The sequence below is a fragment of the Pseudomonas frederiksbergensis genome, assembly GCF_900105495.1.
Taxonomy (GTDB): Bacteria; Pseudomonadota; Gammaproteobacteria; order Pseudomonadales; family Pseudomonadaceae; genus Aquipseudomonas; species Aquipseudomonas frederiksbergensis.
In genome coordinates this window covers 3,328,573-3,381,309 of sequence record NZ_FNTF01000002.1, presented here as the reverse complement: position 1 = coordinate 3,381,309, position 52,737 = coordinate 3,328,573, and the positions used below count along the sequence as shown (strand labels likewise).

The 52,737-nt window shown below is 56.5% G+C and carries 70 protein-coding genes and 2 pseudogenes (1 of these 72 only partly in view); 18 read left to right on the top strand and 54 right to left on the bottom strand.

The genetic code is table 11. The features are described 5' to 3' along the window. Nucleotides 1–813, bottom strand: the 5' portion of a protein-coding gene (locus BLW70_RS16005) for an efflux RND transporter periplasmic adaptor subunit (protein WP_074875484.1). It extends 297 nt beyond the left edge of the window; 813 of the gene's 1,110 nt are visible here — the first part of the coding sequence; the start codon lies at nucleotides 811–813; its stop codon lies off the left edge, out of view. A 220-nt stretch (nucleotides 814–1,033) separates the two neighbouring features. Here BLW70_RS16005 and BLW70_RS16000 point away from each other — a divergent pair, with 220 nt between their 5' ends. Further along, a complete protein-coding gene (locus BLW70_RS16000) occupies nucleotides 1,034–2,494 on the top strand; it encodes an efflux transporter outer membrane subunit (RefSeq protein WP_074875482.1) in 1,461 nt (486 codons plus the stop codon). A 261-nt stretch (nucleotides 2,495–2,755) separates the two neighbouring features. Here the strand turns inward: BLW70_RS16000 and BLW70_RS15995 are convergent, their stop codons facing one another. Continuing rightward, a complete protein-coding gene (locus BLW70_RS15995; protein WP_074875480.1) occupies nucleotides 2,756–3,376 on the bottom strand; it encodes a TetR/AcrR family transcriptional regulator in 621 nt (206 codons plus the stop codon). A gap of 133 nt (nucleotides 3,377–3,509) precedes the next feature. Further along, nucleotides 3,510–3,917 (bottom strand): winged helix-turn-helix transcriptional regulator, encoded by a 408-nt coding sequence (locus tag BLW70_RS15990; protein ID WP_074875478.1) that lies wholly within the window; start codon nucleotides 3,915–3,917, stop codon nucleotides 3,510–3,512. A 101-nt stretch (nucleotides 3,918–4,018) separates the two neighbouring features. On the opposite strand from BLW70_RS15990, the gene BLW70_RS15985 reads away from it, so the two are divergent. Further along, nucleotides 4,019–4,768: an NADPH-dependent F420 reductase gene (locus tag BLW70_RS15985; protein ID WP_074875476.1), complete on the top strand. Its 750-nt coding sequence runs from the start codon at nucleotides 4,019–4,021 to the stop codon at nucleotides 4,766–4,768. 1,045 nt (nucleotides 4,769–5,813) lie between these two features. On the opposite strand, the gene BLW70_RS15980 is transcribed toward BLW70_RS15985, so the two are convergent. Further along, nucleotides 5,814–6,260 (bottom strand): hypothetical protein, encoded by a 447-nt coding sequence (locus tag BLW70_RS15980; RefSeq protein ID WP_074875474.1) that lies wholly within the window; start codon nucleotides 6,258–6,260, stop codon nucleotides 5,814–5,816. Between the two features lie 234 nt (nucleotides 6,261–6,494). Further along, nucleotides 6,495–6,858: pseudogene (locus BLW70_RS31125) on the bottom strand (glycoside hydrolase family 19 protein); the annotation flags it as partial. A gap of 188 nt (nucleotides 6,859–7,046) precedes the next feature. Here BLW70_RS31125 and BLW70_RS30270 point away from each other — a divergent pair. Further along, nucleotides 7,047–7,340: a hypothetical protein gene (locus tag BLW70_RS30270; protein ID WP_139273389.1), complete on the top strand. Its 294-nt coding sequence runs from the start codon at nucleotides 7,047–7,049 to the stop codon at nucleotides 7,338–7,340. Between the two features lie 426 nt (nucleotides 7,341–7,766). Further along, complete coding sequence (locus BLW70_RS15970) at nucleotides 7,767–8,135, top strand: hypothetical protein (protein WP_074875470.1); 369 nt, start codon at nucleotides 7,767–7,769, stop codon at nucleotides 8,133–8,135. Here the strand turns inward: BLW70_RS15970 and BLW70_RS15965 are convergent. From BLW70_RS15965 to BLW70_RS15960, 3 genes are all read right to left on the bottom strand, one after another. Next, nucleotides 8,116–8,442, bottom strand: a complete 327-nt coding sequence (locus tag BLW70_RS15965; RefSeq protein ID WP_074875468.1) for a hypothetical protein — start codon at nucleotides 8,440–8,442, stop codon at nucleotides 8,116–8,118. The two genes, BLW70_RS15970 and BLW70_RS15965, sit on opposite strands and share 20 nt — an antisense overlap. Before the next feature lie 87 nt (nucleotides 8,443–8,529). Beyond that, nucleotides 8,530–8,667 carry a hypothetical protein gene (locus tag BLW70_RS30710; RefSeq protein ID WP_159439166.1) on the bottom strand — a complete coding sequence of 46 codons (138 nt, stop codon included), beginning with the start codon at nucleotides 8,665–8,667 and terminating at the stop codon, nucleotides 8,530–8,532. Continuing rightward, entirely contained in the window at nucleotides 8,664–9,317 is a 654-nt protein-coding gene (locus BLW70_RS15960; protein WP_074875466.1) for a hypothetical protein, read from the bottom strand. Before BLW70_RS15960 ends, BLW70_RS30710 begins: the two co-directional genes overlap by 4 nt. Before the next feature lie 133 nt (nucleotides 9,318–9,450). Between BLW70_RS15960 and BLW70_RS31305 the strand changes: the two genes are divergently transcribed. Next, a complete protein-coding gene (locus tag BLW70_RS31305) occupies nucleotides 9,451–9,792 on the top strand; it encodes a DUF4406 domain-containing protein (RefSeq protein WP_268877137.1) in 342 nt (113 codons plus the stop codon). Next, nucleotides 9,782–9,943, top strand: coding sequence for a DUF4406 domain-containing protein (locus tag BLW70_RS31115; protein WP_268877136.1), 162 nt, complete (start codon nucleotides 9,782–9,784; stop codon nucleotides 9,941–9,943). The genes BLW70_RS31305 and BLW70_RS31115 overlap by 11 nt, the downstream gene beginning before the upstream one ends. A 24-nt stretch (nucleotides 9,944–9,967) precedes the next feature. Here the strand turns inward: BLW70_RS31115 and BLW70_RS15950 are convergent, their stop codons facing one another. Then, on the bottom strand, nucleotides 9,968–10,348 hold the full coding sequence (locus tag BLW70_RS15950) for a hypothetical protein (protein WP_235865006.1): 381 nt from the start codon (nucleotides 10,346–10,348) through the stop codon (nucleotides 9,968–9,970). 459 nt (nucleotides 10,349–10,807) lie between these two features. Here BLW70_RS15950 and BLW70_RS15940 point away from each other — a divergent pair, with 459 nt between their 5' ends. After that, nucleotides 10,808–11,191 carry a hypothetical protein gene (locus BLW70_RS15940; RefSeq protein WP_074875459.1) on the top strand — a complete coding sequence of 128 codons (384 nt, stop codon included), beginning with the start codon at nucleotides 10,808–10,810 and terminating at the stop codon, nucleotides 11,189–11,191. Nucleotides 11,192–11,389: 198 nt separating this feature from the next. Here the strand turns inward: BLW70_RS15940 and BLW70_RS30705 are convergent, their stop codons facing one another. Continuing rightward, nucleotides 11,390–11,974: a hypothetical protein gene (locus tag BLW70_RS30705; RefSeq protein ID WP_159439165.1), complete on the bottom strand. Its 585-nt coding sequence runs from the start codon at nucleotides 11,972–11,974 to the stop codon at nucleotides 11,390–11,392. 276 nt (nucleotides 11,975–12,250) lie between these two features. Here BLW70_RS30705 and BLW70_RS31110 point away from each other — a divergent pair. Together BLW70_RS31110 and BLW70_RS15925 are read left to right on the top strand one after the other, a co-directional pair. Then, a pseudogene (locus tag BLW70_RS31110) lies at nucleotides 12,251–12,460 on the top strand (hypothetical protein). A gap of 257 nt (nucleotides 12,461–12,717) precedes the next feature. After that, on the top strand, nucleotides 12,718–13,062 hold the full coding sequence (locus BLW70_RS15925; RefSeq protein ID WP_074875455.1) for a DUF3892 domain-containing protein: 345 nt from the start codon (nucleotides 12,718–12,720) through the stop codon (nucleotides 13,060–13,062). Nucleotides 13,063–13,116: 54 nt separating this feature from the next. On the opposite strand, the gene BLW70_RS15920 is transcribed toward BLW70_RS15925, so the two are convergent. The 11 genes from BLW70_RS15920 to BLW70_RS15870 form a co-directional block, all read right to left on the bottom strand. Beyond that, nucleotides 13,117–13,374 (bottom strand): hypothetical protein, encoded by a 258-nt coding sequence (locus BLW70_RS15920; RefSeq protein WP_074875453.1) that lies wholly within the window; start codon nucleotides 13,372–13,374, stop codon nucleotides 13,117–13,119. Next, nucleotides 13,371–13,502: a hypothetical protein gene (locus BLW70_RS31300; RefSeq protein ID WP_268877171.1), complete on the bottom strand. Its 132-nt coding sequence runs from the start codon at nucleotides 13,500–13,502 to the stop codon at nucleotides 13,371–13,373. Before BLW70_RS31300 ends, BLW70_RS15920 begins: the two co-directional genes overlap by 4 nt. A gap of 96 nt (nucleotides 13,503–13,598) precedes the next feature. Beyond that, nucleotides 13,599–14,024, bottom strand: coding sequence for a cell wall hydrolase (locus BLW70_RS15910; protein ID WP_074875451.1), 426 nt, complete (start codon nucleotides 14,022–14,024; stop codon nucleotides 13,599–13,601). Between the two features lie 63 nt (nucleotides 14,025–14,087). Continuing rightward, nucleotides 14,088–14,456, bottom strand: coding sequence for a phage tail protein (locus BLW70_RS15905; RefSeq protein WP_074875449.1), 369 nt, complete (start codon nucleotides 14,454–14,456; stop codon nucleotides 14,088–14,090). Continuing rightward, nucleotides 14,449–14,793, bottom strand: coding sequence for a hypothetical protein (locus BLW70_RS15900; protein ID WP_235865005.1), 345 nt, complete (start codon nucleotides 14,791–14,793; stop codon nucleotides 14,449–14,451). Before BLW70_RS15900 ends, BLW70_RS15905 begins: the two co-directional genes overlap by 8 nt. Then, a complete protein-coding gene (locus BLW70_RS31105) occupies nucleotides 14,781–15,995 on the bottom strand; it encodes a hypothetical protein (RefSeq protein ID WP_235865004.1) in 1,215 nt (404 codons plus the stop codon). Before BLW70_RS31105 ends, BLW70_RS15900 begins: the two co-directional genes overlap by 13 nt. 39 nt (nucleotides 15,996–16,034) lie before the next feature. Continuing rightward, nucleotides 16,035–16,694 carry a hypothetical protein gene (locus tag BLW70_RS15890; protein ID WP_074875445.1) on the bottom strand — a complete coding sequence of 220 codons (660 nt, stop codon included), beginning with the start codon at nucleotides 16,692–16,694 and terminating at the stop codon, nucleotides 16,035–16,037. After that, the gene (locus BLW70_RS15885; protein ID WP_235865003.1) at nucleotides 16,691–16,999 is read right to left on the bottom strand and encodes a hypothetical protein; all 309 of its coding nucleotides are present in this window, start codon (nucleotides 16,997–16,999) and stop codon (nucleotides 16,691–16,693) included. The genes BLW70_RS15890 and BLW70_RS15885 overlap by 4 nt, the downstream gene beginning before the upstream one ends. A 51-nt stretch (nucleotides 17,000–17,050) precedes the next feature. Next, nucleotides 17,051–20,614, bottom strand: coding sequence for a TipJ family phage tail tip protein (locus tag BLW70_RS15880; RefSeq protein WP_074875440.1), 3,564 nt, complete (start codon nucleotides 20,612–20,614; stop codon nucleotides 17,051–17,053). Between the two features lie 57 nt (nucleotides 20,615–20,671). Then, entirely contained in the window at nucleotides 20,672–21,280 is a 609-nt protein-coding gene (locus tag BLW70_RS15875) for a tail assembly protein (protein ID WP_074875438.1), read from the bottom strand. 44 nt (nucleotides 21,281–21,324) lie between these two features. After that, nucleotides 21,325–21,747, bottom strand: a complete 423-nt coding sequence (locus BLW70_RS15870; protein WP_074875436.1) for a hypothetical protein — start codon at nucleotides 21,745–21,747, stop codon at nucleotides 21,325–21,327. A 537-nt stretch (nucleotides 21,748–22,284) separates the two neighbouring features. Here BLW70_RS15870 and BLW70_RS15865 point away from each other — a divergent pair. Beyond that, a complete protein-coding gene (locus tag BLW70_RS15865; RefSeq protein WP_074875434.1) occupies nucleotides 22,285–23,016 on the top strand; it encodes a hypothetical protein in 732 nt (243 codons plus the stop codon). Nucleotides 23,017–23,161: 145 nt separating this feature from the next. Further along, entirely contained in the window at nucleotides 23,162–23,407 is a 246-nt protein-coding gene (locus BLW70_RS15860; protein ID WP_074875432.1) for a hypothetical protein, read from the top strand. A 110-nt stretch (nucleotides 23,408–23,517) separates the two neighbouring features. Here the strand turns inward: BLW70_RS15860 and BLW70_RS15855 are convergent, their stop codons facing one another. From BLW70_RS15855 to BLW70_RS15685, 33 genes are all read right to left on the bottom strand, one after another. Beyond that, a complete protein-coding gene (locus tag BLW70_RS15855) occupies nucleotides 23,518–24,282 on the bottom strand; it encodes a C40 family peptidase (protein WP_074875430.1) in 765 nt (254 codons plus the stop codon). Nucleotides 24,283–24,284: 2 nt separating this feature from the next. Then, entirely contained in the window at nucleotides 24,285–25,034 is a 750-nt protein-coding gene (locus BLW70_RS15850; RefSeq protein ID WP_074875428.1) for a phage minor tail protein L, read from the bottom strand. A gap of 9 nt (nucleotides 25,035–25,043) precedes the next feature. Next, nucleotides 25,044–25,382 (bottom strand): phage tail protein, encoded by a 339-nt coding sequence (locus BLW70_RS15845; protein WP_074875426.1) that lies wholly within the window; start codon nucleotides 25,380–25,382, stop codon nucleotides 25,044–25,046. Next, on the bottom strand, nucleotides 25,382–28,417 hold the full coding sequence (locus BLW70_RS15840; RefSeq protein ID WP_074875424.1) for a phage tail tape measure protein: 3,036 nt from the start codon (nucleotides 28,415–28,417) through the stop codon (nucleotides 25,382–25,384). Before BLW70_RS15840 ends, BLW70_RS15845 begins: the two co-directional genes overlap by 1 nt. 27 nt (nucleotides 28,418–28,444) lie before the next feature. Beyond that, on the bottom strand, nucleotides 28,445–28,717 hold the full coding sequence (locus BLW70_RS15835; protein WP_074875422.1) for a DUF1799 domain-containing protein: 273 nt from the start codon (nucleotides 28,715–28,717) through the stop codon (nucleotides 28,445–28,447). Between the two features lie 47 nt (nucleotides 28,718–28,764). Next, complete coding sequence (locus BLW70_RS15830; RefSeq protein ID WP_074875420.1) at nucleotides 28,765–29,148, bottom strand: phage tail assembly chaperone; 384 nt, start codon at nucleotides 29,146–29,148, stop codon at nucleotides 28,765–28,767. Nucleotides 29,149–29,157: 9 nt separating this feature from the next. Further along, nucleotides 29,158–29,805 carry a phage tail protein gene (locus BLW70_RS15825; protein ID WP_074875418.1) on the bottom strand — a complete coding sequence of 216 codons (648 nt, stop codon included), beginning with the start codon at nucleotides 29,803–29,805 and terminating at the stop codon, nucleotides 29,158–29,160. 70 nt (nucleotides 29,806–29,875) lie between these two features. After that, nucleotides 29,876–30,292 (bottom strand): phage tail terminator-like protein, encoded by a 417-nt coding sequence (locus BLW70_RS15820; RefSeq protein ID WP_074875416.1) that lies wholly within the window; start codon nucleotides 30,290–30,292, stop codon nucleotides 29,876–29,878. Next, entirely contained in the window at nucleotides 30,289–30,885 is a 597-nt protein-coding gene (locus tag BLW70_RS15815; protein WP_074875414.1) for a hypothetical protein, read from the bottom strand. The genes BLW70_RS15820 and BLW70_RS15815 overlap by 4 nt, the downstream gene beginning before the upstream one ends. A 2-nt stretch (nucleotides 30,886–30,887) precedes the next feature. Continuing rightward, on the bottom strand, nucleotides 30,888–31,277 hold the full coding sequence (locus BLW70_RS15810; RefSeq protein WP_074875413.1) for a hypothetical protein: 390 nt from the start codon (nucleotides 31,275–31,277) through the stop codon (nucleotides 30,888–30,890). 2 nt (nucleotides 31,278–31,279) lie between these two features. Then, nucleotides 31,280–31,657, bottom strand: coding sequence for a hypothetical protein (locus tag BLW70_RS15805; protein WP_074875411.1), 378 nt, complete (start codon nucleotides 31,655–31,657; stop codon nucleotides 31,280–31,282). A 10-nt stretch (nucleotides 31,658–31,667) separates the two neighbouring features. Beyond that, on the bottom strand, nucleotides 31,668–32,102 hold the full coding sequence (locus tag BLW70_RS15800) for a HeH/LEM domain-containing protein (protein WP_074875409.1): 435 nt from the start codon (nucleotides 32,100–32,102) through the stop codon (nucleotides 31,668–31,670). A 51-nt stretch (nucleotides 32,103–32,153) separates the two neighbouring features. Next, entirely contained in the window at nucleotides 32,154–33,131 is a 978-nt protein-coding gene (locus BLW70_RS15795; RefSeq protein WP_074875407.1) for a phage coat protein, read from the bottom strand. A gap of 3 nt (nucleotides 33,132–33,134) precedes the next feature. Further along, nucleotides 33,135–33,872: a hypothetical protein gene (locus BLW70_RS15790; protein WP_074880599.1), complete on the bottom strand. Its 738-nt coding sequence runs from the start codon at nucleotides 33,870–33,872 to the stop codon at nucleotides 33,135–33,137. A 108-nt stretch (nucleotides 33,873–33,980) separates the two neighbouring features. Continuing rightward, nucleotides 33,981–34,577, bottom strand: coding sequence for a hypothetical protein (locus BLW70_RS15785; protein WP_074875405.1), 597 nt, complete (start codon nucleotides 34,575–34,577; stop codon nucleotides 33,981–33,983). Nucleotides 34,578–34,580: 3 nt separating this feature from the next. Further along, nucleotides 34,581–35,072 (bottom strand): DnaT-like ssDNA-binding protein, encoded by a 492-nt coding sequence (locus tag BLW70_RS15780; protein WP_074875403.1) that lies wholly within the window; start codon nucleotides 35,070–35,072, stop codon nucleotides 34,581–34,583. A gap of 8 nt (nucleotides 35,073–35,080) precedes the next feature. Further along, nucleotides 35,081–36,193, bottom strand: a complete 1,113-nt coding sequence (locus tag BLW70_RS15775; RefSeq protein WP_176579703.1) for a minor capsid protein — start codon at nucleotides 36,191–36,193, stop codon at nucleotides 35,081–35,083. Next, nucleotides 36,111–37,571 (bottom strand): DUF4055 domain-containing protein, encoded by a 1,461-nt coding sequence (locus BLW70_RS15770; protein ID WP_074875400.1) that lies wholly within the window; start codon nucleotides 37,569–37,571, stop codon nucleotides 36,111–36,113. Before BLW70_RS15770 ends, BLW70_RS15775 begins: the two co-directional genes overlap by 83 nt. Then, the gene (locus BLW70_RS15765) at nucleotides 37,571–39,061 is read right to left on the bottom strand and encodes a terminase large subunit (protein ID WP_074875398.1); all 1,491 of its coding nucleotides are present in this window, start codon (nucleotides 39,059–39,061) and stop codon (nucleotides 37,571–37,573) included. The genes BLW70_RS15770 and BLW70_RS15765 overlap by 1 nt, the downstream gene beginning before the upstream one ends. Before the next feature lies 1 nt (nucleotide 39,062). Next, nucleotides 39,063–39,587, bottom strand: a complete 525-nt coding sequence (locus tag BLW70_RS15760) for a hypothetical protein (RefSeq protein ID WP_074875396.1) — start codon at nucleotides 39,585–39,587, stop codon at nucleotides 39,063–39,065. 467 nt (nucleotides 39,588–40,054) lie between these two features. Then, nucleotides 40,055–40,309 carry a hypothetical protein gene (locus tag BLW70_RS15750; RefSeq protein WP_074875391.1) on the bottom strand — a complete coding sequence of 85 codons (255 nt, stop codon included), beginning with the start codon at nucleotides 40,307–40,309 and terminating at the stop codon, nucleotides 40,055–40,057. Further along, nucleotides 40,310–40,498 (bottom strand): hypothetical protein, encoded by a 189-nt coding sequence (locus BLW70_RS15745; protein ID WP_074875389.1) that lies wholly within the window; start codon nucleotides 40,496–40,498, stop codon nucleotides 40,310–40,312. It lies immediately after the preceding gene. Further along, entirely contained in the window at nucleotides 40,495–40,716 is a 222-nt protein-coding gene (locus tag BLW70_RS15740; RefSeq protein ID WP_074875387.1) for a hypothetical protein, read from the bottom strand. The genes BLW70_RS15745 and BLW70_RS15740 overlap by 4 nt, the downstream gene beginning before the upstream one ends. 216 nt (nucleotides 40,717–40,932) lie before the next feature. Continuing rightward, entirely contained in the window at nucleotides 40,933–41,310 is a 378-nt protein-coding gene (locus tag BLW70_RS15730; protein WP_074875383.1) for a hypothetical protein, read from the bottom strand. After that, nucleotides 41,307–41,621: a phage holin, lambda family gene (locus BLW70_RS15725; protein ID WP_074875381.1), complete on the bottom strand. Its 315-nt coding sequence runs from the start codon at nucleotides 41,619–41,621 to the stop codon at nucleotides 41,307–41,309. The genes BLW70_RS15730 and BLW70_RS15725 overlap by 4 nt, the downstream gene beginning before the upstream one ends. A 158-nt stretch (nucleotides 41,622–41,779) precedes the next feature. Next, nucleotides 41,780–42,097, bottom strand: coding sequence for a hypothetical protein (locus BLW70_RS15720; RefSeq protein WP_074875379.1), 318 nt, complete (start codon nucleotides 42,095–42,097; stop codon nucleotides 41,780–41,782). Between the two features lie 151 nt (nucleotides 42,098–42,248). After that, a complete protein-coding gene (locus BLW70_RS15715; protein ID WP_074875377.1) occupies nucleotides 42,249–42,926 on the bottom strand; it encodes a hypothetical protein in 678 nt (225 codons plus the stop codon). Then, nucleotides 42,923–43,498, bottom strand: coding sequence for a recombination protein NinG (locus tag BLW70_RS15710; RefSeq protein WP_074875376.1), 576 nt, complete (start codon nucleotides 43,496–43,498; stop codon nucleotides 42,923–42,925). Before BLW70_RS15710 ends, BLW70_RS15715 begins: the two co-directional genes overlap by 4 nt. After that, nucleotides 43,495–43,965 carry a hypothetical protein gene (locus BLW70_RS15705; protein WP_074875375.1) on the bottom strand — a complete coding sequence of 157 codons (471 nt, stop codon included), beginning with the start codon at nucleotides 43,963–43,965 and terminating at the stop codon, nucleotides 43,495–43,497. The genes BLW70_RS15710 and BLW70_RS15705 overlap by 4 nt, the downstream gene beginning before the upstream one ends. Nucleotides 43,966–44,056: 91 nt before the next feature. Next, nucleotides 44,057–44,863, bottom strand: a complete 807-nt coding sequence (locus BLW70_RS15700) for an ATP-binding protein (protein ID WP_074875374.1) — start codon at nucleotides 44,861–44,863, stop codon at nucleotides 44,057–44,059. Next, nucleotides 44,853–45,722 carry a replication protein gene (locus BLW70_RS15695; RefSeq protein ID WP_074875373.1) on the bottom strand — a complete coding sequence of 290 codons (870 nt, stop codon included), beginning with the start codon at nucleotides 45,720–45,722 and terminating at the stop codon, nucleotides 44,853–44,855. Before BLW70_RS15695 ends, BLW70_RS15700 begins: the two co-directional genes overlap by 11 nt. Nucleotides 45,723–45,893: 171 nt before the next feature. After that, nucleotides 45,894–46,316, bottom strand: coding sequence for a phage regulatory CII family protein (locus BLW70_RS15690; RefSeq protein WP_074875372.1), 423 nt, complete (start codon nucleotides 46,314–46,316; stop codon nucleotides 45,894–45,896). Between the two features lie 292 nt (nucleotides 46,317–46,608). Then, a complete protein-coding gene (locus tag BLW70_RS15685) occupies nucleotides 46,609–46,809 on the bottom strand; it encodes a Cro/CI family transcriptional regulator (RefSeq protein WP_074875370.1) in 201 nt (66 codons plus the stop codon). A gap of 105 nt (nucleotides 46,810–46,914) precedes the next feature. Between BLW70_RS15685 and BLW70_RS15680 the strand changes: the two genes are divergently transcribed. The 7 genes from BLW70_RS15680 to BLW70_RS15650 all read left to right on the top strand — a co-directional run bounded on the left by BLW70_RS15680 (nucleotide 46,915) and on the right by BLW70_RS15650 (nucleotide 52,051). Further along, nucleotides 46,915–47,649, top strand: a complete 735-nt coding sequence (locus BLW70_RS15680) for a LexA family transcriptional regulator (protein ID WP_083383373.1) — start codon at nucleotides 46,915–46,917, stop codon at nucleotides 47,647–47,649. 2 nt (nucleotides 47,650–47,651) lie between these two features. Continuing rightward, nucleotides 47,652–47,852 (top strand): hypothetical protein, encoded by a 201-nt coding sequence (locus tag BLW70_RS31100; protein WP_074875368.1) that lies wholly within the window; start codon nucleotides 47,652–47,654, stop codon nucleotides 47,850–47,852. Further along, nucleotides 47,824–48,075 (top strand): hypothetical protein, encoded by a 252-nt coding sequence (locus BLW70_RS15670; protein WP_235865002.1) that lies wholly within the window; start codon nucleotides 47,824–47,826, stop codon nucleotides 48,073–48,075. The genes BLW70_RS31100 and BLW70_RS15670 overlap by 29 nt, the downstream gene beginning before the upstream one ends. Nucleotides 48,076–48,294: 219 nt before the next feature. Next, entirely contained in the window at nucleotides 48,295–49,122 is an 828-nt protein-coding gene (locus BLW70_RS15665; protein WP_074875364.1) for a HipA family kinase, read from the top strand. Between the two features lie 11 nt (nucleotides 49,123–49,133). Continuing rightward, nucleotides 49,134–49,964, top strand: a complete 831-nt coding sequence (locus BLW70_RS15660; RefSeq protein WP_074875362.1) for a DUF3037 domain-containing protein — start codon at nucleotides 49,134–49,136, stop codon at nucleotides 49,962–49,964. A gap of 635 nt (nucleotides 49,965–50,599) precedes the next feature. After that, nucleotides 50,600–50,851 carry a DUF1654 domain-containing protein gene (locus tag BLW70_RS15655; protein ID WP_074875360.1) on the top strand — a complete coding sequence of 84 codons (252 nt, stop codon included), beginning with the start codon at nucleotides 50,600–50,602 and terminating at the stop codon, nucleotides 50,849–50,851. Between the two features lie 435 nt (nucleotides 50,852–51,286). Continuing rightward, nucleotides 51,287–52,051, top strand: a complete 765-nt coding sequence (locus BLW70_RS15650; protein WP_074875358.1) for a hypothetical protein — start codon at nucleotides 51,287–51,289, stop codon at nucleotides 52,049–52,051. Nucleotides 52,052–52,737: the final 686 nt, after the last annotated feature.

Sequence of the window (52,737 nt, the reverse complement as noted above, 5' to 3'; positions counted from 1 at the left end):
CGAACCTATCGGTGCATTGGCCAACGCGCCCTCAAGCACGTACCGCGCCTCGAAGGTGCGTGTCATTCGGTCGGCCGAGTCAGACAGCAGCCTGAGCTTTGCTGTAACAGCATCCGTGGAATTGCCATAAAGCGTCGCCTGCGCAGTGGATCCTGCTGCGGGGCGCAACGTCTCGGGCAGGTGCACGATGGCTTCGCGCTGTCCTGCCCGCGCCAGTCGAACCACGGGCTGTCCCGGGCTGACAACTTGTCCTGGCTCGGCGAGCGTCTCCACCACCACGCCGTCGGAATCGGCAAGCAGCACCGCATAACCAGAAGCATTACGGGCAACGTCAGCCTGCGCTTCTGCAGCGCCAAGCTGCGCCTTTGCGGTATCCGCTGCGGCTTTGATCTGGTCGTAGGCCGATGCAGAAATAGCGCCTGCGGCAACCAGACTGCGGTATCGCGCCTCGTCATCTGCTGTCTGCTTGGCTCGGGCCCGTGCGGCTATGACCGACTCTTGCTGCGCTCGCGCCTGCAACCCCAGGTCGATTGGGTCAAGGCGCATGAGTAGCTGACCACGCTTAACGGTCTGACCGGTGTCAACCAGACGCTCAAGCACCTTGCCTGATACCCGAAAGCCCAGGTCGCCCTGGACGCGGGCAACCACGACACCACTGAAAGAACGCGAGACATCGGACGAAGCCTGAACAGCAGTGGACCTCACCAAAGGGGCATGCGTGCGTGGATCGTCAACGGTGGATGAGTCGCCACATGCCGTCAGGACGAGAGGCAACAAGCAAGCGGCAATGGGGAAAGGTCGAAGCCGGCGCATAGGTTCCCTTACTTAAACAAATAGGACAGGCGTCATATTCTCAGTCTAGTGACCATTTATGTCAACGGTCACACGCTATGAAGTTCTAAGCCCTTCCACCTCAGCGGCTAATTCGCCGTATACGCTGAGTCAAATTCGAACTTGACTGAACAAGCGTCGATTGACAGGAAGTGACCATAACGTAACATGGTCACAAACATGCTCAATTGAAGGAGCCTCAATGCCTCCCCTCCGCCCCGTTGCTCTCTTGGTGAGTGCCAGCTTGATGACAGGTTGCGCGATCGGTCCGGACTATCACCGTCCGGACGCCCCGCTTTCGGACCGTTACTTGGGTCAGCCTTCTGTCGAACAGAGGCCTGGGGTGACGCCTGCCAGTCTTGTCGCCTGGTGGGAAGGCTTTGGTGATCCACTGCTCGCCGACTTCGTCTCCAAGGCACTTGAGCAGAACCTGGATCTAGCGCAGGCGTCGGCGCGAGTAACCCAGGCACGGGCAGGACTAGGCGCCGCAAATGCCGCTTTACTACCCTCGGGAAACATCAGCGGCCAAGCCGCGCGTTCCTACCAGTCAATCGAGACCCCACTCGGCCAGGTGTTGAACTCAACGCCTGGCTATGATCGGTACGGAAGTTCCTACGAGGTCAACCTCGATGCCAGTTGGGAGGTGGACGTCTTTGGCGGATTGCGACGCGGACGCGAGGCTGCACTGGCCGAGTACCAGGCTTCCGAAGCGGGTGTCGCTGCCACACGACTGACCATCGCCGCGCAGACCGCCGATATCTACATCACTATCCGCGGATTGCAGACCCGGTTGGACATTGCGAACCGACAAGTCAAAACGCAGCAGGAGCTACTAGAGAAAGTCCAATTGCTCTACAGCAAGGGCCTCGCCGCCAACTATCAGGTTCGTCAGACTGAGGGGGCACTATCGCAGGTCCAAGCGACAGTGCCGGCCCTGCAGACCGGCCTGGATGCTGCCATGAATGCACTGGATGTCATGCTCGGCACGCCGCCAGGCACTCACCGCACGCAATTGGCAAATACGGGGAACATTCCTGTAGCGCCGCAGATAAAGGCCACGGGAACGCCGGCCGATCTGCTGCGCCGCAGGCCAGATCTCATTGTTGCTGAGCGCCATCTCGCAGCCTCAAATGCACGCATCGGGGAGGCGATTGCCGAGTACTACCCGAAATTCTCCCTGAGCGCATTGCTGGGCAGTGCCACGGCTGTATCCGCAGGCAACCTTTTTACCGGCGGAGCCAGCCAGTCGGCGGGTGTATTGGGGTTACGCTGGAGACTCTTCGACTTCGGTCGCATAAACGCCCAGATCGACCAAGCCAAGGGACAGGAAGCCGAAACCCTGGCCGCTTACCGTCAGTCTGTGCTGCGCGCCACCGAGGATGTCGAGAACGCGTTCTCCGCACTGGTAAATCGGGAAGCTCAAGCAACCACCCTCACCGGGGGAGAGGCGTCTCTGACGCAAGCTCGCCAATCGTCATTCATTGCCTATCAGAAAGGTACGGCCAGCCTGATCGATGTCCTTCATGCCGACGAGACGATGCTGCAGGCTTCCGATGCCCGAGCGCAAGCACGAACGGAATCGGCACAGGCGGCGGTCGCGGCATTCAAAGCGCTTGGTGGCGGCTGGCAACCGCCTGACGCCCAGCCTGTAGCGACCCGATGACTTAACCGGATGACGCGGCACTTAATGCACGCCCCTCTTCTTTCAGCTACTACCAAAACCCGAGAGCGGGCTTCGCTCACTGACTGACGAGATGAAGCATTAGAAGAGAGGAACCGCCCTGTTTACTCATGTGACTAAATCGACAAATGGTCACATCACAGATAAATAAAATGCCCTTCGAGGGATGGAAGAAGGGCAAAGTGAAAAGCCATTGAAGATTCTGACGGGTACCCGCGATATGCGATAAACCTTAGCCGAAGGTCAAGGCATGAGGCTACGCAAGATGAGGTTGGAGGTGAGCGTGGGCGCCTCCTCGACAAAATCGAGGTTGTACTGCAGCAGCAAGGGGTTAACGAATGGCCGCAGCGCGAGATGTATCGCTTCTACTGTCTCGTCCAGCGGAGTCTTGCGTTCAAATTCGCCAATCTCTCGCCCCTCTCGCACGATTTGCAACACGAAGCGTTTGATCTGTGCCTCATAAGCCTGCGTACTGGGCCAGCTTTCCGACGCTGCGAACGCTGCAATGTCATAGAGTTTTCGGTCGTTAAAGAACAAATTCACACCTGTAGCGATCACCGTTTTGACCAAACGTCGAAAGCGCTCCGTCGGCGACAGGTCTTCTACATTGATAGCCTTCTCCACAGCCACGACGATTTCTGCCAGACAATTTGCGCAGATGGCTTCACCGATCGCCTGCTTGGAATCAAAAAATTTGTAGATGTAGGCCTTTGAAAACCCGATGGCCTTGGCCAGGTCGGAAACCGTGGTTTTGCCATAGCCGTATTGACTGAAGTGTTCGTTGGCCGCCGCGACAATTTGATCGCGAATCTCGTGATCGATTGGGCCACGGGGGCTAGGCGAAGATATTGATGGCTGATTCATGGAAATAGCTTACTCACCCTATCGAGGACTTACAATGTGACCAAACAAATACATAGTCACAAATCTACGTTTTGAAACCACAGCTGATCAGATTTGAAACGAGCTGACGTTTTGGGTAGCCCAACATGGCGCATTAGCGTTCCAACAGCTCATTGTCGCTAACGCTAGACAGGTTTATGCCCTTTGCCTCGTGCTGATGACGAAGCTCAGCCCAGTCTATAAGGGCAGTCATAGCCGGGCCGAGTGCATGCCCCAGCGCCGTTAGCGCGTACTCCACCCGCGGCGGCACCTCTGGGTATACGGTACGCTGAACGATGTCGTCCTGCTGAAGCCCTTTCAATTGCTGAATGAGCATCTTCTGCGTGACATCGGGAATGAGCTTCTCCAGTTCGGAGAACCGAAGCGGCCGGCCTTTAGCGGCCATCAACTCATTGATAATCACAATTTTCCATTTGCCCTCCAAAACGCGAAGCGTGGCGTTTATAGCGGCAGACCAGGCCTGCCGTCGTAAAGGGTTCTCACATTCCCACTCACGCGCCATCGATACTTACCTTTTGGTGGGTTACAGACTAAATCGTCGGTTCTTGCTGAACCTGCAGTACGAATACTAACGTATCCAGACTTTGAATCTCTGGAGGCATTATGAAAATCGCGATCGTTGGTATTGGGTCTATCGGCGGAACCCTTGCCCGAAAGCTCGTCACTGCTGGCCATGAGGTCAGCGTCGCCAACTCTCGCGGAAAAGACTCGGTAAGCACTTTTGCCAAGGAAGCGGGTGCTATTGCTTGCGATCTGAACGATGTCTTCGACGGCGCCGATACTGTGATTGTTTCCATCCCCCAACCAGCCATGGCGGCTCTTCCCAATAACCTGCTGGCGGCATTGCCATCTTCGGTTCCAGTGATCGACACGAGTAATTACTACCCAGGCCTGAGAGACGAGCGCATCGCTGCTTTGGAAAATGGTCAAACGGAGAGCGTCTGGGTTAGCGAGCAGCTTGGCCGACCGGTGATCAAGGCATTCAATAATATTCTGGCTTATTCGCTAGAAAATCTTGGTAAGCCAAAAGGTGCGGAAAACCGTCTGGGAGTCGCCGTTGCTGGTGACGATGCAAATCACAAGCGTCTCGTGATGCAACTTGTCAATGAAGTTGGATTCGAGCCAGTCGACAGTGGCCGCCTGGAGGACTCATGGCGTCAACAACCTTGTACGCCAGCGTACTGCTGCGATTACACCGCTGATGAGATGCGTCCCATGTTGAATGCCGCAGTCAAGGGAGTCGCAGCGCAGAAGCGAGAGGCATTCAATGCGCAACTCTCTGCCCTGTTCGCCAAAAATCCCTCTCATCATGACGTAGTTGAATTTAATCGGAGCTTCAACACGGCAAGCTGAATTCGTCGCCACCGATCTAACCATAGGCCCCACCCAGAGCCGGTGGTTTTTGTGAGTTAGCAGCGGATTTGGCACCGACCAGGACCTTGCAAGAGATTCCGAGCTGACCGCTAGAAACCGCGGCCGACGGATCTTTCGAGGGTTCAGCGGCACTCAATCGGTGCCAACTACCTGCAAAATGGTTTGTCACCAAAACAGCAAGAAATCGGGTGAATTTGCGGTCTGTTTGGCACTGCGATTTGGGCCCAAAAACGTCGAATTTGGAGGTTTGAGTCAGGCTCTCGGACGCGATGGTTTGATTCCATATCGGCCCCTGGGCTTTGTAATCAACGAGGCTTCACAAGGCCCACAGCCCGTCAGCAATCAATTCGAATAGATGCGCCCTCCCCGCGCTCTATTCCGTTTCCCTAGCGCACAATCGGAAGTCCGGCTTTCGCTGCTTCCGTTTGTCTTCAAAGGCACGACCCGCGTGACGTACAGCCGGTTTCGCTGATTTGGGATGGTGACCGTTAAGAACGAAGAATCGGAACTGAGCTTCCAGGGTTTAGCGTCGCGGAGCGGGTGAGGGAAAACGCCCTAATTGCCCGGAAACAAGGCGTTAGGCAAGACCATCTGACATGCGAAAAAGCTGAGAAAGGAAGAGAAATATCAAACAGGATTGGTGCCAAAGGCAGCGCGAAAAAGGGCCAAAAACGGCGTGAACTCACACCAGAGCCAGTGGTTTTGTGGGGGTAAAAACGCCGAATAATAAAAAGGGGTCGCGAGATAAAATCTCGCAACCCCTTGAAAAATATGGTCGGGACGGAGTGATTCGAACACTCGACCCCTAGCACCCCATGCAAGCTTAGATCGCTGAAACCCGCCAAATATAAGGCTTCGCGCCTGGCGCTCGCTGCAACGATGCCCAACAGTGCGCAACTGTGTTTGACAAAGTCACTCGGAAAGTCACTGAGCCACTCTCCCATCGTTCCCGGCGTCCTGCCGACTGCAACTTCCACTACTTCTCATTGAAACTCCTTCCCAGGCTATCTATCAATGGCAAAAATCACCCTGCACTTGTGAAAGCCTGAAGCGCCGCCATGCATCCCTCGTAGAATTTCCAAAACGAACCGAGAATAAGAAGAACTGCGACCCAGCGAAGTATTTCTCCAATGTTTTTGCTTTGCTTGCCAAACTCCCCGCCGAATGCCGCCTGGCACACATACGCCAAGCACGCGCCCAATCCAGTAAACATAACCCCAATAACGAAATGCTCCAGTGACACAGCCAAGAGTCCCTTGACCGTTGCGCCGCTAAAACGCGACCAAGCTGTTCCAAGGAATGCCAGAAAGGCGACAGCGGCCCCCCCATTAATTATTAAGGCACTCTTAATAGCTAAATGAGACGTCGCGATAGTCGCCCGCAACATCTCCAGCAGGCTCTCATGATCTCGCTGATTATTATTTTGCCAATCCACCAAGTTAGACTTGAACTGCTCCAGACGAGCCTGCACGTGTTCAACGTTTTCCGGTGTTTGACGTGACTCACGTCTCAATCATGTCGACCAGCTTCGAAAAGCTATCGAGTGAAACGTCTGATAGGCCGCTCCCTTTTGCCCTGTCAATTTCTCCGCGAAGAATCGATATAAGTTCCGATGTCAACATTGAGCAATACTCTCTAAAGGGGTAGCGGAAGTGTGTCGGGCCACAAGATTTTATTCAAGGCTGCCGCCGTCTCCGTTCGCTGGTTATGTCAGTACCTCGCGGGCTTTCTTCCACAATGCCAACCGGTCAGCCTGCCCGTTGACCCCGCCATTGATACGGCGCGTAATCCGCTCGAAGTAGCCAGCATCAGCCAGTGTGTTCAATCTTTTGTCGCTCAGAACCAGGCGGCAGACAGGCCAGGCGTGTTGCGGTTGCTCGCGCAGCTCGGAGTGATTGACCATCTCCACACCCAAGGCTTCACCGCACGCCGCATAGTTCGCCCGCCCGGTAACCTGAATCAGCCACGGCCAAGGTACTTGAAGCCATCACCAGCCACGGCGATGCGCAAATCCGCACGCCCCTCTTATTTGACTGGGCCGATGTTGGCCCCCAGATCTCGCATACGTAACCCCACCGAGATCGGGATCATCGACGGGGATTAACGCTTCATATCGTCACCGAGTTTCTTCTCCTTAGCGGCGTACCAGGTGCGCTGCCCTGGGTTAGTGTGGATACCGTGCTTGGCGGACAGCTCATTGAAGTAGTCGATCAGGCGCTTCGGGATGACCGCCTCGACCGGATCGAGCCAGTAGGCCTTGTTCTTCCTCCTGAAGAAGAACTTCCAGTCCGCTTGCCCAGTGGCGTGCCGGATAAGCGACTCGGACCATCAACTACATCGCCGCGCTGTACGGCATCAAGTTCGCGACGCCCACCAGCGAACTCTTGAGGAGCGCCGCAAGGAAGAGGCTAAGCTAGTACCGCGCATCCGGCGGGTGGCCAAGGCCAACATTAGCCAAATGGCTATCGCCGAACAACTCGGCATCAGTCGCATGACCTTGCGCCGTATCGGCCGCTTTCACGGCATCACCCTCAACTCACGAACATCTTGATAAGGGCCCAGCAATCGAAGAGGCTGCAAAGCGGCAAAGTGCACTGGAGGCGGCGAAGGCTGCCTTTTTTCTCTGGTGGTCAGTCTCAACTGATTCCGACCGGCGCCTGCATGGACAGCCCAGGCGTGCTGCAGGCGCCGAAGCCGGCCTACAAGTACAGAACGATCGAAGAGCAAAAGAGCAAGCGCGGACGGACCACCACCGCTCACCCTGGCTACTCGTTTGATGGGATGCAAAGCGGCGGGTTTGACGCGCTACAAGGCCAGCAGGCATTTGGAAATCAGCGAAACGTTGTGCCGATGCTTGATCGCCGATTACTCGCTCGACTTCCCGGCCTCAGCATGAGGCGCATCAGCAACCAGGTGCGCCAGCGCCGACGACAGACATGGCTGGATATACCGGCCCACGGAATTGAAGAGGCAGGCCATGGCCGAGGAACAGCAGCAGCCGACGGCGGAAGCGCTCAAGCAGCGCAGGAAGCGAGAGAAGTCAGCAGCAAAGGACGCAGCCCTGGGCATTGGAAAGTTTCAGATCGAAGTGGCCGGGGTGTTCAAACCTGACCTGCATCGAGTGATGAAAGCCCACAGCATTAACAATCAGCGGGAGGCTTACCAGCTGTTGCTGATGAACCTGATCGGCGCAGACTTCGAGACCCAGGCCAAGATGCTGCGCTGTGTCACGACACCTTACGAGCCAAGTGAAAAGGTGTTGCGACAATTGAGAGCAGCCGGGCTGCAACACTTAGCGAAGCATCCCGGCGAGGTAGGCGACGTAATCATTGATCCTTGTCAGTGAGAACGCCCATCTGCAGATGAAACTCCAAAATTTCCGGAGAGTTTTTCCCTTCCGGCGTAGTCCTCGGGACGGTGTACAGAACCCTTCCCGAATGATGCGCGCCATTTTCGAGCTGGATAGTGTATTCACCATCACCAGTTGGACTGCCAGAGTGGTGGAATTGCCCTTCCCGAAGGATGACCTTGTACCGACCAGGAGCATCACCGAGCGCCTCGAGAAAAACCGGATCGATTCCAAGTTTTACTTCGTAGTGGACGAACGCCGGCGGTGCGGTGACCGTAAACGATTCAATTTTAAGCTTTTCCACGATTTTCTCCTTGTTCCAGCTCCATCCGAGTTGAAAAAATACTCACCTCAACGAATGATGCCAACTAGCGACGCAGGCGCTTACGGATCATTTTTTTGCTGGTTTTGGAGCTGGTGGTGGAGAAGATGGCCGTTGCGAGACGATGACCTTTTTTGAAGACCCATCATTAAACACCTGCACTTTCTCGCCGCCGCGTACGTTGCCTTCTCTGAATTTTTCGCTCATGGAATGTTGCTCCACTGACTTTTGGGGATTGACTCAATAACGATGCTGCCGAATGGCTTACAAAGGTACACGAATGGCACCTCGTAAAGAAACTCTGAATCGCTATACCTATATACCTTAACTTCCGCGAGTACAACCTCATGACACGAGGAATTTTCTGCATAGCTTATAACATGACCTTCATAAGTTAGATCATCTGGCTTGTCGCGAACATATATCCAAGTTATGTCCTTTCCACCCATAAAATAGGAAAAAAGGTTTTCATCACCATACTTCGTCGAGACACCAAAAAATCTTGCAAGTTTATTAAATAGCTTATGATTAATACAAAATGAAGCAAATAGGGCTATGGGCAACGCGAGAACCGCCGCCCCAAAAACCTCAATAGCATTTACGCTTGTTTCTGCCTTTAGAGCTGCTTGCCATATCCCTAGCCAAGTCCACTGCGCCGGGACGCCCCAAGCACGCAAAATATCGATAAAAAGCCAACCAGCTTGTAATCCACCGTATGACAAAACCCCCAGCACAAGAGAATACAAACCGAATCGAAATGAATCCCACTTCTCGTGAAAAGTGATTTTATCACTGACTATTGCAGCGATTATTCCTGGGAGCATTATGACGATTAAAGTAACTACGAGCTGACTCATATTTTCTTCCATAAAATTGTCGATCCAATTTTTCCCCCATCACAATAATGCACCAAAGCAAATTGGGATAGATAGACCGCAACGCGATCCCCCTCCTCCCACCGCCCGGGCATGACCCGGCATAGGACGCCCCATGCCCACAGAAAACCGAAACCATCCAGATGACCGCCACGCCGTCGAAAACTTGCACCAACTCCACTCCGAGTGCATCTCAGACCAACTTATCGCGCTCCAGGATCAGGCCTATGCCATGGGCTTGAATCGCGGTGCGCAGCTGACTAAGGGGGTCGTGACTCTGGCCGGCGCACGCAGCAACCGCGTGTACTTGACTGGCCCAATGACCGGCTTCGAAGACTTCAACTTCCCTGCCTTCAACAAAATGGCCGCCGACCTGTGCGCCTGTGGCTACGTGGTCGAGAACCCCGCAGAGCACGGCATCGTACCCGGCCGATTGGGCCGATTACATGGCCTATGACCTGACGCGCTTGGGTCTGTGCGGAATGATCGCCCTACTGCCTGGCTGGGAAAATTCAGAAGGTGCGCGTTTTGAAGTCCAGATTGCCCACCTCCTCGACATGACGGTTGTGAATGCCCATGATCTGGTATCGATGGAGATTGCATTATGAGCAACCGATGCTCATACGAGTTGGCTATTGCTCTGGAGCTCGCCTGAACTCTTCTCCAGTAGGCATCGTCCAGTCCGAAGCTGTTCTTTCATGGACCGATTCATCACGGCTGTATCCATCGTAGGTGAACATCAAAAGGTAAAACGCGAACGCCGTTGCGGCTAACGCTGCCCTGCCCATGGGGTTCGCATCCTTGGGTAGTCCACCGGGTCCGATACAGACCCAGCCTCCTCGAAAGTAAGCAAACACTGCTTGGATGAACCATCCATGCACGAACAACGCCCCAAAGAAATTGCTCCAATCCCCAGAAAAACGCTCAAAAGCGTTTACAAATGAAGCCGTAATCATCAACGACAGTAGCAAGTACCGATAGCGTCTCAAGAACGCCAAGGCGACGCTTTCCATACCCATAAAACTCTGTCCCTTCGATTGGTCTAGCTTCCCTCGCCACAACGCCTACCAAGCGCCGTAGGGGCGAGCCAATACTAAGTCAAAAACCAATTTAAACCCTCCCCCTTCAAAGTCAGCCGCTATAGCGGCAAGGACGGCATCTACGGCACGAATTGACCTAGGCTTTCGCGAGCAGTTGGGATCGCATACTCAAGCAGCTCTAAAGGGACATCTTGTTCGAAAAAGGTCACCTCAAAGCGCAGCGTTTCGTCATTCCTGAATATCTCAAAGACCATATCGTTGCCGCGCCAGCACTCGATCCCCAAGCCGTCATGCCCATTTGTCACGTGTGAGGCGGTAAAAAACTTGTATTCGACTCCGTGTACGACCACATCGCACCTCCCAATCTGAGGTGGCAACGATACAACTCCGCTGAACGAATTTGAAAGCCGCTATAGCGGCAAGGACGAAGTCATGCCTGAAGAAAACACCTCCCGCGAGGAAACCTGGTTAGCCGATAACGAGATGTTCAACTGCGACAGCCTCAACGAACTGCTCAACGAGAACGACGAACTGGCCGTCGGCGACAGCGTATGGAAGGGAGAGAAATTCACGGTGAACATCACCGGTTATGTCGACGCCGGCGATGTCATCGAAATGCTCGGCGAGCGCGCCTATGACGATGTCGGTGAAGTCGCTGAGGACTGGCCAGACGTATCAGCCGATGCTCGCTTGGAACTGGATGCGGTCTTGGCCGCATGGGCCAGCAAGCATTGCAACGCCACGTTCTACCGAGTGCGCAACGTAGTCGAATACACACTCACCGCCGAGGATCTGGCGGAGCAGGTGACGCCATGATCGCCCTCGCCTGGTTCGCCTACGTGTGCTGCTACAAGGGGCCGCGATGATGAATACCTACCGGCACACATTCGCGGCTGTCTGCCCGTCGGACGGCGAAACAATCGTTTACCGATTCGAACTGCGATCTACCGCCATGATCCACGTCGAGCACATCAAAGCGGCGACGGCGCTGATTAAGAAATCGCCAACACATGACTACTTGCGTGGTATATCCCGAAAATCTTCGCCATTGTTGTGTGTAACACCAACCTGCAGTATCAGACTAAACGCACCCAAGACGTATGTGAGGCATCCCACGAACTCCAATGCAGAGGTGCTCCCCTCTCCACGCAACCTGACAGCCTCAATGATAGCGGCCTTGTGGCTATCTAATTTGGAAGAGTCCGGGTCCAGCGCATGGGCCATGATGTTGCGAATACGATTGATCTTCTCGCACAGTGACCACAACTCCACCATGCCGCCAAGTTTAATGTCCGCGGGGTACAAAGCCCGAGATAGGTCAAGGATTTGAGCAAACGTAAAGCGAGAGTCTTTCAAAAACTGGGGCTGGGGAACCATCTCAGAACAGAAATCACGAAGCATTTCTTCCAGCATCAGGTGACATTTCAAGATGAGTGTTATGTCATCCATCTGCGATGAAAAGTGCTTTTCGAATCGTTTGTCGTGTTTCTTGCTGAACTCTACATTCACCATAAAGCCACCTTTCAAACGACATTTCTTCAATGGGTTTTGCGCCAGTTTTGCGCGGGTTTTGCGCAGACACAAAAAAGCCGATTCCATCTGATCGGCTCAAGTGTCTGATTTTACTCAGGAATAATGGTCGGGACGGAGTGATTCGAACACTCGACCCCTAGCACCCCATGCACGCAGTACCCCTGTAAGACCTTGTGAAATGGCCGTTTTTACTGGCGCTCGCTGCAATCGAATGCCCACAAGTGCTTACACGTGCGTGAGAGAGTCACGCAAAAGTCACGCACCCTCCCACGGCGTCCTGCCGACCGAACACCAATCCTTTTTTGACTGCTACGCTTTTCCCAACCACACAGAGGAATCGCCTTGCCAAATTCAGACCTGCTCCCCTCCCTACTATTCAAGATCAACAAAAACCAGCTCGCCCTTGAGGCCGCCATCATGGAGCTTTCGAATTGGGTCGAGGCCCGCGGCTAGGCTGACGTCGCCGACAACGTACGCGGCGCCCTGGACACCATCGACAAGAACGAAGAGGTCATCAAGCTGACGCTCGCAGTCCTGATGACCCCGGAGTGACCGAGAGCGACAGCTCGTCGCCTCATCCTCGCCCAAGACTTGCGTCCAGACTACTGTATATCCGAACAGTAAAAACAAGGCGCGACCGTGGACCCTCTCGAAATCGAAGACACCAGCGACTGGCTCGGCAGCCCGACTGAGCTCGAAACCTGCCGTCACTGTAAACAGAGGCAAAAGGCCCTCATCCCTCTTGCAAATTAAGGGATCGACCTCATATTCGTCAGGCTCAATTTCGGGCGCAGGAAGCGGAACAATTTATGACTGAATACTGGATTATTGCAGCTGCTTACTCAGAAGAAGAGCAGCATATCAGCTGGGTGATGCTGACCAGATCTGTCGACGACAAGGTTAAGGACGCTTGGTTGGCAGACCGAGAATATGTTGCTGACCTCATAAACACAGGTTCAGCGACATTCAAAACAGCGACCCGAAATCGTCAGACCAAAAAGTTCGAGGCCCGTGCAAATGTGCACGTATATGATGAGACCTTTTTATCCACTGACGGAAACGATACAGAACTCGACAACTTAAATAGTCTTCCGCGCTTCACCGCACCTATTGTTGAAGTGGATTTGAAAGAGCTATTTAAATTACCAAGTTGACTAATCGCATGATCCGCTCAGTAGGTGGGAAATGATCCTATGGGCATATCCCGCCTACTGGCACGCCACGACTGCTGCGATCAGACCGCGCTCGTATCCTATACGCTGGCGCCGCTCAGCCAGCAGCGCCCGCACCTTCAGCTCCAGCGGATCGGCCTTCTTAAGGCTCGCCGCAGCCCAAGGCGGCACCGCCACCTCCTGCGTCTTGCACGACACCAGCACCGGAACCTCCATCCGTACTGTGCGCACCTCAGGCACCTGGGTCGCGCACCCCACCAGCAACACCACCAACCCCATCAACACCAACCTCATAACCCTAACTCCTGATCAATGATCGATGCGGCTGCCTGGGCCGGGTCGCCGCCAGTACGCTCCTGTAGTAGTCGATTGGCTGCGGCGTAGTCGGACTTGGCTTCTTCCTTGGCCCGGGCCTGAGCCATGCGAAATGCCGTGGACCATGTTGCAGCCAGGGCATTCGAAGAACAGCCGATCCTCTTCGGACTTGGCCAGCACGCGAGACAACCGGCTGAAGGCTGTCATGGCACATCCTTGAAGAAGACGTGGTGACCGAGTTTCAACGTCTGCTTGGCACCCTTCACCCACGTCGGTGGCTTCGGCATGGTGGTCGCGTAGTAGTGTGTGGCGCCGCCAGTGGGATCTGGCACCTTTCCGGCAATCACCTGGTCAGCAGCGATCTGTGCTTGGGCGAACTCGCGAAACGGGATGGGCTTCGCGCCATTTAGGTAAACGTAGTTCGGGTCGTTTTTGTTCCAGCAGCTGAACTGGTACGGCTTCTGGCACACACCTGCATAGCCCTCCCCCCACCATGACTTGGCTTTGCCATCGTTCACGCGGTTGCGGATCGTCCAAGCCACGGCGATTTGGCCCTCCAGCGATTCTCCTCTGGCCTCGCCCCACAGCGTGCGGGCGAGAATGTCGCGGTCTTTGTCGGTAACTGGCATCACGTTTCTCCAGGCAAAAAAAATCCCGCTCGATGGCGGGTTGCGTTGTACTGCGGTGGCGCGTCAGGTCAGGCCGGCGGCCACAGTTTGCGGATCGGCCACGATTACCGGCACCACTGGCTCAACCGGCCATACCGGCGCGGCATACCAGGTCGGCTGCACGGTGACTTTGCCCAGTGCGAACTTGTAGGTTTTCCAGGCTTTGAGATTGATCAGCAGCGCGGCCTGCTCCGCCTCATCTTCCTCGGTCGATTCGCCAACTTCGATACCGAAGCCGATCGTGTCGATGCGGTCCTGAATGCGGGCTATCTGTACGGCCGCCCCCCCGTTTCTGGCGGATAGCTCGGCTTTGGCTAAGGCAAGCTGCTCGGACGCAATTACGGCAGCTTTCATCTCAGCAGTGATCAGTCGAGACCAGTCGATGTTACTCATTGCCCTCTCCTTGTGCGAAAGGATCTGGAAGTGCGGCGGGGAACAGTACATCGCCGTCTGGAACGCTGAGCAGGTCCTGAGGTGTCGCCTGCTCCGGGCTGAAGTTAAACGGAATTGGATACCTCAGCTGTATCGAGATAGCGCCATCCCTACAACTTGCATCACCAACAAACCAGTCAGAATTAATAGCCTGTACCGGCAGGGTTGAACCTTCGAGCATTGGCGAAAAATCAAATTCTTCACCGTTAAGAATCAAAACTTTTCCGCGCTTTTCCACCTCAAGCGAAACGCCGTCTTCAAATCGCTGGCCACAGACACGGATATTCATAGTTTCCATCGACCGATCCCTACCAAAGATATAGTGATGCTGCCTGTGGCTGCGGTACTGGTGTAAGCCGCCCACGTGCCCCAGGTCCCCGCGGCACCGAATGTTTGTTGTCCGGCCCAGCCGCCGCCAGACGATTGTGAGATTCCGTAGGAAGCAACGACCCAGTCCCCCACCGGCGAAATTGCCAAGTAACCCATGTCATAAGAGAGAGACTTGAATACGTTGCCGTTCGCAACCGTGCCGCCCCCGATGGTGACGGTCTTGTATTGGAAAAGAGTGCCATCAGCGAGCTTGACATAGCGCGTCGCGTTGATTGTCCCACTATCAAAAGCCGCGCCATTCGGAATGCCAGCCAAATCACCAACAGGGCCGACGAGGTTTGTTCGGTCGTAGGAGAAATCCTTGGCAAGTGCTTTGCCGCTTGCCCTGTTGTACTCCAGGCAAAACCAGTTGCCGCCGCCCAGGCTCAAAAACACAGCCGTATCATTAGCCGCTGTAGCGATACTGGCGCCAGTCGGCAGTATCAGAGACGCGGCGCTATGCGTAAGAAGTAGCGAACCAAGAAATCGGACCGTGCGGACGGCCCCGGCTGCAACAGTTCCTAAGCTTGTAACGGTGCTTGTTCCGCTGATAGTGACGGTATTAGACGCAGCGCCACCGATGTCGACCGTCGCAGCTGAAGCCAGAGCCACCGGCGTCGCCTCGTTCATCGCTCCGGTCATCTTTCCGCCGGCCAAGGGTAGGCGCCCGGTAACTTGCGCCTGGAGTTTTCCCGCTGCGGCCAATACCGAATCTGCTTCAACAACAGGCTCAGCCTCGGTCAGGACCAATCCTGAGAGCAACGCGGTACGGACTCTGGTTTCGGTGAAATACTTGTTGGTGGCTCCCTCCGATAGGCCGTCGGTGTCGGTCAACGCAGCCAGCTGCTCGCCAAACTGATTGACCAGCGCGCGCAGTGCATCGGCCGAATCTTTGACGTAGCCCTGCATCGGGGCCAGAGCGTAGGCCCCAGCCGCATTCGTCGCGCCCAGGTAATTCGGCGAGATGGACATTGCCGTATCGCCGGCAATGTTGGTGACTTCGTACCAGCCACCATCGGGCCCGCGAAACGCATCACCGACACGGCTGTTGGCAATGAATGCGGTATCAGCGCCGATCACGGCGTTCGAATTTAGGACGACAGAGACTGTTCCTGATTTGTACCAGGGCATTGAGTATCTCCAGAAAGAATTTGTGCGAAGCGGAAGAAGTCAGGCCAGTAATTTGGCGCAGAGGAATGGACGGTGACCTTGGTCAGTCCAGGCAGTTGTGGCGAGGCTGTACATCATGATCCGGCCGTTGGCGTAATCGACGCCCAGTGCGCAACCGCCACCCGATGCATTGTTGTGGCAGTTCATGGCGAAAGGATTTAGGGAGACGTACTCGCCTGCGCCGAGCATCTTGTTGATTCCCCAGAAATACCGGTGGCCTACGGTCAGCTGCTCCTCTCCGAGGTACGTCCAGTTTCCTGCCGCGAAGGTCACGACAACCGCTGGCGCGCCACTGTCATAAACAAGCGTCGCATTCTGATCCCATAACCGCAGGCCATAGGCCGCCGTGCCCATGGACGCCCAGGTTGCCGCGAAATACTGGCCGCTTAACGTTGCGTTGACGTTGGATGCCTTCATGGTGAACCCGGTCCAGTTTCCAGGGCCACCGGTGAACCACACCGATATCGGAACCTGGATCGCCCCCGGATCCGGGCGAACGAACACCAGCGGCGGATCTGCGCTTGTGATTGCCCTGGCAAACACCCCCGACGCATTGGTCGTCCCTGAATATACCCCCTTGGCGAGCATGCAAAGCCGCGGCGCCTCGGCGTCAATCTGCACAAATGCATTGTCGTTGATGCTCTGAAATCCAAAGCTCATGTTGCAAACCTCACCGCGTAGGCCTTGGCGACAATCCTTGTCTGGAGTGTCGACGCGCGGGCCGATGGGTTTTTAGGCAAAACGACCACCTGCCCTACCGAGGGAGTGACGTACGGATAGGATTTAGTGTTACCACTCCCATCGGTTTCGGATGACTGCACATCCTGTGCCCTGGACGGAATGATCATGAACACGCAGTTAGCTGGATTGAACCCCGGAATGTTCAGCGTGTAACTAGGCGTGGCTCCACTGAAGTCGATCACGCCCTGCCAGATCACCTGATAGGTGAAACTGTTGGTGTCCATGGACAGGCCACCGCTTCCATCAAAAACACGCAAGCCAAATGAAGCCATAGTTCACCCCAAATAACCGAGACGGACACGCAGTACATTGTTCGCGTCGTAGACCGAGACGTTCAGCGCATTGATCACCAGCCGCCCCTGCCCGGGAACGATGCCGTTAATTTCAAGCGTTCCATCTTTATTGAGAATCCAGCCTTGCTGGCCAGCGATGTAGTTGGTCGAGCTGATGTAGCTACCGATCTTGGCGTTGGTGATGGTGCCGTCCGCGATAAACGCCGAGTTCATGAACACCTGACCACCCTGCACCGCAAACGGAACCGAGATGGCGCCGCCGGCGATGGTGTTGACGATGGCGAAGCGATCGGCACTCACCAGGAACTGGCTTTGCAGACCCGCGCCGGTGTTCTCGATGCCCAAGCCGATGCCGGCTGCGACGTACTGCCCGCCTGCGGTGATCTGCATCTTCACCGACCACATGGTCGAGAGCTTGCCGCTGGTGTCCGCGTAGGCGGTCGAGGTTTCCTGAATGGCAGCAGTATTCTCGCCGACCTTTACATTGACTTGGGTGATCGCCGTAGCAGTGGCCTCCTTGTCCGTCGCGACAGTCTGGCGCAGGTCGATGACATTGGCTTCGTTCTCGCCGACTGCGGCGGTCAGAGTGGTGATCTTCTGCGCGCTGGCAAGATTCTCCGACGCCCGCACCTTCTCTTCAGTGGCAATGGCCGCGGTACTCCCCCACTCCTTCAGCGCGCCATCCAAGTCGCCTTGCCCGTCATCATCACGGAAAGAAGCGCGCAGAGCCTGGAACGCTGTCGATTGGGCCGTGACCACGCCGTCGAGCTCGGTGATCTCGGCCGTGTTGGTCGCGACCTGTTGCGCCAGGCCGTTGGCCGTCTCGACGGTTTGGCCAACATCCAGCCAGTAGTTCTCATTCGGTGGCGGGGTATCGAGCGGCACGTCGCCGGTCGCCTGATAGATGCGCTTGCCAACCACAACCAGATCGTATTCAACGTAGGAGGCTTCCGGGTCGTAACCCTTCAGTCCGTCCAGCGCATCGATCTGATCCTGAAGTCCCGGGATTTTGTTGATCTCGTCCAGCAGGTCCTGGCCCAATTCAGTTTCGCCAATTTGGCCGGCAATCATCTCTAGAATGGCCGCTGCGTCGGCGCTGGACTGACCTTGCACGCCCATGCCAATCGGGTACCACGGACCGATGTTGCCAATCCGATCCACTAGGCGACCCCAGAAGTAGAGCGTCACGCCTGCGCGCAAGCCCAGCATCGAGAAATCGCTTTGCGGGTACGACAGGTCTGTCAGCTTGGTGGCTGCCTCCAGACTGGTCGTCGGGCCGTGCCAGATCTCCGTCCGCTGCGTGTCCTCGGCACCGGCCGGGAATCCCCACTTTAGATAGATGCCAAACAGCAGCGGCGTGGCCGTCAGATAGCTGAGCGCCGGCGGCAGACCCTCCTTCCCCTTCAGGTTGGTCAGGATCGAGTTACGCCAGATCGACGAGATATCGAAAGCACTCACCGCGCGGACACGAGCCACATAAGCACCAGCGTAGATGCCCACCACGTCGACACTGGTCATCCCGGTGCGCTGCAGTTTGATCCAATTGCCGCTGTCCTTGCGCCACTCGACGTCGAACCCGACAGCTCCGTTTACCGCAGGCCAGGTGATGGTCATGGTAGCCACGGCGATACCCTGGGAGACAACCGAGTTCGACGTAACGGTAACGCTGGTCGGCGCCGGAACGACGGTGATCGGAATAACGCTGATCGGCCGCTCTTCCAATCGCGCGCCGGTGTCGATGTAGGCGAACTTGCTCGGATCGTACTGCAACGCACTGATCTCGAAGTCGCCTTCGGTTGTGCGCTTGGTCCGCAGTACGCGATAGAGCGGGATCGCCAGATCATCAGCGTCCAATGCCCATTGCAACTGTGGCAGCGGTGGCTCGCTGTAATTGGTGGTGACAGTCACAGCGCGACCATTCACGCTCTGCACGGTGCGACCTTCGGCCCTGCCACCCGGCAGGTTGATAATCAGGCGATCACCGGCCTTGGCCTGGGTGTCACGATCCAGCGTCACGACACGACCAGCGACAGCAGAGATGCGCCCGCCGACCTCACGACCTGCCAGCAGCGAATCAGCCACAGGAATGATGTGGCCCGGGAGCGGGATCACCCCTTCCATGCCGGTCTTGAACGAAATGGTGCGGTCCTGATTGTTACTGAGGATCGCCCACTTACCGCGGCGCTGGGCTTCCGACGCTCGGGTGCAACCGATGGCGCTCAGCTCGGTCGGCTTGTCGCCCATGCGTCGCTGAAGGTCCAGGTCCGCGAACGGAATGACGTCGGTGTCGTAGTTGTTCGCCGGATTGTCGTAGCTGACCAGAGCCCGGGTGTACCGAGTCTTGGCCGAGGCGCTGCCGTAGGAGAACTTGCCGTCGATGACGTTGGCTCGAGTGAAGACGTAGTCGAAGTCCTGCGCGCGAGGCATGTCCGCTTGCATTACCAACTGGCCCTGGGCCCAGTAGGTCATGCCTCGGTAAATGCCGGCGATATCGCGCAGTAGGGACCATGCATCAGCCTTGCCTTGCAGGTTCATGTCGCAAAGAAAGCGAGGCTCTACGCCGCCGAGGCCATTCGGTACCAGTTGATCGGCATATTGCGCAATCCGATAGAGCTCCCACTTGTCGACCATGAACGACTTGACTCGCTTGCCCAGGCCGAAGCGGTCCTCAGTGCAAATACCGTACGTGATCCAAGCCGGGTTATTGGTCCAGGCCTGCTTCATGGAGCCGTCCCATGTGCCGGTGTAGGTCCGCGCGATCGGGTCGTAATTACTCGGCACCTGCCACCTGCGCGCACGGCACTTCACGGTGACGGCTGGAATGTTGGTGAACTGCTCGGCGTCGAACTCGATGTAGAGCAATGCGGTATTTGGGTAGCGCAGCTTTGCGTCAATGACTTCGGTGTAGCCGGCGATCAGCATCGTGTCTGCGATCTTGTTGCTGTTCTGGTTTTGTGTCAGGCGGCGGACGCGGATCTGCCAGCCAGTAGTCGCATCGGGCAGATTGATGCGTGGCGAACGCTCGTAACGCGTGGTGGTCTTGCCATCCACAGCGTCGACCAGCGCCTGCTGATAGGCTCCGCCGTCAGTGGCCACGTCGATGGCGTACTCGATTCGATACCCGCCGACGTTGCCTTCATCGTCTTGCTGCTGAAGCGCCGGCCAGGCCAGGCGCACGCGCACGGCAGACAACTGGATGTTGCTGATTGAGCGCACCCAGGGTGCATCGCTGCGCAACTCGACGTTGAGCGAGGTTTCGTTTTCGACCGATGGAATACCAGGGATATAGGTTTGGTCGACGGAACCCGAGCGCCAGTCCCACTTCACATTAGGGAAGTTGTAGTTACCGCTCGCGTCCCGGATCGGGGTGTTGTCCAGATAGATGTCGTAATCGGTTGGGACTTCGTCGAACTCGCCCTCGCCCACGGCGATAAGCAGCTTGGCCAGGTTGGTCGAGCGCAGGCTATCGCTGGCCTCGGTCGGTGATTTTGGTTTGCTCTCCCCGCCCTTCGCGCCGTGGATGTCGATCTTCTGTGCTGCGCCCATGCTTTCCTCCAGGCGAAAAAAAACCGCCTCATGGGCGGCCTGCTTGTTGCGTGCGGTTTACGCTTTGTCTTCGGCGAGGATCGATGCGGAAATGATCATGCCGCCCCACCGGCGTTCGCCGATGCAGATCGGTACCGGGTTGCCGCTGGCAGTGGTGTTTTTGGCGGAGCCGAATGCATACGACGGCGAGTTCTCAGGGGATGCGCTTTGCGACAAGCCGCCCTGCTGGGGGCTGAGCATCTGGATCACACCACCAGCAACACTGGCCGTGCCGGCCGCATACAAGAAAGGGGATGCTGCTGCGAATGGTGTGAACGACAGCACGTAAGCGGCGGCAATCATTACCGTGCCAATAATCGTCTGTAAGCCCCCGGCGCGTTTGCTACCCCCGATCACCGGCACAATGCGGATTTCTCTGGTACCGCCGAGATCGAATCCATCCATACCGACGTTCTTACGGTTGCGAAAGATCGCGAACTTCAATCCAAGACGCTCAAGGCGCTTTATTTCTTCGGCGAACCCCTCGATCGTTGCGTTTAGCGCGCGGAACACCTCCCCAATAGAACCTCCATCCAGGAGATATGGCCTGCTGCGGTAGAACTTTTTAGCAAGCGAACCTGAAAGCATTACTGTCGTTGTCGGGGTGTAAGTGATAGCTGAGCACATGCCATTCTCCGGACAATAAAAAAACCGCCCGGAGGCGGTCATGTTCAAAGCGTTGTGGGAAGAATGTCTATCTGCCCATCACCGCCGGTGAAAACTCTGTATTTCTTCACTGCACCATCTTTGACGGTGGCCTCTCGCTCTACCCGATCAGCGCCCATCGAGCAGATTCCGGATCCCGTATAAGCAGCCCCCACCGATACAGCGCCAGGTGGAAGATAGAACGAACCTTTTTGCCCCGCATCAAGCCGAGCAACCTGCCTACCTTCAATAAATACAGCCATTGAGCACAAGCTACCCGTATGGCCCGAGTCCCGGATTACTTGGAGTACTCCAAACGATCCTGATGGCTTCTGCTGGTACGCAGTCAACTGGCTTGCCGGCGCCTGCTTCGCTTCGCTCGACGGCGTGGGGGATGTCGCACATCCCGCCACCAACACAACAGCCAACGCCCCTACGAATAATTTCATGCAGGTCACTCCTGTGGAAAAGGATGCAAGATATCACTGGGTGGCGAAAACAAAATAATCGAAGCTGGTCAGCAACGTGGTGCCAGCCTATTTAAAGCTAGCCGGAATTGGGGAACTTCGGAAGAAAATGACTCGAGTAACATCGGTCACTCCGTTCGCGTGACTCCATACCCACATCTGACCATCAGCTCGAGAAACAACGGAATATAGCGACCCCATAATCTCGAAGACCTGATCCTCCGTCATACCGATTTGAACCTTTCGTGCTTCATCGCAGGAAAATCTGTTCCAGCACACCCTGCAAGTAAAAGCACAGAAGCCAACACAAGCGCGCCCATCAAATCCTCATATCGTTACCTAATTTGGTCTGGCGTAACTGTAGCACTAACGTGTGAGCCACATGGAAGCACCACATATGCAGGCTCTCCCTATGTATGGATCCACAGTATTGCTCATCGCGAATAAATGGCACAATGCCTTCATCACAATTTATCAAAAATGTTGTGCTTTAAGCACTTATAACTATTGGAAAGTTAAATGGACATAACCTCAATCCCAGCAACAGTTTATGTTGCCTTCGGCGTAATTACTGCTGCACTTCTAAGTGGCTTTTTTTCTTTCATGAACATGGTCAGCTCAAAAGAAAATAAAGTATCCGAATTTAGACTTGCTTGGATAGATGGCCTTAGAAACGAAATAGCCGAGTACATCTCAGCTGCACAAGAGCTTGTACGTGTTACCAATACATTCGATGCGGAGAAATTTCATACCCCTCAGGAAAAAAACACGCTTCATATTGAATGGTATAAGGAAACACGAGATGCATTTTCACGAGCAATCGAAAATCTCACTAGGATTCAGTTAAGGTTGAACGCAGATCATATTTCTGAGGATGCAACAACGCCAGAATCCGAACTAATGAAAGCAATCTCAAAGGCAAGGGAGTTCTCAGCTAAAGGGGATTTTGAGAGCGTTTTAATCTCTTGCAATGAAATAAGATCGAAAGCCGCACCAATCTTAAAAAGTACGTGGACCCTGGTCAAGAAAGGAGAAATCGGTTACAGGCGCATTCGTAAATATTCGTTACTTACAGTCACCATAGGATTCTATTCAGTTATTACTTTCGGAATCTATGTAGGCGCTAGCACATACAAAACAAAACTAGAAAAAGAACAAAAACAAACTTTGCAAATGATTGAGAAGGTCCCAAATATTCCGGTATCTCCTGCCATCCACACTCCGGCACAAGAACCTTCAATTAAGCAGTAAAAACAAGGAGATCTCGATACCATCAAGAGTGGTATTTGATGCTCATATCCCACACAAAAAAACAACGGATTCCCCAGTCCTTTGCCTGCAAGCCCAAGGACTGGGATTGCGCCAATCTCGGCGCGGATAACGCAAGGAAAGTGAAATGAGTGACAAAAAAGTACTGAGTTCATTCGAGACGGGCACGCTCGCCGCGATCACCCTAATAGGTACCGCGCTCGCAACGCTAGACGTATCGAAGCGCACGTTGATCAGCGATGCCGCGCAGGCTCTTATCGAAGCGCTGCCTGTTGATCGCGAATACGCGGACGGATCGTCGGGCCATCAGCTGGCGCTGCGAGCTTTGATAAAAGGCTTGCACCCAGTTCAGTCGCCGCAATCTGCTGACTAACCCACTCCAAAACCTTCCCTGCGTCACGATGACCAGGGAAGCAGTCTTCCGCTGTGCCATGTGATTCTGCTTTGTCTTTGCTCATGCAAGCCTCCTGCGGCCCTGCCGCATCATATGGTTGGTTGTGCATCTTTGTGCCTGAGGATCAGGCGCGTCCGGTCAAGCCATGGACCACCGAAAACGATGATCTCACTCGGCCTGCCGTAAAGGTGATGCAGCAGGAAAGGCCCTGGGCCGAAAGTCGCAGCATCCTCACTAGGAAGTTCCGGGTTGGTGCCGAGGAATATCCCCGCGTGATTTGGGTAAACCGTCCGACCCACTTCCATCACGATCATGTCGCCTCGCTGCGGCTGGTCGACTTTATAGAAGCCGGCGGCCTCGTAATTCGCCTCGTACAGGCTGGTGTTGTCCTTGCTCTCCCACCAGCCGTCGGCGCGATTGAAGGCTTCAAACTCCAGTCCCCACTCGCGCTGATACCAATCCGCGCAGACCTGCCAGCAATCCCAAGCGCCATGCACGAACGGACGCTTCAGCAGCGGAACGGCGCCGGCTGGCATCACCGTGCGCAAGTCACCCTCCGGCCAACTGAGGATGTGCCACGGCATCGCGGTCGCTTCGCACATGGCCAGGTCGCGGGGAGACGGCCTGCTGGTGGCATCCGGGTGCGAATGGACGATGCCGATCACTTCACCTATGTCTTCGGCCGCGGCGTAGTCCTCCGGATCAATCCGGAATTCCTCGCTGGGTTCAGATGCGATGTTTCGGCACGGGTAATACTGCTGTTTGCGCCCAATGCTCAGCAGCAGGCCGCAGCACTCTTTCGGGTACTCGGCAGCCGCGTGAGCCTGGATTGCGCTCAAGATTTGCTTGCGCATTGTCAGCTCCGTGCGATGAGTGAGACAGCGGGGAAGCCACCGAATGACAGCGGGTTACCCTCGCCGAAGCGCGGGATACAACCCCGGCCCAGCGTCGCGTCGCATTCATCCATCTCCGGGTTGTCGGTTGGCACGCCATCCTTCGTGACGTATCCCCCGGTGTAGCCGCAGTTCGGCCCGCGATAGCCGCCGGTGAGGCACCAGTGGCACAAGGTTGTAGCCTGACGGCCGATTGACTCGCCGCCCACGTCACCCGGGCTGGCAAGCTCCCAACTGACCGTCTCCCCGTCCTCGTTCGTCTTCTGGTCGATATACCAGACTTCGATCGTCTCTTGAGTCGGATCAGCGCTAGGGTTACCGGCTGGGAAGTTCTGCGCGTCCAGGTACGTGCCCAGCGTGTGCCGCATGGTCAGCTTGAACTCGAGCAGGTCGTCGAAGGCCAAGCACAACGCCGTGATACGTCCGTTCACGTTACCGACTGACAGCGTTGGCCGTACGGCCGTGCCGTCGCCGTTGGCTTCGATCCCGTCGATTTGCATCGGCCAAGCGCCGTACTCGTTGCCCTGCCACCAAATCGCCTTCGCGGGCAGCTGATTCGCATCGGCGCCGACGGCAATTAGTTCCTCCGGCGAGTGCGGGATCGCATGCCCGTGGAAGCGCAACACATCCGCTCCATAGTCCGTACCGTCCAATTCAAAGAGCAGCACTTCGCTGCCAGGCTCAAGGACTTGGATATCACTGATCAGCGGCATGGTTGCCCCTTATGGTTGGAATGCACGGTCAAAAGTTGCCGTGAGTTTGAAAACTCCACCACCCACGGGAGTGGGTACGGGATTCTTGCAGGTGAACAGGCCGAGCTGGCCTAGAGGCGTGGTCCAGAGGAATGCCTTTGCCCCAGCGTGCCGGTCGAGAAACGCCATAATCTCCAGAACTTTGACTTTTGGGCCGCTGTAAGTAATCGGATAGGCGTCCTCTTTATTGTTCGGGCCATCGCCGGCCGTCTGCTTGTAGCCGTTACCGAACTGCGAGGTGCGCACCCGATAGGTAATTTCAGGTGCGTCGCCGTGCTGAGTTGGCCAGGTGAATGTCTCAATCGCCATCAGGCTCTCCCGTTAACGTTGCGGAAACTTACGCCGCCGGCACGCCACGACTCGGCCACCGCTCTCTCTGCTGCGGCCTTCATCTGCATCTGGAGGTTTTGCGAAAGCGCCTGTTGGTCGAGCTGCATCCCTTCAGAGCTGCGATCGGGAATCGCCACGGTGACCGGTGCGTTGATGCTGATGGTCGATCCGCTGCTGCCACCACCCAAAGCCCGCACGCCAAGCTGGCCGCCTGCTGTTCTGGTCAGCGGCATGATCGCCTCTTCCCCCGCCTCCCCCATGATTCCGATATCGCCACCGGCCATGCCGAAGGCTGTTGGCTTGCTCACTACGCTATTGGTGAAGGCTGCACCGTTGGCAAACAACTGCACGCCGGACGACCAGGCGCCACCTTCGGCCTGAATACTGCCCGGAGTGAAGCCAGATAGGTCGCCGCTGTAGCCTGCCTGAGTAGATCCCGCCGAAGCGGCGGTACCGCTGCCAGTGAAATAACTGGTGGCGGCCCCGACCAAGCTACCCAGCAACGCCGAACTGGCCTGCCGAGTAGCTATGCGCGCCATGTCTGCAATGATCGACTTCGCGAAATCACCGAACGACGCCTTCCCAGTCATGGCGAAGTTTACGATCGCGTCTTCCATCGAGCTGAAGGCGTTGCTGAACAAGCTTTTCGTCTGTCCGGCAACATCCCGCGCCGACTCCAGGTAGTTCTGCCACGCCGACGATGCGCCAGCGCTCCAGTCACCCTGGGCGGCTGTCATCTCGTCATAGTTGGATTGCACGGTGTCGTGCAGATCCTGCTGGGTGGTTTTCAGCGCCGCCAGCTTCTGGGTGTACTCGTCAAGGCTCATGCCTCGCGAGCCATCACCATACTGGTTGGCCAGTTCAAGGCTCTGCTGGTTGAAGCGATCATCGATACCGTTCTGCTGATCCGTCAGCGCACGTTGGCGGTCACCCTGACCAAGACCAGAAGCCGCGCGCATACCCTGCTGCCGAAGTGTCTCGACCTGTTGCTGCAGCGCGCTGGTGTATGTGCTGACAGCCAGAGTCTGCTTGCGCAGGCGACCTTCTTCGTTGGTGCCGATGATCGACAGTTCGCTGTCGCTATCCTGCTGCGCCTTGACCATGGCGCTGCGGGCATCGGCGATCTTCTGATCGATCTGGATGACCTGCGCCGCGGTTGTGCCCTTTTTTGCCTTGGCCGCTTCGAGCGCATAGATTTCCGACTGGTAACTCTGGGCTACCTCTTCCGACTGTTGCTTCAGCAGGCTGACACGTTGCTCGGTGAAGCTGGCCTGAGAGATCACCCCGGCCCGCTGCGATGCTTCGAGCTCCTTGTCCGCGCTTTTGTAGTAGGCCAGGGTTTCGGCCAATACGTTCTTCGCGTTGTTGAAGCTGGTCAGGTCAGCACTGCCTGCGGCAGCTTTCGGATCCTTGAACTTGTCATTGAGGTTCGCCATGTTCTTGGCGACCGCTGCCGGATCAAGCCGAGAGTCTTTCGGGTCTACCTTCCGGATATCATCAAGGCTTTTCTTGTAATCCTTGATCGCCTCGGCGCGCTTCTGCTCGTTGGTTAGCGAAGACTTGGTGATCGCGTCCACTTTGGACATCGCCACGACTGCGCTTTGCTGTGCCTTGGCCTGCTCGCCGTCGTACTTGGCAATGTCAGCTTCAGCGGCCTTCTGGTCCTCCAGCATATTCAGCCGGTTGCGGTAGAGGTCGATCATTTCCTGCTTGTTTTGAAACAGGCCAACATCCCCAGACTCTGCCCGGGCCAGATCACGCTGAGCCTGCTCAATATCGGAGCCGATGTTGCTGCGGCCGATGTTTTTCAGGTTGTCAGCAGCACGCGCGACAGCGTTGTAACCCTTCTCCCAGAAGCTTAGGTTTTCGAGGATTCTCGGCGTGCGCTCGTTGATGGCGTCCGCATATTGCTCGGTCGCCAGCTTCACAGCGCCTGCGTGGTCGCCCTGTTCTTCCAGCGCCGCGATCTGCGAGTAAACCGAGGCAGTCAGGTAGTGGTACTGCGCGTTCAGTGCGGCAGATGCCTTCACCGGATCGTCGGCAAGCTTCGAGAACTCGGCGACGGTTTCGCTGACAGCCTTGCCCGTCGCTTCCTGCATGGAAACGGCGGCCTGGGTGATGCCCGTGAAACTCTCGCCCGCGATCTTGCCGTTGCCAGCCAGCAGCGCGAGAACAGCAGCAGCTTGGCCAGTGGTACCCACCGTAGCGCTTACCTGCCGGGCCATTTCGCCCAGTTGACCAGCGCTGACACCGGCGAAACTACCGGTCATCACCAGCGACTTGTTGTATGCGTCTTGCTCCTCGCTGCCTTTGTAATAGGCAACAGCCAGAGCGCCGACGGCGGCAGTGGCCAGCGCGATCGGGGCAAGGATGGCAAGCAGGCCGGCAGCTGAAGCGCCAGCACCTGCACCCAGCTGAGCGACGGCGCGCACGCCGCTCCCCCAATCACCGGACGACAACGCGTTGCCGAGCTGAACGACGTTTTCCTGCGCCTGGCGGGTGCCAAGCTTCAGCCGGTCGAAACCGGTGGCGGTTTTCTCCAGCGCCGCATAATTGCCGTCGATCTTGCTGAGCGCCGAGTTGTACTGGTCCTGGCTGATCCGGCCTGCGTCGAGATGCTTGCCCAGCTGCTCGACTTGGGTGTCGAGCTTGCCCATGGCCGCACGTGCCGGGTCGATCGCTCCGAGCAGACTATTCAGGGCCTTCTGCTCGTCCAGGGTGGACTTGGCCAGGGCCACTTGTTGTTTATCGAGCTGCGCGGTGATCTTGGTGAATTCGGCCTCGCCATAAGCGCCGGTCTTGGAGAGTTTCGCCAGACTCTCGCGCTGCTTGGCCAGTTCCTGCGTAGTGGTCGCGCCTTTCGACAACGACTTCTCCAGCGCTTCCATCTCTTTCATCAGGCCAACGGCGGATTGCTCTGCACGCTCACCGGACTTGGTCAGCTTGTCGAGATCGGTCGCAGCCTGGGCAGCATCAGCCGAGTCGACCTTAATGCCGAGTTCTGCAATGTTCATCGACTCACCTTGAATAAGTGCCCGTTTTCACGGGCTGTTGTCGCGGGCTTGGGCCATGACCGCGATGGCTTCCGATTCCATTACGCGGATGTCCTGAAACACACCTGGGCGATCCGTCGCCGAAACACCGACGAGCCTCATCACGTTCGGAAGGACGCCGTAATCGAGTCCAGTTGCGCCGCATGCGCCTGTTCGCCACTGAGTCCCCATCGAATCCATGACGAGGAAGGCCTTCCAGTTGTCCGGCCAAACTTCGAAGGTTTCGTCGTAGTCCTCTGGCGAGAAGCCGAACATCGCCATTTGCTCGGGGTCGCCGTCGGCCTCGTAGAGCGCGCGGGCAGCGGCGGTCAGTTTCCCAGGCGGGCCTTGCCGAAGGCTTCGCTGTAGGCCTTCACCACGGCATCTGAAACACCGACGCAGCTCTTCACCAGGGCTGTGATCGACTCATCGTCGAGCTTTTCGCCGAAGCCCCACGAAACAACCAAATCCCTGATCTGATCGACACCTTGCTCGACTTCAGCCGCAGTGATTTCCGCGAGTGTTGGTTCAGTTCCTTTGAAGCGCTCCCCGAGCTCTTCCGCTTTTGCCTTCCAGGCATCGAACAGCTCAGCCAGTGCCGTGCGATCGCGATACTTGAAGGTGAACGGCACCATTGCCGGCCTGTCGCCAACCTGCGGGATGGCCACGTCGACAGTGAACGTCGGCTTTGGCGCGATGGAAAACTTTGCCATGGGAACCCCTTAGGCGTTGTAGCGAGTTGGGCGGGAGGCGAACGACAGCGTGATGGTCCGCGTCATGATGTTGTTGCGACTCAGCGTCGGGGTCGCGGTGATCGACACGTACGCGTAGTAGTAAATGGTCGCGCCGCCCGGGAGGTTCGCGCGCACCAGACGCGGCTCTTTGTCTTCGTCGGCAGCCTCGACAATCGCGACGTACGCTTGAGCCGGATCATCAGCAACCGGCAGCGTCATGCTGCTGGCCGACTTGGTGGTGGGCAGTTGTCGGTCATCATCATCTTCGAGGAAGCCGTAAGTGAGGAACTGCTGCTCGCCGCCGTTGGCAGCTGGCTCAGTGATCTGCGCGATCTGCGTCCAGCCAGAAGCGGCCCGGACAGTGCCGGCACCGGAGCCGGACGGGTAACTCTTCACGCTAGTGGTATCCACGCCTTCAGCCGCGAAGTCGCCCACATCGGAATCAATCACTCGTGCAGGACGGCCGTTCAGCTTCGCCCACGCCGAATCAATGACGACCACGTCGCCATTGGCCAGGCCGTGCGCGGCAGCGGTCAGCACTGCGGGCTTGGCGTTACTGATTGCAGTGAAAGGTTTCGCAAGGCTCAGCGTGGACGCGATCTCGAATGTGGTGCCGTTGGGAATCTTGACACTCATGGGTTTTCCTCTTTGCAGAAATGACAAAACCCGCTCAATGGCGGGTTCTGGGTTTGCCCAACGGGCTAATTCAGTTGGTGTCGGCTCGGTACAAGAACGAAACCGGCACCGTGAAAGTGGTGTCGTCTGGAATGCCGGGGCCTGGGTCAACCGGCGTCATCGTCACAACGGTCAATGCGTCTTTCGTGTTCCGCTCGTACAGAGGGAACAGCGTGGCGATCTGATCAGCCAGCGCACCGGCTGCACCGCGGTACTTGCCCGACGGCGTCACGATGCTGATCTGAAACATGCCGGTGTACAGCTTGTGGTCGCCGCCGAGCGTGTTGCTTGCGGTGTCCGCTGGCAGCGTGAACGCCTTCAGGTAGGTGGCGCCGTCGACGGGCGTGAAAGCCTCGTTCTCGACGACGACCTTCAGCGGTACCGGCAAGGCTTTCGCCCAGTTGATCAGCTTGGCCTCGTAGATTGAGGCAATGATGTTGTGACTCATATCTGGTTGTTCCTGATGGCCTCCTGCACGATCTGCTGGAAGCGGGCCACGGTGATGCGGACCATGCCACCCGGTGCTTGGGTCGAATGTCCGAACTCCAGAGGGATGGCGTAAGGCAAGTTGTTGATGAGGTAGGCAGTCTGTCCGGCGGTGAAGTCGCTGACAGCCGAAACCAGTGCTGCAATCGTCTCTTGCCCACTCGGGTCGACCTCGTCAAAGGTCACGTTCTCCACTACATCGATCGAGAGGTGCCAGTTGGCTCGGAACCGCCCGCCGGCGTAGCCTTCAGGGGCAACGATGTCCATGCCGTCGTTCAGCTTGCGACCCGGCTTGAGGCGACCCGCCTTCGTCAGGTTGACCGGATCGCTGCGCAAATCGCTGTTGTGATCGTCCACGGCCTTGTTGTACTGATGGGCCACAGTGTTCTGCGCCCAGATCTCAGGGTTGCCGACCGGTGACATCCGGATAACGCTGCTACCGACCTCGATGATGATCTCGCGCAGACTGGCATCGATGGCTTCCGTGGCTTGGGCCGCAAACTCGGCAAGGCTCAGCGCGAAACTGCCGGATTGGCCGGCGCGATTGTTTGCCATCTTCAAACCCTCAACTGGACTGTCCAGGTAGCGCCGACCGGGTCCTGGCTGACGTTCAAAGCGCGCTTACCGCCGATGACATCGCCTATTTCTGGAACTGCAAGAATTGCTGTCGAAGCACCCAAAAACGTGATGAACAGCTCGTTCTGGAGTACCAGAAGCTTTTCGTCAGTTGTCTGGATCAGCGAGCCGTCGATTTCCTTGGCCAGGTAGCTGCCGAACACTCCACGGCCGCCGTAGGTGATGGTCACTTCGGGCGCTGTGCCAGTGTCGGGGTCGTATTCACCCGCCACCTTCCGAATGCCAGCTACCGGCTTTACGGCATCTGCCAAACCATCAGGATCGTCGAAAGCCTCGACCATCTCAGCCTGAATCTCGTCGCGCATGCCCATGATCAGATCCTCTTGAGCATCATGACGCCGGAGCGCTTGGTCCAGGGCACCAGCAATGCCATGGCGAAGTTCTCGCCGGCAGACAGGTCCTTTGACCCGGCCGCATAGGTCTTGCTCGTCGAGGTGCCAGATTGAGCGGATACCGTCTTGCTGAGGACTTCCTTCTGGGTGGCCTTGTACAGATTGCCCGCTGCCGCCTCTTTGGCGATTTGGGCGCCGGCTGTTTTGATCTCAGCCGGAACCGGATCGGGAACAACCCGCTTAATCTTGGCCGTGAGCCAGGCATTCGCCATGCTCACAGCAAGGACCGGATCACCGGTGCCCGCCCAGCCAGGACCCAGCAGGGTGTCAACGTAGGCAACAGTGATGAAGTCGGTCATGTGCTTGTCCTTATTCCTTTGGCACCAGGGCCTGAAGGTCTTCTTTCAATGCGGAGGCATCGAACGCGATGCCCTTGCCGGTCAGCCACTCTTTCAGGTCGGCGACCTTCATTTTCAGCGGGTCGGTTTCGGGATTGGCCTGGCCCTTTATGGCTTCCGCAATTTCTTCCGGCGTGCTGCGGGAGACATAGCCTTGCGGCGGGTAGTTGGCTGCCTGATAACCAGCGTCCATAAACTCGGCGACTGTTGGGCCGTCTTCACGCAACGACGGAGTCTTACCGTCGGTGACGATGATGCCAGCGCGCTTGTAGGCTTCAATGATGTTGGGCTTGTCGCCGTCCACCACCACTTCCTTTGCCGAACTGATGACCCCGAAGAACTCATTGAGTAGGCGATAGCAAACCTCAGGCTCGTTGCCCGGCTTGTCGGTGTAGATAACCTTCATGATTCTCTCCGTGTCGACTGGGGCGCCGCGAAGCGCCCCGCCGAGGTTGGCTTACGGGGTGGCGGTGCCGCTGATTACGGCAGCGAAAGGAACCTGCTTGCGGTCGAAGACACGTTCCCAGTTTGCCGCTGCGGCGTACTGCGCGGCAGTCGGGCTGAGGTTCTGATTGGTGCTGCCCTTCCAGCTGAAGCCGGCTGGTTGCAGGATGAGCGTCTTCCGCTCCCACAGCACCTCGGCACCGCCACCGTTACCGCCGGAAGCTTTGCGCTCCAGTTCGACAGGCACGGTTGGATTGCCTTCGCCGTAACCGAACGCGCCTTGACCGAAGAAAACCGACAGGTAGCGACCAGGGCCGTATACCAGGCTGTCGTCCATGAACACCGGCTTACCGAGATAGGTAGCCAGGATGATCTTGCCGTCGGAGTCGCGCAGGTATTCGATGAGGTCCTGCTTGACCATCTGGTTCATCACCACGGAGTGCACGCCGATAGCTGCGAACACATCAGCAGCATCGCCAGAGGTGAAAGCTGCATCTTGGAACGCACCGGCGCTGATGGTCGCGCCCGCATCCACAACCATGTCACCGGCATCATTCAAGATGTTCGAAGCAATCACGCCACGGGCTGCACCGAGCAGGTAACGCTGCCAGCGGCGAGTCCAGTAAGTACCGAAGCGGTTGCGGATGTGCTGCATCGGTTCGGAGTTGGCGAGCTCCGAGGTCAAATCCGCTACGCCGTAACCTTTGTTGAGGTACAGAGTGCGGGCACGCATGCTGCCTTGCTCGGCCTTGCCAACTTCACCCAGGTCATCCGGGTTGTCGTTGGAGATGTTCGGCTCTTCATCAGCGTCCAGATCCTGCCAGTAGCTGATTTCCGAGGTGCCCTGGCCGTTCTGCGCAATGGCATCAAGCTCGGGGGATTTGGTGATGATGCCCGACTCAAAGACAGCGGTCTTTTCCGGGGAGTTGACCGGCGCCAGAGCGCCGTAGTAATCGGCGACGAAGATGTCTGCCAGCTGGGTAGTTGCCATGGATTAGGTTCCTTTGGTGGCCAAGAGTTTTTTGAACTGCTCGGGGTTGTCGCGGGCAAGCGCAGCGCGCTCGGTTTCCGTGTACTCACCCCACTTCTTCGTGGCCTTGCCACCTTGATCGCCGGTCGGACCGGCACCCTGAGCCCTAGGCCACAGGTGTGTTGCTGTTTCACGCAGCGATTCCGCCCATTCGAGCGGCGACAGCGGGGTTTTCCCGTCCTTCCCGTAAACGACCTCGCCGTCACGGTCGGTGGCGATCGCCTCGCCGTCTTCACTGAGTTTAAAAGTGCCCCGGGCGCGTAGGATGATGTCCTCGGCAGCCTCGGGAAGCGCGCCAGCTTTGATGGCGGCAGCGCGGATGGAGTCAGCCAGAACCTTGTCGCTGTACTTGGCTGCGAAGGCCTCGGCCTTGTCGGCACGGGTCTTCTCGGCGGCCAGCTTGGTGTCGTAGTCGGTGCGCAGGCGCTCAGTACGCTTGGTGATCACCTCGTCGAGCTTGCCCTCTGCCAGAAGTCGGGTTTCTTCGTCCTGTCCGACCTTTGTCAGCAGGCCTTTCACCGCATTGATGTCCAGACCTTCGAACTGGGTCTTGAATCCGTCCAGTTCAGTTTTGGTGGTCCGGAGCGAGCCAAGCAGCTCGGTGTTTTTATTCTTGAGGCCCAGGGTCGCAGCGTCGACTGCTGCCGCGATGGCGGTTTTCACTGCAGGGTCTTCAAGATCAATCGTGTTTTCGTCTGCCACTTGGTGCACCCCTTGGGTTTGATTTCCCGCTTTGCGGGCATAAAAAAACCCCGGCATGGCCGAGGTTCGTCTGTAAGGATGGTTACTGATCTTCAGTAACTCATTCCGCTAATCATTGAGTGTTAGAAGATGCTCTGGAAGCGGTGCATCGAAGTCTTTTAACGTTGTGCTGATTACGACCTTCAACCCTGCCGCCCTACCTTTACAGTGACTGTTCACAAAGCCTCTTATTTCCCTCTCAAATCCAGCGAGTAAATGGAAGGACGCTCTTTGTCCATAGGAAAGAGAAGCAGGCAGGGCACTACTTCCATAGGCAAGATCGGTGATTGGGATGTATGCCTTCGCATGAGGCGAAATAACGGAAATGCTGGTCACCTCAACAGGCCGCTTTCCATCACTTATTACATTCAAAGCTATGAACCAGCCCCCTTGACCGTTCATCGCAATCGCCGACCTAACCTGCACCTGTAAACTTTCTACGTCTTCCCTTCGCTGCTTGTCGGCCAACCACAGAGTGGTGAGAACCGCTGCCAACGCGCCGATACCTGCGACCCATCCGCCAAGCATTGACAGCACTGGCACCGTCTCGGTAATGAACTTGTCGTGGTTGTTGCCAAGGCCAAACGATAGGCCGAGCAAAAAAGCGAGGCCAATAATGGTGGCCAATACTACGAGCAGGAATGCCCACCGCAGCAATTTGAACATCAGCTACTCCTTAGCGACTATATGCAATCCACGCATTATCAGATAATCGGCGAACTGCGTCCTGCTCGGTGCGTACGGCGGCGGCCTCATGCGGAAGCCTGGCGTATCGCGATTGAGTCGGGTGCGGCGGCCATTTGGCTCAGTGCAATGCGTTGGCTCTTCGATCTGAAAGCCATGCTCCGCGGCATAAAGCTCGACCGCGAGCCGCACCTGCCCCCATTCAAGCTCAAAGGGCACGAACGTCTCTGAGAGCGTCTGATGTTCGATCTTGCACTCACGTCGAGGCCAAGCCATTGCCTGATTGGGGTTGGCTTTGCGCCCTTTCCATTCGCGAGCGTTGATATCCGCCGCAGCGCGCAGCAGCAACGCGATCTGCTCAGCCTCGACTCCGGGGATCCGAAAACCGTAGTAGTCGCGGTAGAAGGTTAGCTTTTCCAGGGACACAAGGCTGTTGGCGTCTGGCCTTCCCTGCCCGTCCTCGACAATGATCTGCATCGGTCATCTCAACCTGGTGGAGCCCCGAGTGTAACGCCTGCCCGGGTGAACATGTCAGGTTCAATGGCCTTCAGTTCGGCCAGCGTCAGCGGCTTGAATTTCTTGTCGAGCTGCAGCATGGCGAACTTCTCAGGCGTCAGGCCGCCGTCGCGGAACAACTTGCCCCGCACCGGCCCGAGAGCATGATCCTGGAAGCGCGCTGGCTGCGTTGCCAGCCACTCATAATAGTTCAAGCCTGCATCGACCTGACCGGCCCCCTTGTCGCCGATCGATGCGCGTGTGGCGTCTTTCGCGAACAACTCCGAAAGTCTGGTGATAGGTACGGTCGTCGATCGGCAGTTGATGTGCGCTGGCGGCAACGGCCCCTTACCCAGGTCGAAACGCATCCCGTCCAGGCCCTTGCACTGCTGTGAAGTCTTGCGGTCGAGCGTCGACAACCAACGATAACCCAGCACCACGTCACTGTTGGCCTTCAGCGTTTCCATTCGTGCCGTTGTGGCCACATGTTGGATCGCCGTCTGCACCACTGATGCCGCGTTGCGGTTGCTCACAGCGAGAATGCCGTCGGTGAAGTTTTGCGCCGCGGTGCCGCGCACGGCCTGGATGATCTGCGCGTTCGTCTGGCCTTGGCCGAAGCCGAGCCGGATCGTGTTCGTCACCCGCATCGTCTCGGCTCTGGTCCAACCACTGAGAAAGCTCTTCAGCAGCTTGCCGCCATCCAACCCTTTGACCTGAAGCGGATACGAAAACACCGCGGCGCGAATCACTGCGTTGGCCGGGACCACTGCGTCAATCGACATCGCATGACTGAGGCTATTGGCTTCGAAGGTGGACTCATACAGAGCGATATCCACCAGATCGGCCTGCACCACATCACTGAAGGCTTTGTAGATCTCCAGTAGTTTTCCGTCGACCCGACCAAGGAACTTCTCAAGGCGATCGCGACTGTAGGTCGTCAACTCTTTGCGGGTCAGTTGCTCCCGTACCAGAGCATCAATCTGGCGCAGGTACTTCTCGAACTTCTTGACCTCGCCGGTCTTAAGCCGCTCGATCATCACTGAGTGACGGGTCGTCTGCTCCAGTAGCTGGCTGTCGGCCTGTTCCTGGTTTGCTGTCGGCATCATCTTTGTCCAGGTTAAGGCCGACCGATTCGCGCTCTTCGCTGATCAGTTCGGCTTCTTCGTCGTAGAGACGTTCCGGCAGTTTCCCGGTCGTGAGGTACTGCCAGTAGGTGTCGGCGCTGACCGTGCCGGCCATGACGCTCTTTTGAAGCTCGGACAGGACCTGAGGATCGACCTGTGGAATCACGAACTCAGGATTGACCTTGAACGTCACCTGTTTCGGGTCGTAGCCCTTCCATTCGGCGGCATATCGCAACGCCTGCTCTACCGCCTCGGCCACGGTGATGACGATGCTGTGCAGCGTGGCGTGCTGATCGTTCTGGCGCGTTTTGCGCGCCTCGCCTGACTCAGTGCCCCCGACGTCCATCACCTTCGCACCAGCCTCAACAGCGGCGTTGCGCTGGTCATCCATCGCCGTCCGGACGGCTTCAATGCCTGCGCCTTGAAACTCCAAATAGCCGCATTTGCCATTCGGACCAAGATCCCATGCAGCAGATGGCCCAGTGACGCTGAGCTCCACCGTTTCATCCATTCCCGCCACCCACGGTTGTGGATGGCTGGTCTGGTGCAGAGCAGTAAAGTAGTCAGCGCTGAGCTGGTAGGACTTCAACGCGGCCCGGGCCATCGTCAGCAGCGGCACTTCATCCACGTCAGGCGAGTTGTCGGTCGAGCCGCAGTAGATCACTGGCAGAAACTCCAGGCCTCGCACCAGGCGATTGTCGGTGCCGGTAGTGCCGAGCGGCTTCAAATCCTCGATGACCTCTCCGTTTTCACCCAGCACCTCGCTGTGGCAAACGTTGCCGACCATCTTGAAGACGCGATAGACCATCTTGCAGTCGTGGTCGAACTCGTCTTCCTTGTCGTCTCGGAACTCGATGAACACCCCTAGCACCAGGTCCTGCCGGCCGCCTTGGCTGCCCACTTTCCAGTTGATGGCGTTGCGGGTGGCATAGGTCGAGAAATACGGCTCACCTGCATCGTCGATGTTCACCACCAGCGGCACCCGGCCATGGGAAATGGCCTGGCGCACCATTCGGAAGAACAACTGCTTTAGGCCGAAGCCGTCCGAAGTGGCATTGTCTTCCAGCCCTTTCAGACCAGACGGCAATGCGATTTCAGGAATCAGCCGGGTCACCAGCCCCATCATCGACCGCAGCGAGTCGCGCACCCAGTGTTCGTACTGCGCCCGGTTTGTATAGTTCTGGTACAGGTATTTATTGCCGGTGGCGTCGAGCTTTTCAGCTTCCACCATGCCGCTGGGCTTGGGCAGGTTCCGATCGTTGCGCTTGATGGCGCCCTCGCCTTCGAGCGCGTCGTCCATCATTTCCCATTCGGCGATGTGCGCGTCGAAGTCGGGGTTTGTCGATTGCACTGGCATCAGGCCAATCCTCCAATACGGCGGACACCGCCTGTGCGTTTGCGCCTGCCCATCGAAACAGCGAAGTAGCGGAATGCATCCGCGCCGTGTGATGACCAGTCGTGTAAAGGTTTGTCTTTCCAGCAGCCGCGCTTGTCGTCCCACTCTTTGCGGTAGTTCTCCAGGCAGGAAATGCCCAGTTCGCACTTCGACTCATCAAAGGCGCAGGCCGGAAGGATCTCCCGAACCTGCTCAATGCCCTCGTCGATGCCGAGCTTAGGAACGACGCTGAACTTGAGGCTGTATTTCTGACCGTCGATCTCGTAGCCCTCGCGGGCCAGCTCGCGACGAGTTTTGCCGTCGCTGCCGAACTCCCGGTTATCGATGTCGTGCGGCCCCCAGTGATCGCCATACGTGTATTTGCGATCCTTGAGCACCTTCATGTAGTGCCGCAGGCCTTCACCGCTGTTCTCGTAGAAATCGATGACGTGATATTCCTCGCCAACGATCCGGACAAACCAGATCGCGGTGGAGTCGCCTACGCCAATATCCCAGATCGTATGGACCGGCAGATGGCTGTTGTCGGGCAGCGCTCCGATACGCTGAGCGGCGTAAAGCTTGGTGAACTGCTTGGCGTAATACGCGCCCTCGATCGACTGCTGGAAAGCTTCGGCCGGCAGAGACGGGTATTCTCGCTTCATGTCGTCGCCGAGCGTCTTCTCCTTGGCCGCGTACCAGGCGCGCTGTCCGGGGTTCGTGACGATCCCGTGTTTGGCTGCCAGTTCGTTGAAGTAATCGGTCAGGCGCTGCGGGATGACCACGTCGGTGGGGTCAAGCCAGTAGGCCTTGTTCTTCCACCAGCTGAAAAAGAAAAACTTCCAATCGAGCAGGCCCAGGGGCACACCGGCCAGTTGCTGGCGCTCGGCACTCTGCGAGTAATCGAAGAAGTAGCCGGCCCGACCTTCCGCCGTTGATTCAATCGTGACGAAGCAGTCGGTTGCCACAGCCTCAAAGGCGCCGGTGACAATCTCGCGGGCCTTGTGCGGGAACTTGGCGCAGATCTTCCCGAACTCAGACACATGCAGGTAACGCAGCGTGCCGCCCCGGAAGGACGTGGAAACGTAGAGTGAGCCGCCTTTGCTGAATACCAGCTCCCCAGCCGCATCGTTGCTCGCCGGGTTGGCTGCGCGAATATCAGCCGGCAGGTTGTCGTACGCATACTTCACCTTCTCCCGGAACAGGCGCTTAGCGTCGTTCAGGGTGTGAGCAATCAGGGCGCACTTGGCTGACTCGAACAGCGCCGCGTCCAACTGGATGATGCAACACTCAGTGGTGAAGCCGAGCTGCCGAGCCTTCAGGATGATGTTGCGGGTGTGCATCCCATCGAAGTACTCGATCTGCTCGTCCGTCATCCGGAAGCGGACCTTCTTGCCCTGCTTGTCCGTGATGAAGTAGAGATTGTTCAGGCGCCAACGCTTATCCCGGAGCAGCTTCATGTGCTCGGGCTTCATGTCAGGCTTCCTTCGATAGTTCGTCCATCATCGCGGCCAGGTCGCTGACTGTCTTGTCACCTGTCTCCGTGTCGAGGTTATAGGCCTGGCGTTCGCCCTTGATGACCTTCAGCTGTGCGTCAACGCCAGCGTTCAAGGATCGGGCGAAGTCACCGTGGTTGTCTTCCGTAACCGGTAGCGTATCGAGCGCATCGCGCAACTTGTTGGCTATACCACGCCATTGCGCAAGATCGGTGCGGTGCGACAGCACGATAGAGGCCGCCACGTCGGAGGCTTCCTCGATAATCTGCGCATCTTCGCGCACATCCGATTGCGCGACAGTCGTGCGCGAAGTACTGCGCGAAAGCTTCTCTTTGGTCGCCGCCTTTACCTGGGCGGTCAAATCCATCTTCCATCCGTTCTTGGATGCCCTACTGCGGATTGTCGACTCCTTGGAGCCGAACTGTTCCGCCATTGCTCGCAAAGAAAGCATCCCGGCCCGGTAGGCGCGTTCGATTGCCTCCCAGTCGGGTTGCTTGGTTGTCATGAGTTTTCCCTGATAGTTCGAAAGGGGGATTGAAAAGATGGCGAGTAGCCTGTATTAATTGGATCCAATTAGTCAGTCATTTAAATGGCGTCATTTTTTGGCTGAACTGAGAACCGCACAAAGGATTGAGCTCCCTATCAGCTTTTGAGAAACAGATATGACCCCTACGATTGGTCTTTTCAGCTTTGCTTTAGCAGTCTTGTGTCCTTTGCTTTACTTGCTATCCCGCCAAGTGCGGAAGGGTATCGCGTATGCAAACGGCACAGATGGCCCTAAAGAACGACCTAAGATCTACTGCGTGGTTTGCGCGATCATGGGATTCATTTTGGGAAGTCTCTATCAGCCGTTGCACGAACGAGGTGAGGAGTGCATCGCAGCATCCCAGCCATTGGTGCAATGTGTAGTCTTTCCAAATCGTTGACCGCTGGATGATTTAAGCTTTCGTGCCGCACTCACCTGCGGCACACCTACCCTTCCCCGCCATCCAGCAGCACATCAATCAACTTCTGCTCACCCAGACGCATGGCACCCAAGCACTGCAGGTCGTCGCACTTAGGCCCCAACCCGAACACTGTAACCTCGCCTTTTGGGCCGATCAGGGTTAAGGCTCCAACAGTACAATCCGGATGCTCGCCGGCATCGAGATCATCAGCAATCTTGCGCAGGGTTTTGGCGGCGTCGCGCCAGTCCTCCCGCTTGAATTCCAGAACCTTGACGGTCATTCAGCTCACCATGATGTTGGTCTGCATCAGCGCGTGCCCGTGCAGCAGCGATACGACCAAGCCTTGAGGAAGGCCGGCGCCCTTGGCGGCGTCAATCGCTTTGGCAATGGCGCTATCCAGTCCAGTGATCGCCTGGTTGATGGCAGGACTAAGTGGCAATGCATGATGCAGGCGGGTGACATTGGTCATGCACCCTCCACAGGAACCACAGTGATCTCGCCCCATACAGGGTGGAAGTCGATGTGTTCGCCATCCAAGCAAGTAGGCGGGTCATCACACACCACTGCTATTCCGGCTTTGGTGTCGGCGTATAGCACCCAGCTGATGCGCTCGCCGTCGATGAATATCAACCGCCGCCCTCGTCCATCGTTCACCCAGTGGGCGTGCTCGCCTGACTGATCGCTCATGACTCTCTCCAATGTCGCGACACGATTTGATGATTCGCGAAACGTGTCGCGGACTACTTGCTCTGACTGCGCTTGATCTGGGCGTCCACCTGGTCAGCACACGTGTCCAGCAGCTTGATGGCCTGATCCTTGAGCTCCCACACATCGCCGTTCAGGCGAAGGCCAGCCTCAGACTCGGTCGCGTCGATCCGCTCACAGGGAATTAGCTCAGGCGCTTCAATTCTTACTGCCTGTGTCTTTGTTACCACTGCCGGGCTTCCCGCGCAGGCCGTCAGGCAGAGGCTGAGCAGCCCAATCACGAACAGGCTTGCTGTTGCGCTTGAGATCTTCAAAGTCTTTCCTCGCCTTTTTGGCTTTGTCTTCGCTGGCCTTGATTCGCTTGTTCAGGTCTTTCAGGTAGTCAGCATTGCGCTGGGCTTCGGCCCGTAACGTGGTGATGGTCGCCTGGCTCTCGGTGTTGGCCGCGATGGCGTCCTGCTTGCCCTTGGCCTCGATCGTCACCTGCCCTTCGAGTGCAATGACCTGGTAGTGCTGGATACCCAGCAACAGGCAGGCAACGAGGGCGATGATTGCTGCAGCTGCAAAGGCCTTCATAACGAATCAACCTTGCGACCCAGGAAGCGGGTCACCAGCTCACGAATGGCTGTGACGCCAAGAAAGCCAATAGCACCACCGGCCGCGACCGAAAGGTTCGATGGCCACTCCATCCAGGCGATAACGCTACTGGCTGACAGGCTCAGGCCTCCGCAGATCAGCGCCTCGAAGATGATTCGGCGCTTGCTGGTTTCTTTGGCGTCATAGAGCACGCGCAAGAGGGAGATGAGGATCGCCATAATTGCGCCCTGTAGGAGTGGATTGCTCATTGCCTCCCAGAACTTGGTCCAGCTCTCAGGTCTGTCCGGCATGATTGAGAATCCAATGACTCCCTCTTGGGGAGATTGATAGATCCGACTCCAGCAGCACTCCCAGCTCAGAGCGATGGTTGTGGTGGAGCCGAAAACGAAAAAGCCCCGCACAATGGCGAGGCCTTAAATTTGTTTACTGCGAATCTAATGGGTCGGACCTACGGAGTCTTCGTAGAATCAGATGAATCTTCCCGGGCTACTTTTGCCAACCGTCGCTTCAATATCAACGCAGGGGTGTCCACATCGTTGATGGTCTGCTTTCTCGGTATCTTCCCCGTGTTCACCATTGGCTGTAGATCAAGCATGTGGGCGAAGGCTTTGTTGGGGTCCAAGTAAATCGCCACAATTTTCCCTTCAAACCACACTGCCCAAAATGGCCCTGGGACCTTCTTTTTAGGCTGCCATGCCTTGGCGATGGCTACAAAATCGCTAGGTAGATCTACGAAATCAACAAGTGATACTGCAAGAGCGAACATCTGTCACATCCGATCAATGGGAATTACCGATTTTTACAGATATTCCATAAAAAAGCCCGACTCAATGGCCGGGCTTTAGAAGAGGCTTGCGCTGGAGGTAAGTTGCGCACTATGGGAAAAGTACGTGCAATCCCCCGTCATGTCAATATTATTATGCCGCCTCTTCTTCTTTTTCCGCGTGAATCACCTGCCATACCGGTTGTTGTGCCTGAATATCCACTTCAGCGATCACTTCTTTTAGGGATTCCCATAGGTCGAGCCAGTCTCGCGTCCAGTTCTTCGGATCAATCGTCACGCCGAAGAAAGTCTTCATCTCGGCGGCGACCCGAGCCGGCCCCCACTCTGCCGCCCCGACGACCTCACCCTTGTACGATTGCAGCGCCAGGGTCACCAGGTACTGCGCCTTCACGCGCTTGGCCGATGTCAGGTCTGGCAACTTGGCGTGCGCGGTAATCAGCAGTACTGCATTCATAACGTGGCGCATGGTCATTGCAGGGTGGTAGAGGTAGTGACCGAACTGCTGCACCTGGAACGGCAGTGTGTCGATGGCGCGCAAGACCTTGCCGATGGTTGCCAGGTGCGCGGCGCGTGCGGTAGATCGGCCAATAGGTGTACGGCGTGTCTCGCTGATGCTGATCTTCTGCCGAACGATCTGGATGCGTTCTTCCTTGTCATCGCCCAGGGCGGCAAACACGGCCTCATGGCGGCGCATGCGGTTGCCCTTCTGTACCGGCGCCGATTCGCCCTTGTCGATTGCCACCGCGCTGATAGACGCGTTCGATTCGTGCTGAGCTTCGGTCCATACCTGTCTTGCGTTGATCAGTTTCATGCTGCGTCCTTTTTCAAGTCTCTGGTCTTTGCCCGATAGTCAGCGGTCATCGCCTTCAGTTCTTCGATGGTGTACTTCTTCGGCTCATGCGGACCTTCCAGCCAGTCGACGGACTCGACCCCGATCCGCTTCACCAGCGCGATGCGGTAATTGACGATGTTCCCAGACAGCTGGGTGTTGCACGGCGAGCACTGGCGATGGCAATTCAGCGGCTCGAAGCGCAGTGCGGGGTTGCTGCCGACGGTGCGATAATGCCCCGCGTCGTACTTGCCCTGGTGGTGCCGTCCGCAGCTGATGCACGGCAACTCAGCATCCCGCTCGCGTACCCATGCATTGAAGGCGATCTGCGTGTCCTTGAGGTGGTCGGCCCGGCTCTTCAGCTTCTCCTTGCGGACCTTGATCTCTTTGCGCTCGATCTGGGCCAGCGACTTGCGAGCCTTCTCCTGATTCACATCCTTGATGGCCAGGCCACACTTAGGGCTGCACACCGCCTGACCCAAGCGCTGCGGCGGGAAGCTGATGCCGCACGCCGGGTTCTTGCAGGTTTTCGGCTTGGGTTGCTTGGCGATCATGCAGCCTCCTTGCTCAGCAAATCGGTGAAGACCACGCCTTGGCCGGTGAAGAACGTGGCGATGCGGTCGGTGTACTGGACTCCCTGGGCGCGATTGAACAGGCTGGTCACCGGGAAGCCGTCCGGGCCGAACAACTTGCACTCCCCCATCATTGCCAGCTTCTCCTCGTAGGGCAGATGGCGCATGACCCGGTACCACGCAGCCTGGAATCCTGAATCCTCGTTCAGCAGGATCTGCACGCCGAAGTGCAGTTTGCAGTAGCGACGGGCGTCGGCCGCATCGCCGATCTGAGTCATCTCGGCGATGCGCTTGTACATTCCGAACCACAATGAGTTCTGATCGAGCGTGCGGTCCTTGCCCGGGCGCAGGGAAACCACTACGAACTTCTTGTCGCGGTACATGGTGGTCAGGCAGGTGATGGCCTCAGAGAGCTTGGCCTGGCTGTTGACACTGATTTTGTCGCTCATGCCGTCACCGCCATTGTGATCAGGACGCAGAACACGCCGATGGCAAAGCCGGCGAAGGTGCAGGCCAGTGTGTTTGCAGATTTAGGGATCATCAGAAACCCTCCTTGCCGCGCTGAGATTCCCACTCGAACGGAATGACGATCACTCCACCCTCCCGCAGACGATCCGCGCAGCGTTCGCCGATGGCGGCCGGCAGTGCCTTGGCGTCGAGGTTGGAAACGATCACCGTCGGGCGCTGCTCCTCGTAACGGCCGTTGATGATTGCGAACAGCGTGGTCAGCTCGAAGTCGCTGGGCTTTTCCTTGCTGACGCCGATCTCATCGAGGATCAGCAGAGAGGGGCTGATGAGGCTCGACAAGATCTGGCTTTCACTCTGCTCGCTGGTCCGGTCGTAGCTGGCGCGAATCGCTTGCAGCACGGCGCCGACAGTGCGGTACACGGCGGTGGCGCTCGATCTGGCCATGATCTCGTTGGCGATCGCCACGGACAGGTGCGTTTTGCCCGTTCCCGGTTTGCCCAGCAGCAACAGGCAGCGGCCCGACTCGGCGACCTGCGAGAACTCAGCGGCGTAGCGGCGGCAGGTGTTCAGCGCTTTCTGCTGCTCGGCGGTGGTGGCCACGTAGCCCTCGAAGGTCTTGCCAGCGAAGCGCTTCGGGATCAGCGCCGAGCCAAGCTTGCGCTCCATGGCCATGCGGAGCATCAGCGCCTTACTCTGGCGCTCGGACTCATCCGTCGCTTCCTGGGCAATGCGGGAACACTCGGGGCAACCGGTCTTCAGCTCGCGGCCGATGACCGAGAAGATCTTCTGCTCGAACTCGCCGTGGGTGTCACAGTCGGCGGGCTGGATGCGAGTTCCTGGCGGGAACTCAGGGGTTGTCGGAACAGGCTCAGAACGCATAGGTGCCATCCTCCCGCTTGATCAAGCCAGCGGTGTAGTCGCGGTCAGTGAAGCCAGTGTGGCGGCTCGGTGGGGCAGTTTTGGCGGTGGGCTGGTCAGCCAGGCGCTTGGCGATCCACTCAGCCTTGAAACCCTGCCATCCAGCGGACAGTGCCTCCGTCATGGCGGTCTTCACGTCGATCCCGTGATCGGCCTGGCACTTGACCAGCTCGGCGTTCAGCGAATCCCAAACGGTCGCGGTGGTCGCGGCGCGCTTGGTCTTGCGTAGGGACAACCAGTCGACCAGCAGTTGCTCAGGGATGGCGTTTGGGTTGTTGGCCAGCATCTGGATTTTGCCGAACGGCTTCTTGCGCTCAAGCTTCGGCGAAGCCAATTGCGCTTGGGGCGGATTAATCTCTTTCGAAGAAAGAGTTAATAGGGGTTCTTTCTTTGTATAAAGAAGGCAAGTTGCTGTTTTGGTCTCACTCGCCTCAGGTCTCAGTGAGACGATTTGGGCTGAGTGAGACGTTTTGGTCTCAGTGAGACGGTCAGGTTTTTCCTCATAGAAGGACCACTCGCGAATAGGGGAAATCCCGATATCACCTCGGCTTCCCCCTACCCGGAAAATGATTCGACGCTCAAGGAGATGACTGATCGCTTTCGACGTGACGTCTCGGCGCATGTTGGTCTGCTTGCCGATATCGTCGGCGGTCAGGCGCTTGGTTTCGAGTTGATAGCCGATGGTCTGCCGTGCAATGGCCATGAGAACGCGCAATTCGCGCGCTGGCAGGTCAACCGTAGCCAAAGCCTCCATCAGGCTGTTGTCCATACGGGTGAATCCCCTGCTGCTGTTCAGCTGGATGATGTTGTCGGGAGTCATTGCTTGACTCCCTGAGAACGATATTTGATGCGCGACACGTTCTCGGGATTAACAAAACGTGTCGCGACATGGTTCGGGGTATTGCTTGAATTGGGTTGGCTCTGCATAATCGGCGCTCTCTAGTTTTGCGAATCAGCCGACCTTCTCCGTCGGCTTTTTTGTGCCTGAAACTCAGGCAGCCTTCAGCGACTCGCGCAGAACGTGCAGCGCGTCGATGGCTTCCTGGATGGCTTTGTCGCCCTGGGCTTTTTCGTGCTGGCTGATGTGGTTGTCAGAAGCGGCGTCGAAGATCAGTCGGCCGACGTCGCCGCACTCGGCGGTCAAATGGCACAGCGCAACCATCAGCGGTTTCGCTGCCGGACGCTCACGCTCCACCAAGTCAAAACTGAACTCGTCGGCCAAGGCTGCCAGCGGACCTTTGTCGCCGGTGTGTAGCAAGATCCCGTACAGGTGCTCGATGGTCAGGTGGTGAGCATCGTTGTCCGGGTTTGCGCGCTGGAGCAGGCTCACATGCGGAACTCCCATCTTGGCGCTAAGCGACTTCGCTTCGTTGTCCTTGACCGCGTCGTGGCAGGCCCGCAAGAACTTGTCCATTCGTAAAACCTCGTTTCTGTTTCCGTGGCGGCGTAATGCCAACAAGGCGATCATTCGTTCATCAACTGATCAGGGACGCATCCGTGACCTCTAATTCCGAATTGCAAGGTGAGATATCCGTCCTTTGTTGCATGGTGGTCGCCCTTGCTTCCACCCTTCCCCTGTCTTCTCAGCTCAAGCTTTGGCCTGCGTTTGAGCGAGTTGCCAGCCCTCTTAGAAGGAGGCTTGACCGTGAAGAGTTGCGCGGCTTCGAACGGGCTACTGCCTCGCTCAGCTCGCAGCGAGTTGTTGGTTAGCTGGCAAGGCGCTGGACTTGCCCGGGAAATGGCTTGATCTCTTCAGCCTTGAAAGATCCGTCCTCGAGCTCGATCACGTAGACGACCCGATCTGCACGAATTGCTTTGCTGATTCCGCCTTGGGTAAGCCCAAGAGCGGCAGCAGCCTTGATCTGCCCGACCTTTGTCACGAACTCTTTAAGTGGTGTGCGTTGCATACGGGATTCTCCTGCGCGATGCATGCACAAGTATTACTTGCGGTCTTTATTAAGTCAATATCGGCGGTCTTAGAATGTTAATACCCGAAGTAATACAGTTGGCCGATGAAAATTCCTGATAAAAAGCCAGCCAAAAAACGCCCCCTATCTGAGATAGAGGCGGCTGAGTGTTCCGCGCTGAATGCCATTTACAAGGCAAAAAAGAAGGCTCTTGGGATCAGCCAAGAGAAGATTGCGATCGAGGGCTTGAAGGCGAACAGCCAGAGCGCTGCAAGCCATTACTTGACCGGGCGAAATGCCCTAAATATTGAAGCCGCCGCAGTGTTCGCTCGCTACCTCCAAGTACCGGTTTCCGATTTCAGCGAGCGCCTGGCCAAAGAGATCAAGGGGATTTCTGGCTATTCAGAATCCAACGTCGGCGAATCCCGTCAGCCCATTGAGTCCTACCGCTACCCGGTGATCAGTTGGGTCGCCGCTGGCGCATGGGCCGAAGCAGTGGAGCCCTACCCGGCCGGCTTCTCGGATCGCTATGAGTTTTCCGAGTACGACTCAAAAGGTGCGGCGTTTTGGCTTGAGGTCAAAGGCGACTCGATGACTTCACCGGTTGGGCAAAGCATTACCGAAGGGACTCTAATTCTGGTCGATACGGAAGCAGAGGCTGCCCCCGGGAAGCTAGTGATCGCCAAGCTGCCGGATAGCAACGAAGCGACCTTCAAGAAGCTGGTCAATGACGGCGGCAAGCTGTTTCTGAAGCCGTTGAACCCTGGGTACCCGATTGAACCGTTTGACGAGCAATGCCGGATCGTGGGCGTCGTCGTGCGAGCGTTGCAGAAGTTCTGACAATGCCAAAGAAGCGGCCAGCCGACACTGCAGCAAGTGCTGCAGATATCGAGAGATCGATCCAGGCACTGAACAAAATGGCTGAGCGCCTTTGGGGAGATGGTCGAGAGACCGAGGCGAAAGCCCTCCTCGATGCCTTGGATGCGTTAATCCGTGCGCTAGATCGGATCAGGATTGGCGAAAGTCGCAGGGTTCTTCATTGAATACCGTCTTGGATCTGGAACGAGGGTTGATGGCATGGCGCACTCAGTTCAATACCAGATAACTGAATCCGTTCGCGTCGTTGAGATCGAGATTGGCAAACTGCTCGATTTGGCGGCAATGCTGAAAGACGCCGGAAATGATGTCTTGGCGGCGGCTGTCTCGAACCAGGCGAATAAGCTGCTTGAGGCTGCGGTAGCGCTACGAATTACGATGGCATGCTGAATGATGAACTGATGTGGCGGGATCGGCTGACTGCTTACGCCGGCGAGGTAAAGGCATGACGGATTGCGTACGTGGAAAGCTTTAACTGTTCGTGAACCTTCGTCTTTTTTCTGAAGGGTTTTCCGAGCCCATCGATAGGGCTGGCTCAGCGGTGCCAGTCTCAACTAGACTGCAAGCAATTCCACCTTAATAGCATTCATCATATTTTTGGACGGACCCATGACCGATGAGATTCTCCCTGGCAATGACAGCGATCCAACCCAAGAGCCGGGAAAGCGACTGCCAGTAGAGGCTCGGTATCAAAAGACATTAATTCCTGTGGATGCGATTACGACCTTCACAAGTACTCTGGGCACTGCCGACCTCAAGACTATCGTCGAAGGTCGTGACGGAAAACACTACGCGGTAAAAACGACCAGCGATGGCGCTGGCAAAATCCCTGCGTCAGAGCTCTTTTGCTATGAGCTCGCTTACCGCGTGGTGATCCCCACTCCGTCCTATTCCTTAATCAAATTGCCGACTGGAGAGTTGGCTTTCGGATCAGCGTGGGAGGGAGGCGTAATAAATGGCAATAGCAAAATTGACTACCCTACATTCATCGACAACGTTTTACGCGGAAACGTAAAGGTTACAAACCTGCAAAGCTTTTTTAGCAGATTGTATGCCTTCGATTTATTTGTAAACAATGTCGATCGCCACTGGAACAACTACTTATGGCGCACCAGTTTTGGCGATTCTCTTATTGCGCTGGCGTTTGACTTTAGCAAAGCTTGCTTTGAAGTTGGACACTCTGGCTTTGAGGCTACCCACCCCAGCACTAAGACACAGCTAATATTCTCCATGCTTAACGTTTCAAAGAACTATATTCGCGCAGAAGCGGTAGCTTGCCTTGAAGAGATTCGAGTTATAAGCAGTGAGGATGTTTCGACTATTCTAGAGAACTTTCCATCGTCTTGGATGTCAAAACATGATCGAAAGTCATATATTGATTGGTGGAGCTCGCAGGCGCGACACGACAGAATCGACTCTTTAATGAAATTATTGTAGGAGGTAATAAAGTGATTACCTTTAAATATTCAATAGTTAAGTACATGCCTGACCCTAAGCGAGGCGAGGTAGTCAATGTTGGCCTGGTCGTCTTTACAGAGCAAAAGGTCGATGTTCGTGTACTGAACGCATCCGCGAAAGTACGGGTAATTGATGGCACCTCAAGCGTAGCTGATTTGGACTCCCTTAAAAAAGGTCTTGAGTCGATTGCAGCTTGGGCGACCACTTCAGAACAGGCGATTAGTTTCCTAAAGACGTTTGACTCTTCTAATTCATTTATGGGCGAAATTTCCTATTTTATAATTGATGACATTAATCAATATGAAAAAAGAGTTTCAAACTTGTTCAATGAACTAGTGAAGCCGTATGCATCTAAAGAGAAAACTGTTAGAAGCTCAAGAATTCATACCTATGTAAAAAACATATTCGACGGAATGGATATGCTAGGAAAAGACTACGACGATCTAAGCAGGCACAAGGTGGTTCACAATTACCCCCTTAGTGACAAGTCAGGCTTTACGGCTGACTTTCTTTTAAAAAATGGTAAATTCCACATTACAGAAGCCATTGATTTTAACTTGAATGATCCAAGCGCCAAGTTCAAAGAAACAACAATGAAAGTAATGACTTTCATGGAGGGAAGAAAGTTTCTTGGCGAGGACTCAGCTAGATACTTTGTGTACTCCGCAAGTGCATCAAGAGAAAAAGATGTGCTTCCTCACATCAACCTAGCCGAAGAATATAGCGACCGAATTTTCAACTTAGAGTCTAAGGCTGAACATACGGAATACTTCAATTTGATGTCTTCGTTGGTAGGCCGAGACCTTCTCAGCATCCATTGAATGCGGCATTACCGTATAAAGCCTGAGCTCAGCACCGGGCTTTTCGTATCCGTCTGTCACACCTTCGTCACACCTACCAAGCACACTGCAGTCAGCCAAAGGGATTTGGCCACGTGCATAAAGAGCCCGGCCTAGCGCCGGGCTTTTTCGTTCTACCCTACCCTGGCCCGCCCATGCACTCTGCGGTGCTGGCAAGCAATGCCCCCGCCTGCTGGACAAGCTTTATCCACTCGTCGCTGGTGATAAGGTCGGCGCGTTCCATAGCGTCAGCCCGCCTCAACAGACCGAAGTTACTTAACCTCTGCGTCCATTTGGCTTCCGGCCAGTGTGAATAGCTCGCGCCAAGCTGTCATGGCCAGTCTTCGCTGTGCCTCTCTCATTGGAGCCCCTAGTGGTGATCTATGGGTCAGGTTACAGGGACCGTTCAGTATGATGGCACTCTGGGCGACCAATGGTGGCCGTGCGCCATGAACGAATAAAAGAATCTGAATAGAGCCCGCCAAGTGCGGGCTTTTTTGTGCCTGGAGAAAAAGCTCGCAAACCCCGGCTACCGAAACAAATAGGCCAATGTTTCTTGCCAAAATATGGCAAGAACAATACTGTACATACATACAGTTATAGCAAGGAGCTTTTCCATGTCACAAATCGCGTCACCCGCTTCGCATGCCAGAGACTCATATGAATTGGTAGGTCGGCGCATCCAGCGTCTGATAGCTGCTCCAGGCGTTCAGAAGGTCCAGGTCGTCACCGTCGCCCGCAACGATGATGAAAGCCCAGAGGCTTGGCGACAGGTAATCCAGGAAATCGAAGAAACGAGCGGCGTGCGCATTGAGCATCTGGACGGCGGCGCCGTCAGGATCGGATGGCGACAGTACTGCGAAGCGTGAAATAAGCCCGCCACTGAGCGGGCTTTTTATTACCTGTGATTTATTTTATTACCTGCGGTCTTGACGAGCAATATTATCGCTAGTAATGTTCACTCCATCGCAAGCCAGTCCCCACATCGGGACCAGCTGCGAAGGGTCGAGAGATCCGCCGCTCTTTAACAGCTCAGGATCCTCGCCATCGACTACCCCGGGTTTCAGCCGGTAAGTGCGAGCAACAAATAGTCGATGCCACGCCAGCTCTGGAACTGGCCGTGCCTTCCACATGAATGCACGCGAAACCACGCAAGCCAGCCGTACCAGCACCGAACACGAAATGTGCGACGACGGCCAGAGATATGAATCCGGCGATGCGCGTGGTGGAGACAACAGATTTCACTGGCTGGCCTTGGCGACAGGGCCAGACGGGAAATCAACCAATCAAGCACGGAGCATCAAATGAGCGAACAAACACTTCAAGCGCTGCTCGCTCAGCGCGTCACTGCTTTTGCGGACAGCGACAAGCCGGTCGAAATCATCGACGAGCACGTCAAGAAGATGTTCACGAACGTGGTCGACAACTGCTTCGGTCGTTATGGCGACATGGGCAAGCAGGTCGAAGAGGCAATCAAGGCCGCTCTGCCAGCCAATCTCACTGAAATCTTTGAGCTGACCCGCTACAACGCCATGATCGCCGCTGCACTGAAAGAAAAGTGGGAAAACAGCGGCGTCGAGGCTGACATGGTGCGCTTGGCGCAGACGCAGATCGATGAGGTTCTGAACAAAGACGCGATGCCTGAAGTGATCAGTTTACAGGCTCTCCTGGAGGCTTTTGTAGAGGACCACAAAGAGTCCGCTGCAGAAGAACACTGGGAGGCCCCCGACATCCGCTTCCAAGCATCCGACTACGGCGGCCTGCACATCTACTTCGATAAGAAACCCAAGGATCACGGGATTACGAGCTACTCCAGAAGCTCTGAGCGCAGCGAATACCTGCTCGACAACGCGATCCACATCAGCTTCGACCGCCACGGGAAAGACCGAGACGAAAAGGGTCGCGAGGTCGGATCGGTGTACGCCGCGAAGATCGACAACGAGAAGATCAGCCAAACCCTGAAATTCCGTTCTGAGTTCGAAAAGATGGTCGCCGCACTCTACTTCGGCTCTTCAAAGATCCTCGTCGATTGCGACGAAGACGAGTTCAGCTACGGCATTTATGACTGAGCATCACCTCTGCCCATTCAATGAGTGGGCAGACGGATGTAGATGAAAGCGGACGTGGCCTTGGACCAGCGGGAGCTGAGGCATTCAACAAATAGACGTAGCGGCCTTATTCGGCCATCTGCATCCCGAGCACCTGGTACTCCCCAGCACCTGGCCGCATCGGAGAGTGATCGAAGCGTGCCCAAGCGGGCTGCAGCGCTAGGATCGCAAAGCCCCGGGAATCTCCTGAGCCGGTATGAGCGAGACGGCCAACACTATAAACGCGGCGGGAAACAAGCAGGGGTTGCGCCCTGGTGTTTCGATCACTCTCCGATGCGGACGAAACTGCGGCCTATAACCGCCCACCTGCATGCAACAAACCAGAGAACGGCGAGCGCCCGCCAAGATGCCAACGGCGCGCATTGAAGGATGACCATCATGAAATAGACCAACGCTTCCCCGCGTGGCGTAGCAAGCCTGAAGGCTGCGCCCAACACCCATACAGGCAGCGGACAGTAGGCCGTCGATGTCACCGCACATCGGCCGGAGTTCCGGTAGGCCACCCCAGCGCACGAAGACAACTTGATGCTGCAAACCCAGGCCGTCGCCAGTAGCGAGCCTGGGCACCTTCCCGACTAAATCCGCATGCACTCCCCTCCGCGCCCAACGGCAACCAGCGGAACGGATGAGTGCAGCCGAGTTTTGTT

Bases quoted from the DNA above. Each gene is read 5' to 3' on its own strand.
- BLW70_RS16000 (WP_074875482.1), top strand. From the start codon at position 1,034: ATGCCTCCCCTCCGCCCCGTTGCTCTCTTGGTGAGTGCCAGCTTGATG.
- BLW70_RS15995 (WP_074875480.1), bottom strand. From the start codon at position 3,376: ATGAATCAGCCATCAATATCTTCGCCTAGCCCCCGTGGCCCAATCGAT.
- BLW70_RS15990 (WP_074875478.1), bottom strand. From the start codon at position 3,917: ATGGCGCGTGAGTGGGAATGTGAGAACCCTTTACGACGGCAGGCCTGG.
- BLW70_RS15985 (WP_074875476.1), top strand. From the start codon at position 4,019: ATGAAAATCGCGATCGTTGGTATTGGGTCTATCGGCGGAACCCTTGCC.
- BLW70_RS15970 (WP_074875470.1), top strand. From the start codon at position 7,767: ATGGCCGAGGAACAGCAGCAGCCGACGGCGGAAGCGCTCAAGCAGCGC.
- BLW70_RS30710 (WP_159439166.1), bottom strand. From the start codon at position 8,667: ATGAGCGAAAAATTCAGAGAAGGCAACGTACGCGGCGGCGAGAAAGTG.
- BLW70_RS15960 (WP_074875466.1), bottom strand. From the start codon at position 9,317: ATGAGTCAGCTCGTAGTTACTTTAATCGTCATAATGCTCCCAGGAATA.
- BLW70_RS31305 (WP_268877137.1), top strand. From the start codon at position 9,451: ATGCCCACAGAAAACCGAAACCATCCAGATGACCGCCACGCCGTCGAA.
- BLW70_RS31115 (WP_268877136.1), top strand. From the start codon at position 9,782: ATGGCCTATGACCTGACGCGCTTGGGTCTGTGCGGAATGATCGCCCTA.
- BLW70_RS15950 (WP_235865006.1), bottom strand. From the start codon at position 10,348: ATGGAAAGCGTCGCCTTGGCGTTCTTGAGACGCTATCGGTACTTGCTA.
- BLW70_RS15940 (WP_074875459.1), top strand. From the start codon at position 10,808: ATGCCTGAAGAAAACACCTCCCGCGAGGAAACCTGGTTAGCCGATAAC.
- BLW70_RS30705 (WP_159439165.1), bottom strand. From the start codon at position 11,974: ATGGAATCGGCTTTTTTGTGTCTGCGCAAAACCCGCGCAAAACTGGCG.
- BLW70_RS15925 (WP_074875455.1), top strand. From the start codon at position 12,718: ATGACTGAATACTGGATTATTGCAGCTGCTTACTCAGAAGAAGAGCAG.
- BLW70_RS15920 (WP_074875453.1), bottom strand. From the start codon at position 13,374: ATGAGGTTGGTGTTGATGGGGTTGGTGGTGTTGCTGGTGGGGTGCGCG.
- BLW70_RS31300 (WP_268877171.1), bottom strand. From the start codon at position 13,502: ATGGCTCAGGCCCGGGCCAAGGAAGAAGCCAAGTCCGACTACGCCGCA.
- BLW70_RS15910 (WP_074875451.1), bottom strand. From the start codon at position 14,024: ATGCCAGTTACCGACAAAGACCGCGACATTCTCGCCCGCACGCTGTGG.
- BLW70_RS15905 (WP_074875449.1), bottom strand. From the start codon at position 14,456: ATGAGTAACATCGACTGGTCTCGACTGATCACTGCTGAGATGAAAGCT.
- BLW70_RS15900 (WP_235865005.1), bottom strand. From the start codon at position 14,793: ATGGAAACTATGAATATCCGTGTCTGTGGCCAGCGATTTGAAGACGGC.
- BLW70_RS31105 (WP_235865004.1), bottom strand. From the start codon at position 15,995: ATGCCCTGGTACAAATCAGGAACAGTCTCTGTCGTCCTAAATTCGAAC.
- BLW70_RS15890 (WP_074875445.1), bottom strand. From the start codon at position 16,694: ATGAGCTTTGGATTTCAGAGCATCAACGACAATGCATTTGTGCAGATT.
- BLW70_RS15885 (WP_235865003.1), bottom strand. From the start codon at position 16,999: ATGGACACCAACAGTTTCACCTATCAGGTGATCTGGCAGGGCGTGATC.
- BLW70_RS15880 (WP_074875440.1), bottom strand. From the start codon at position 20,614: ATGGGCGCAGCACAGAAGATCGACATCCACGGCGCGAAGGGCGGGGAG.
- BLW70_RS15875 (WP_074875438.1), bottom strand. From the start codon at position 21,280: ATGTGCTCAGCTATCACTTACACCCCGACAACGACAGTAATGCTTTCA.
- BLW70_RS15870 (WP_074875436.1), bottom strand. From the start codon at position 21,747: ATGAAATTATTCGTAGGGGCGTTGGCTGTTGTGTTGGTGGCGGGATGT.
- BLW70_RS15865 (WP_074875434.1), top strand. From the start codon at position 22,285: ATGGACATAACCTCAATCCCAGCAACAGTTTATGTTGCCTTCGGCGTA.
- BLW70_RS15860 (WP_074875432.1), top strand. From the start codon at position 23,162: ATGAGTGACAAAAAAGTACTGAGTTCATTCGAGACGGGCACGCTCGCC.
- BLW70_RS15855 (WP_074875430.1), bottom strand. From the start codon at position 24,282: ATGCGCAAGCAAATCTTGAGCGCAATCCAGGCTCACGCGGCTGCCGAG.
- BLW70_RS15850 (WP_074875428.1), bottom strand. From the start codon at position 25,034: ATGCCGCTGATCAGTGATATCCAAGTCCTTGAGCCTGGCAGCGAAGTG.
- BLW70_RS15845 (WP_074875426.1), bottom strand. From the start codon at position 25,382: ATGGCGATTGAGACATTCACCTGGCCAACTCAGCACGGCGACGCACCT.
- BLW70_RS15840 (WP_074875424.1), bottom strand. From the start codon at position 28,417: ATGAACATTGCAGAACTCGGCATTAAGGTCGACTCGGCTGATGCTGCC.
- BLW70_RS15835 (WP_074875422.1), bottom strand. From the start codon at position 28,717: ATGGCGATGTTCGGCTTCTCGCCAGAGGACTACGACGAAACCTTCGAA.
- BLW70_RS15830 (WP_074875420.1), bottom strand. From the start codon at position 29,148: ATGGCAAAGTTTTCCATCGCGCCAAAGCCGACGTTCACTGTCGACGTG.
- BLW70_RS15825 (WP_074875418.1), bottom strand. From the start codon at position 29,805: ATGAGTGTCAAGATTCCCAACGGCACCACATTCGAGATCGCGTCCACG.
- BLW70_RS15820 (WP_074875416.1), bottom strand. From the start codon at position 30,292: ATGAGTCACAACATCATTGCCTCAATCTACGAGGCCAAGCTGATCAAC.
- BLW70_RS15815 (WP_074875414.1), bottom strand. From the start codon at position 30,885: ATGGCAAACAATCGCGCCGGCCAATCCGGCAGTTTCGCGCTGAGCCTT.
- BLW70_RS15810 (WP_074875413.1), bottom strand. From the start codon at position 31,277: ATGGGCATGCGCGACGAGATTCAGGCTGAGATGGTCGAGGCTTTCGAC.
- BLW70_RS15805 (WP_074875411.1), bottom strand. From the start codon at position 31,657: ATGACCGACTTCATCACTGTTGCCTACGTTGACACCCTGCTGGGTCCT.
- BLW70_RS15800 (WP_074875409.1), bottom strand. From the start codon at position 32,102: ATGAAGGTTATCTACACCGACAAGCCGGGCAACGAGCCTGAGGTTTGC.
- BLW70_RS15795 (WP_074875407.1), bottom strand. From the start codon at position 33,131: ATGGCAACTACCCAGCTGGCAGACATCTTCGTCGCCGATTACTACGGC.
- BLW70_RS15785 (WP_074875405.1), bottom strand. From the start codon at position 34,577: ATGTTCAAATTGCTGCGGTGGGCATTCCTGCTCGTAGTATTGGCCACC.
- BLW70_RS15780 (WP_074875403.1), bottom strand. From the start codon at position 35,072: ATGCAGATCATTGTCGAGGACGGGCAGGGAAGGCCAGACGCCAACAGC.
- BLW70_RS15775 (WP_176579703.1), bottom strand. From the start codon at position 36,193: ATGCCGACAGCAAACCAGGAACAGGCCGACAGCCAGCTACTGGAGCAG.
- BLW70_RS15770 (WP_074875400.1), bottom strand. From the start codon at position 37,571: ATGCCAGTGCAATCGACAAACCCCGACTTCGACGCGCACATCGCCGAA.
- BLW70_RS15765 (WP_074875398.1), bottom strand. From the start codon at position 39,061: ATGAAGCCCGAGCACATGAAGCTGCTCCGGGATAAGCGTTGGCGCCTG.
- BLW70_RS15760 (WP_074875396.1), bottom strand. From the start codon at position 39,587: ATGACAACCAAGCAACCCGACTGGGAGGCAATCGAACGCGCCTACCGG.
- BLW70_RS15750 (WP_074875391.1), bottom strand. From the start codon at position 40,309: ATGACCGTCAAGGTTCTGGAATTCAAGCGGGAGGACTGGCGCGACGCC.
- BLW70_RS15745 (WP_074875389.1), bottom strand. From the start codon at position 40,498: ATGACCAATGTCACCCGCCTGCATCATGCATTGCCACTTAGTCCTGCC.
- BLW70_RS15740 (WP_074875387.1), bottom strand. From the start codon at position 40,716: ATGAGCGATCAGTCAGGCGAGCACGCCCACTGGGTGAACGATGGACGA.
- BLW70_RS15730 (WP_074875383.1), bottom strand. From the start codon at position 41,310: ATGAAGGCCTTTGCAGCTGCAGCAATCATCGCCCTCGTTGCCTGCCTG.
- BLW70_RS15725 (WP_074875381.1), bottom strand. From the start codon at position 41,621: ATGCCGGACAGACCTGAGAGCTGGACCAAGTTCTGGGAGGCAATGAGC.
- BLW70_RS15720 (WP_074875379.1), bottom strand. From the start codon at position 42,097: ATGTTCGCTCTTGCAGTATCACTTGTTGATTTCGTAGATCTACCTAGC.
- BLW70_RS15715 (WP_074875377.1), bottom strand. From the start codon at position 42,926: ATGAAACTGATCAACGCAAGACAGGTATGGACCGAAGCTCAGCACGAA.
- BLW70_RS15710 (WP_074875376.1), bottom strand. From the start codon at position 43,498: ATGATCGCCAAGCAACCCAAGCCGAAAACCTGCAAGAACCCGGCGTGC.
- BLW70_RS15705 (WP_074875375.1), bottom strand. From the start codon at position 43,965: ATGAGCGACAAAATCAGTGTCAACAGCCAGGCCAAGCTCTCTGAGGCC.
- BLW70_RS15700 (WP_074875374.1), bottom strand. From the start codon at position 44,863: ATGCGTTCTGAGCCTGTTCCGACAACCCCTGAGTTCCCGCCAGGAACT.
- BLW70_RS15695 (WP_074875373.1), bottom strand. From the start codon at position 45,722: ATGACTCCCGACAACATCATCCAGCTGAACAGCAGCAGGGGATTCACC.
- BLW70_RS15690 (WP_074875372.1), bottom strand. From the start codon at position 46,316: ATGGACAAGTTCTTGCGGGCCTGCCACGACGCGGTCAAGGACAACGAA.
- BLW70_RS15685 (WP_074875370.1), bottom strand. From the start codon at position 46,809: ATGCAACGCACACCACTTAAAGAGTTCGTGACAAAGGTCGGGCAGATC.
- BLW70_RS15680 (WP_083383373.1), top strand. From the start codon at position 46,915: ATGAAAATTCCTGATAAAAAGCCAGCCAAAAAACGCCCCCTATCTGAG.
- BLW70_RS31100 (WP_074875368.1), top strand. From the start codon at position 47,652: ATGCCAAAGAAGCGGCCAGCCGACACTGCAGCAAGTGCTGCAGATATC.
- BLW70_RS15665 (WP_074875364.1), top strand. From the start codon at position 48,295: ATGACCGATGAGATTCTCCCTGGCAATGACAGCGATCCAACCCAAGAG.
- BLW70_RS15655 (WP_074875360.1), top strand. From the start codon at position 50,600: ATGTCACAAATCGCGTCACCCGCTTCGCATGCCAGAGACTCATATGAA.
- BLW70_RS15650 (WP_074875358.1), top strand. From the start codon at position 51,287: ATGAGCGAACAAACACTTCAAGCGCTGCTCGCTCAGCGCGTCACTGCT.